The 40,770-nt window shown below is 65.3% G+C and carries 28 protein-coding genes (1 of these 28 only partly in view); 18 read left to right on the top strand and 10 right to left on the bottom strand.

Annotated elements, in window-relative coordinates; translation table 11 throughout:
- Positions 1–412: 412 nt before the first annotated feature.
- Positions 413–1,345 carry a DUF3427 domain-containing protein gene (locus HBF26_RS12080; protein WP_167126485.1) on the bottom strand — a complete coding sequence of 311 codons (933 nt, stop codon included), beginning with the start codon at positions 1,343–1,345 and terminating at the stop codon, positions 413–415.
- Positions 1,346–1,684: 339 nt separating this feature from the next.
- Positions 1,685–2,899 (bottom strand): hypothetical protein, encoded by a 1,215-nt coding sequence (locus tag HBF26_RS12075; RefSeq protein WP_167126482.1) that lies wholly within the window; start codon positions 2,897–2,899, stop codon positions 1,685–1,687.
- A gap of 42 nt (positions 2,900–2,941) precedes the next feature.
- Between HBF26_RS12075 and HBF26_RS12070 the strand changes: the two genes are divergently transcribed.
- Entirely contained in the window at positions 2,942–4,045 is a 1,104-nt protein-coding gene (locus tag HBF26_RS12070; protein ID WP_240151303.1) for an SOS response-associated peptidase family protein, read from the top strand.
- Here the strand turns inward: HBF26_RS12070 and HBF26_RS12065 are convergent.
- Together HBF26_RS12065 and HBF26_RS12060 are read right to left on the bottom strand one after the other, a co-directional pair.
- Positions 4,014–4,523, bottom strand: a complete 510-nt coding sequence (locus HBF26_RS12065) for a hypothetical protein (protein ID WP_167126480.1) — start codon at positions 4,521–4,523, stop codon at positions 4,014–4,016. The two genes, HBF26_RS12070 and HBF26_RS12065, sit on opposite strands and share 32 nt — an antisense overlap.
- A gap of 58 nt (positions 4,524–4,581) precedes the next feature.
- A complete protein-coding gene (locus tag HBF26_RS12060) occupies positions 4,582–5,262 on the bottom strand; it encodes a hypothetical protein (protein ID WP_167126477.1) in 681 nt (226 codons plus the stop codon).
- 231 nt (positions 5,263–5,493) lie between these two features.
- Here HBF26_RS12060 and HBF26_RS12055 point away from each other — a divergent pair, with 231 nt between their 5' ends.
- The 4 genes from HBF26_RS12055 to HBF26_RS19775 all read left to right on the top strand — a co-directional run bounded on the left by HBF26_RS12055 (position 5,494) and on the right by HBF26_RS19775 (position 15,070).
- Positions 5,494–7,326: a type IV secretory system conjugative DNA transfer family protein gene (locus tag HBF26_RS12055; protein ID WP_167126474.1), complete on the top strand. Its 1,833-nt coding sequence runs from the start codon at positions 5,494–5,496 to the stop codon at positions 7,324–7,326.
- The gene (locus HBF26_RS12050) at positions 7,323–8,129 is read left to right on the top strand and encodes a hypothetical protein (RefSeq protein WP_167125572.1); all 807 of its coding nucleotides are present in this window, start codon (positions 7,323–7,325) and stop codon (positions 8,127–8,129) included. The genes HBF26_RS12055 and HBF26_RS12050 overlap by 4 nt, the downstream gene beginning before the upstream one ends.
- 18 nt (positions 8,130–8,147) lie before the next feature.
- Entirely contained in the window at positions 8,148–9,329 is a 1,182-nt protein-coding gene (locus tag HBF26_RS12045) for a glucosaminidase domain-containing protein (protein WP_167126471.1), read from the top strand.
- A gap of 308 nt (positions 9,330–9,637) precedes the next feature.
- Positions 9,638–15,070: an autotransporter domain-containing protein gene (locus tag HBF26_RS19775; RefSeq protein WP_167126468.1), complete on the top strand. Its 5,433-nt coding sequence runs from the start codon at positions 9,638–9,640 to the stop codon at positions 15,068–15,070.
- Between the two features lie 148 nt (positions 15,071–15,218).
- Here HBF26_RS19775 and HBF26_RS12035 read toward each other — a convergent pair whose 3' ends face one another.
- Positions 15,219–16,037 carry a restriction endonuclease gene (locus HBF26_RS12035; protein ID WP_167126465.1) on the bottom strand — a complete coding sequence of 273 codons (819 nt, stop codon included), beginning with the start codon at positions 16,035–16,037 and terminating at the stop codon, positions 15,219–15,221.
- Positions 16,038–16,225: 188 nt separating this feature from the next.
- Between HBF26_RS12035 and HBF26_RS12030 the strand changes: the two genes are divergently transcribed.
- The 3 genes from HBF26_RS12030 (at position 16,226) to HBF26_RS12020 (ending at position 24,526) form a co-directional block, all read left to right on the top strand.
- Positions 16,226–17,563: a lysozyme inhibitor LprI family protein gene (locus tag HBF26_RS12030; RefSeq protein WP_167126462.1), complete on the top strand. Its 1,338-nt coding sequence runs from the start codon at positions 16,226–16,228 to the stop codon at positions 17,561–17,563.
- 6 nt (positions 17,564–17,569) lie between these two features.
- Positions 17,570–18,424: a PhzF family protein gene (locus HBF26_RS12025; RefSeq protein ID WP_167126459.1), complete on the top strand. Its 855-nt coding sequence runs from the start codon at positions 17,570–17,572 to the stop codon at positions 18,422–18,424.
- A 258-nt stretch (positions 18,425–18,682) separates the two neighbouring features.
- Positions 18,683–24,526 carry an autotransporter-associated beta strand repeat-containing protein gene (locus tag HBF26_RS12020; RefSeq protein WP_167126456.1) on the top strand — a complete coding sequence of 1,948 codons (5,844 nt, stop codon included), beginning with the start codon at positions 18,683–18,685 and terminating at the stop codon, positions 24,524–24,526.
- A 196-nt stretch (positions 24,527–24,722) separates the two neighbouring features.
- On the opposite strand, the gene cycA is transcribed toward HBF26_RS12020, so the two are convergent.
- Together cycA and HBF26_RS12010 are read right to left on the bottom strand one after the other, a co-directional pair.
- Positions 24,723–26,123, bottom strand: a complete 1,401-nt coding sequence (gene cycA / locus HBF26_RS12015; protein ID WP_167126453.1) for a D-serine/D-alanine/glycine transporter — start codon at positions 26,121–26,123, stop codon at positions 24,723–24,725.
- 86 nt (positions 26,124–26,209) lie between these two features.
- On the bottom strand, positions 26,210–27,592 hold the full coding sequence (locus tag HBF26_RS12010) for a M61 metallopeptidase family protein (protein WP_167126451.1): 1,383 nt from the start codon (positions 27,590–27,592) through the stop codon (positions 26,210–26,212).
- Between the two features lie 181 nt (positions 27,593–27,773).
- Between HBF26_RS12010 and HBF26_RS12005 the strand changes: the two genes are divergently transcribed.
- On the top strand, positions 27,774–28,157 hold the full coding sequence (locus tag HBF26_RS12005) for a nuclear transport factor 2 family protein (protein WP_167126448.1): 384 nt from the start codon (positions 27,774–27,776) through the stop codon (positions 28,155–28,157).
- Between the two features lie 9 nt (positions 28,158–28,166).
- Here the strand turns inward: HBF26_RS12005 and HBF26_RS12000 are convergent, their stop codons facing one another.
- Positions 28,167–28,520: a response regulator gene (locus HBF26_RS12000; RefSeq protein WP_167126445.1), complete on the bottom strand. Its 354-nt coding sequence runs from the start codon at positions 28,518–28,520 to the stop codon at positions 28,167–28,169.
- A gap of 136 nt (positions 28,521–28,656) precedes the next feature.
- On the opposite strand from HBF26_RS12000, the gene HBF26_RS11995 reads away from it, so the two are divergent.
- Genes HBF26_RS11995 through HBF26_RS11970 form a run of 6 tightly spaced genes read left to right on the top strand, consistent with a single transcriptional unit; the run spans position 28,657 to position 34,052 of the window.
- The gene (locus HBF26_RS11995; protein WP_167126442.1) at positions 28,657–29,511 is read left to right on the top strand and encodes an STAS domain-containing protein; all 855 of its coding nucleotides are present in this window, start codon (positions 28,657–28,659) and stop codon (positions 29,509–29,511) included.
- Positions 29,512–29,515: 4 nt separating this feature from the next.
- A complete protein-coding gene (locus HBF26_RS11990) occupies positions 29,516–29,878 on the top strand; it encodes an STAS domain-containing protein (RefSeq protein WP_167126439.1) in 363 nt (120 codons plus the stop codon).
- Positions 29,879–29,886: 8 nt separating this feature from the next.
- On the top strand, positions 29,887–30,279 hold the full coding sequence (locus tag HBF26_RS11985; protein WP_425482993.1) for an anti-sigma regulatory factor: 393 nt from the start codon (positions 29,887–29,889) through the stop codon (positions 30,277–30,279).
- The gene (locus tag HBF26_RS11980) at positions 30,270–31,283 is read left to right on the top strand and encodes an ATP-binding protein (RefSeq protein ID WP_205287627.1); all 1,014 of its coding nucleotides are present in this window, start codon (positions 30,270–30,272) and stop codon (positions 31,281–31,283) included. Before HBF26_RS11985 ends, HBF26_RS11980 begins: the two co-directional genes overlap by 10 nt.
- Entirely contained in the window at positions 31,280–32,131 is an 852-nt protein-coding gene (locus HBF26_RS11975; RefSeq protein ID WP_167126433.1) for a sensor histidine kinase, read from the top strand. The genes HBF26_RS11980 and HBF26_RS11975 overlap by 4 nt, the downstream gene beginning before the upstream one ends.
- Positions 32,118–34,052, top strand: a complete 1,935-nt coding sequence (locus HBF26_RS11970) for a PAS domain-containing hybrid sensor histidine kinase/response regulator (protein ID WP_167126430.1) — start codon at positions 32,118–32,120, stop codon at positions 34,050–34,052. Before HBF26_RS11975 ends, HBF26_RS11970 begins: the two co-directional genes overlap by 14 nt.
- Before the next feature lie 4 nt (positions 34,053–34,056).
- Here the strand turns inward: HBF26_RS11970 and HBF26_RS11965 are convergent, their stop codons facing one another.
- Positions 34,057–35,067 (bottom strand): zinc-binding alcohol dehydrogenase family protein, encoded by a 1,011-nt coding sequence (locus HBF26_RS11965; protein ID WP_167126427.1) that lies wholly within the window; start codon positions 35,065–35,067, stop codon positions 34,057–34,059.
- Positions 35,068–35,279: 212 nt separating this feature from the next.
- Here HBF26_RS11965 and HBF26_RS11960 point away from each other — a divergent pair, with 212 nt between their 5' ends.
- The 3 genes from HBF26_RS11960 to HBF26_RS11950 all read left to right on the top strand — a co-directional run bounded on the left by HBF26_RS11960 (position 35,280) and on the right by HBF26_RS11950 (position 40,105).
- On the top strand, positions 35,280–36,518 hold the full coding sequence (locus HBF26_RS11960; protein ID WP_167126424.1) for a tetratricopeptide repeat protein: 1,239 nt from the start codon (positions 35,280–35,282) through the stop codon (positions 36,516–36,518).
- Between the two features lie 231 nt (positions 36,519–36,749).
- Positions 36,750–39,383 carry a M1 family metallopeptidase gene (locus HBF26_RS11955; protein ID WP_167126421.1) on the top strand — a complete coding sequence of 878 codons (2,634 nt, stop codon included), beginning with the start codon at positions 36,750–36,752 and terminating at the stop codon, positions 39,381–39,383.
- Entirely contained in the window at positions 39,383–40,105 is a 723-nt protein-coding gene (locus HBF26_RS11950; RefSeq protein ID WP_240151302.1) for a glutaminyl-peptide cyclotransferase, read from the top strand. Before HBF26_RS11955 ends, HBF26_RS11950 begins: the two co-directional genes overlap by 1 nt.
- A 193-nt stretch (positions 40,106–40,298) precedes the next feature.
- Here the strand turns inward: HBF26_RS11950 and HBF26_RS11945 are convergent, their stop codons facing one another.
- Positions 40,299–40,770: the 3' portion of a PfkB family carbohydrate kinase gene (locus HBF26_RS11945; RefSeq protein ID WP_167126418.1), read on the bottom strand. The gene runs 383 nt beyond the window's last position; only the last 472 of its 855 coding nucleotides appear in the window; its start codon lies beyond the right edge, outside the window — the gene reads right to left on this strand; its stop codon occupies positions 40,299–40,301.

The raw sequence follows: 40,770 nt of genomic DNA, 5'->3' as shown, positions 1-40,770 counted from the left end.
TCAGCCTGCTTGATAAACCCGATGATCTGCTCGGTGGTGAAACGACTCTTCTTCATATCCGTCCTCGTGATTGACGGACTTTACAGCTTCATGTGGTACGGCTCAGTGGGGGCAGGTCACCGAGTATCTCCGCTTTTTCGCGGGGTCACCGTGTGAGCAAGCCTTTGCCATCAAAAATGTGCCCGATGCAGCGCCGCAGGACGCCGCCTTCGCTCAGGTGGAACGGGCCGTAAAGACGGGGCGTCGGTCGGGGACGTAGGGCATAAGTTGTCTTAAAGTTGGTTCTTCTTCTGGCGCTGTCGCAATCTAGAAGTTATCGCTCACTGAGGGCAAAGAACTATCGCTCGCGAGCTGTCGGGGTTCGTCGAGTATTCGTGACGAAAACGTTCCTGCTTAACAGTCATGTATTTATCTACACCTGGCATCTGTAGACCGTAGGTGTTAAGTGGTGGTTCTCGGGGCGCCAGTTCTCAATTTTCCTTACGTTTCCGCCGCTTGCTTTAAGCTCATCCCGAATTGCGTCTAGGGCGACGGAATGGACAATAAAGAGATCTGTGGTGTACCCGCTACCATCTCCGTCCCGGGCGGATTGGACCTCGGCAGTCGTGACCTCTACGGTAGATCCGGCCGACTGCGTGCCTTTAACCTCGACCCTCTTATGTAGACCATCCTTTACGCAATGGAGGTCGAACGGCCTGGTGCTGGAGGTGTCGGTAACGACGTAACCTAGTTCTGCATAATGAGCCTTAGCGAGGTCCATAGCGTAGTTCTCGATCGTTCTCCTTCGCCGATAGTCTCGCATCCTTCCCTGCCCTCGGGCTCGAGTCATTTTGAGGTCGCTTGTGAGTAGCTCGCGACGACGTTCCAACTCGTCTGAATCCGTAAGGGAGGCAGGCCGCCAGTTGTAAATTTGCGCAAGCGACCCCGTTGGGTTGTCTAGAAAGTCCAATGCTTCGAACTCACATGTAACAGGGTGCTCACCGGTCATAAGCGGGGCTGACAACCGCCCGCAATAAATGAAAGGTAAAGTCGAAGGAGCCTTTTCACGCAGTCTGGTAAACAGGTATGCCTGCCGCTCGCCCGACGCCAGGCTACGTAGTAACGGACTCGTTTGTGACTGGCGTGTCTGGCTTTGCCACCAGAAGACGTCGCCGTCGAATTGATCGTGGTAACTGTATGCCGTCTTCTCTAAGGTAACAAACAATAGCACTGCGTTTGCGAACTCTGAGATGCCGGTGGGGCGGACGAAATTCCTCGGTGATATGGCGCCCACCCTTGCGACCTCAGCACGACTGTACGGTTCGCCGATCTTGAACGCTGTTAGATCGATGAGTTCAGACTTCATGGCGCCCCGTCCCACGTGACCTCGCTAACGGGAGTGGCACCACATGCCATATGTTTTCATTCGCGAACCGAACTTCACTCTGCTTCACGGCGCCCCCATTTCGCGCGACGAAAGCCCTCAACTAGTCAGCAGCCTTCTTGCAATTAAGAATAATCGCAAGCGGCTTACTGGAAAAGAGGTGGCGCGACCGTGTCGAATCCGTGGGACGGCAGCTGCGCACTCTTGAAGTGCGCAATCAGGACCATGTGGCCTTCACGCAGAAACTCGATCGCTGCTATGGATCGATACTGAAGATCTGACTGTCGCTGCGCTGGCTAAGAGGCTGCATCCACTGGCGCCTTAGCGGGGGTGGGCTTGGTCGTCCCGAGGCGAACTTGCCTTCCTAGCGCTGAGCCTCGATGTACTGTGTGGCTTCACAAGACGAAGCGAGGTGTTTTCTCCTCCACTGCCATGTACTTCGGTCGCACTCTTCTTAATCAGATCAAGCTGACGCATTTCAGCAGGTGGCGCATGGTCCTGTTCCGCGTTTGGGGACACGAAAGCGTGCCAATCCTTGGCGAACGAAGTTACGGAAGTGGGTGTGATCTGCACGAGACCAATCGCGGCGACAACTACACTGAGAATGGAAAGACGGTTTTGCAGCTTTGCCTGTTGTGAGTCAGCATCCTTCCTCTGCGATTCAATCTGTGCCTCGAGAGATGCCTGCCGTTGGCGAGCAAGCCGGAGTTGCTCTTTGCGGTCTCGCTCTTGCTGACGCCTTAATTCGCGAGCGCGCTCTCGAGCCGCGAGTGCCGCATCTCGCCGTTCTTCCCTTACTACCTGACTGAGGAGATTTAGCTGCGCAGTCGTTTCGCGTGACTGTTCCACCAAACGCAGTTGATCGCGTGCAACAGCATAAAACTCGAGTAATTCGCGGGTCCGAGTGGAAATGGGGTGATCGAAATAGTGGGCAACCATGAAGGTCGTAAGGGTACGCATGGTGCGCTCGGCTAGCACTGCGTCTCCAGTAGCTACCCTGGAGGCGTCCTGGCTTACGGAGATAAGTGCCTCGCTATACGCCACCGCCAGAGCATAAGTGCGCACAACCCGCCTAAAGTGTTCGAGCGACGTTTCCTTGGCTGACAGGACTGCGAATCCGTCAGCATCTGCGAGGCAATGCTTGCCATTGCAGGTGCGATAGCGAGCTATGTCTAGCGTTGTGTTTGAACGCAAGAAGCGCGAAACCCCCTCTACGGAGGAATTGCCCTCCATCTTGGCCCACGCAACATAGCGGGCGTCATCGTTATCCAGGGATTTTGGCTCAATATATGGCTTGAGGTGATCCTGCGCGCACTGGAACGCCTCACTGTGCGTGGCGGTGTCGCTGACGCGGATAACCGCAAATGCTTGCTCGTTATGGGTCCCGGCAAAGAAGCGTAGAAGCTCGACATCGTCGTGTGGCCACGCGCATCGCAGACCATCCTTGACTCCCGCAAGGAAGAATTGGTCCTTTGCTTCTTCTGCCACTCCGGCTGGCTCGCGAAGAGCGATCTTGAGCAGTACTGCCTTGTGCATTCGTTCGTTCCCTGACTTAGCTGCCAACCAGATCCTCGCCCTTTGGGGGATATCGGCTGCAGGCATGCTAACTTTAGCGTCTGGTCGTCAGGCGTTCCGATGCGGCACGTCGCGCGGCAACGCGAGACATCCTCAATTGATATGTCGACCATGTGCTACTCCGCCAAAATCCTAGCCGACTTCCGCGCCTACCAACGCTTCGGCGGCACGCTCGACATGCGCGCCTTCGCCGAGCTCGCCGGCTGGGCGACCGAGGCCGGCACGTGGATGAGCGCCGTGCCCAAGGCCATGCGCAATGCCTTCCTGGCTTCGGCCCTGCCAGAAGACGAGGAGGCCAGGAATGCCGCCCTCGAGGCCTACCGTGTCGCCGCCTTGGCTCAGGAGCAGCTGATCGCCGAACAGACGGATCGCCTGACCCGTGCCGAGGCGGTCCTGGCTGGCCCCAAGCCCACCAAGAAAGCCGCCAACGACAAGCGCATCGCCACGAACAAGATCGCCGAGGCCTGCCGCAAGCTCGGTGAGGTGAACGACTTCGCCATCCAGGACGGCTTCGAGCGCATCTGGCCCGGCCATTACGCGCCTGTCCTGATCCGCGACCCGGATACGGGCGAGAAGCGGGTGGTGCCGATGCGCTACCGCTGTCGGCTTCCGGGTTGGACGGCCGCGGACGAGCGCGAGAAGCCGGGCACGTACATGGCCCGGCGCGACAGCCTGTCCACGGTGTGGCGGAAGCTGTGGGGCTACAACCATGCGGTGATCGTGGCGAGCCGCTTTTTCGAATCGGTGAAGCTGCACGATCTTCAGCATCGTTCGCTCGCACCCGGCGAACGCGAGTCGTCGGTGGAACTGGAGTTCCGTCCGGAGCCGGCGCAGGAGATGTTCCTGGCCTGTCTGTGGCGTTATAGCGAACCGACGGAAACCGAGGCCGGCTTCTATTCCTTCGCCGCCATCAGCCGGCCGCCGCCGCCGGAAGTCCGGGCGGCCGGGCACGACCGCTGCATCATCGCCATCAAGCCGCAATACCTCGACACCTGGCTGAATCCTGATCCGCGTCGTCTCGCCGAGCAGGACGCCATCCTCGACGATCCTATCGACGTCTATTACGAGCACCAGCTCAGCGCGCCTGATAACGGGGACGAGGATTAGTGCCGGCTCGCGCCGTCTTCTCGAAGCTTCCGTTCAGCCGATAGATCTCGCCGTTCAGCGATGCGCCATGGGTTTCGATATACGGCGTGGCGGCCAGCGTCACACCGAGCCTGGTCGCCACGCGCAGCGCGAACGCCGACCACGTGGGGGCGCCGCAACTCACATGCTGAACGATCAGGCAGAAGTACCGACGGTCCGGTGGCTCGGGAGAGATGGCGGCGTCGATGAGGAGGCTCTGACTCAGGACCACCGCGCGTATGACGCCGGTCAGACTCGTGTTCGGGGCCACGGCCTGGAGCCAGGGCTCGCCTGTAGGGATGTCCCTGGCGCACAGCGGGTGCATTGGATGCCGTCCCGGCTGCGCGCGGACGTGTTCCAGGCGCGCCCACAGCCGCGCGAGCGATCGCGCGGTGCGCACCATGAGCCAGCGAACGTCGTCGTCGGAAAGTGCAGGAGAGGGCGGTTCGAGCTCGGACATGGCGGCATCCTGCCGCGGTCGGGTATCAGCGATTGAGAAGTGCGGAAGCCGCCGAGGATCACGCCGCCTCGGCTGTACCGACGGAGACCTCCGTCCGCTTAGCATCCAGCGCTAATTGCAGGTACATGTCCATGGTTTCGAGGCGCGACTTCATGAGTGCCGAAATCCACGAGATGAAATACAACAGGACGATGATGAACCCGGCCGCGAAGTCCAAAGCCCCAGGGTGACGGCCGGCGGCGAACTCGCGAATCTGGAAGTAGAGAGCTACCGCGACAGGGATGAGCCCGAGAGTAGGAATGCTTCCGGCGATGAGCGGCAGCTTTTGCGTGAAGCGCTCCCTGCGAAAGCGAGCCATGGAGGCGTGGCGCTCGAGCGACGGGAGCGGCTGGCTTTGCAGCCACGCGACGAGTCCGAGGTGGTGCGGCAGATCGTGATCCAACTGCTTCGCGAAGTTGACCAGTGGCTTGTCCACACCGCGGAACTCTGTGCGCGAATACCAGACAGTCATACATAGACCGACAACCTCGACGGCGACCGCAGCGTACAGGGCGACGACCTGAGCCCGGGCGGGCAACGAGAGGTGCGGGATGAGAAAGCTGCTGAAGTAGGCGAGCAGGCAGATGGCAAACCCGAAAAGGGCTCTTTTGGTCGAACCCGGTGCCGCGGCATCGAACTCCGGCATCGCGTCCAGCCGGCGATTCAATTCGAAGAAGCTCAGCGAGCCTTCGTGCTCCATGTGGGTGATCCCTGTCGGGCTGGTCGCCCCCTGACAACCAAGGCCGGACGGGAATATATCTCAGCCGCCTGCGTTTTCAGAATCCCCGCAACCGACGGCAGCGCAACGTCGGGTGCGCCAATCGCGACGTCCCTTGCGCCGCAAGGCCTACGGCGCAGCAAGGCAACCACGTATTGCCAACACACGCTACCAGGACGAGCATTGCGCCTCGTTCTGCACGGAGTGCTGTTCATGCATCCATGGAAGGCGGCAATCGCCGTCGTTGCAACGCTCGCCGCTGTCGCGGCGGCTGCATATGGTTCGGGTTACATCATCTACCTTCTCCTCGGCATCGAAGGCCACCCGCTGCACTGGAACACGGCGTGGCACTACTTCGCCGCGCTAGGTCAGCCCGCGTATGAGCCCTATGCCTGGCGAATCAAGCTGGGAATCGGTCTGGGCTGCGGACTGCCCGGCCTGGTGTCGTGTGCCGTGCTGGTCGGGCTGTTCCGGAGCCAATCGTCGGAGTCCGCGCACGGCGACGCGCGTCTCGCCAGCGCGACGGATCTGAGAAAGGCCGGCCTCTTCCGCCAAACGCCCGAGAGCATCCTCATCGGGCGCTACAAGGGGCGCTACCTCTGGTTGGGTGGCGCGCAACACGTGATCACCATCAGCCCGACACGCTCGGGTAAAACCACCAGCGTCGCCATTCCCGTCGTGCTGACCTACCAGGGCTCGGTCGTGGTGCTGGACGTGAAAGGCGAACTGCACAAGACCACCAGCGGCTGGCGAGAGTCACTGGGGCAGGTCGTTCGGGTATGGGCGCCGTACGACGAAAACGGCAACACCCATCGATTCAACCCGATGACCCTGCTGGCGGGCATGAGCCCGGCCAGGCGCATCGGGGAACTGCAGACTATGGCGGCCATCCTCTATCCGGACCAACCAGGCGGCGACCCGTTCTGGACCGCGCAGAGCCGTGCTGCCTTCACAGCCTTTGCCTCGTTCCTGTTTGAAAGCTGGGATGAGAAATACCCCGCCGCCTCCATCGAGTTGATCAATAGTTCGGTCGATTTCCCCAGCTTCGAACGCATCCTCAACTTCTCCAGCGGCAAGGACGGGCAGAGCACCCGAGCGATGCTCGGCGGCATCCTCAAGAACCCACGCCGGCGTCACATCAGCCCGCAGACCCGTACGGTGTTCAACAACCTCGTCGGTCTGGCGGACGACACCTTCTCCTCGGTGATCGCCACCATGCAGGCACCTTTGCAGCAGTTCCTGAGCCCGGTACTGGCAGCCGCGACCAACGCCACGGATATCGATGTCCGCAGCCTGCGGAGGACCCCGACATCCCTCTACGTGATCATCCCGACCAACAAGCTCGACGAGAGCAGCAAGCTGCTGAACATCTTCTTCAGCACAGTCATCGGCAACAACCTCGACAAGCAGTTGAGGGAAGAGCCGGAACTGAGGCACCAGATGCTGATGCTGATGGACGAGTTCACGGCCATGGGGCGCGTCGACGTCTGGGCCAAGCGCATTTCCATTTCCGCAAGCTACGGCGTGCGCGATCTGTGCATCGTGCAGAGCCGGTCACAACTTCGCGCCACATACGGCGACCACGACGCACAGAACTTCATAACGAACCACGGTGCCCAGGTGGCTTTCGCGCCGCGCGAGCAGGCGGACGCGAACGAGTACAGCGAGATGCTCGGGTACAAGACCGTACGCAAGCGCCAACGGAGCACCAGCACCGGCGGCGGCAGTCGGCAAGTGTCGACGAGCTTTGCCGAGGAAAAGCGGGCGTTGATGCTGCCGCAGGAGGTCAAGGACCTGCCCGCCGACGAGCAATTGATCTTCTACGAGGGCTGCAAACCGATCCGGGCTCGAAAGAACTGGTTCTTCAAGGACAAGGGCTTGCTTAAGAGGGCCAGCCTGCCGCCTGCCGGAATCGAGCGCGCCGGCTCGCTGACCGGGATCGATGAATACCAGTGCGCGAAGCCGGCAACCGCCCAGGGCAAGGCCTGGCTTCAGGAGACAGCAAGCGCGGAAGTGACCCGCGAGAACAGAAGGGGGGCGCGATGAACGCGGAAGACGACGATTTCAACGGCGAAGGCGCGAGGCCTTCTTCGCTCATCCCGGTGCACAAGCTGGCCACGCGCGATCCGATGCACGACCTGCAGTTGCTTCGGGACGTGGCGATCATCAATGAGCGGGTCAGGCGGGAGCTTGGGCCGATGCCGAAAAGCAGAGGAAACAATGCGAGAACGGATAGTGAAACGAGGGAAAACAACTCGATGAATCTCAAGATTATGCCTTCAGTTGTCGCCTTGGGCGCACTTGTTGCCGGAGGGGCGGTCGCTGGCCAACTCGGGGCATTACCTTCGCCGATTGAAGACCGTGGATACCCAAAATTCCAACGGTACGCTTCCGTGCAACTTGGCGCTGGGACTGAATGTATTGTCGGCGCGTCGTCGGATGAGGATGGTTTGAACCAAAGACCGCGCGTTCGTCTTTCGCGCGGGAATGCGGAGCTTTGGCGCAGAGATATAGATATTCCCTCCGAATACTATGCCGGGCGAGCCACGCATTGCCTGCAACGCGGAGGTTCGGTCTATGTTCTTGTTCAAATTGACACGCAATCTCAGTCGAGCCTCTCCCAAACCTTGTTGCGGATTGTCCGGATGAAGCATGGGGATGGTGCCATCGAAGGTTGGGCGGATCTGGAAGTTCCCGGGACCACCGGTGCTTACTCCGCGTGGGTCACCGGGGGCATCGGAAACTTTCGGATTATGGGCGATTCGATAGCTATCACTGGGAAATATCGCTACTTGAACGCCGATGATGTCCAAGCGTTTTCGATGAACGTTGCTTCTGGACTCAAATAGCGAAGGGGTTACGCAGTCATGGACGAGAAGGAAAAATTCATCGCAAGGCTTTACCCGGCCGCTGTGAAGATATCGGAAGAAACGGGCATGTCCTGGCAACTGATCTTGGCTCAGGCGGCGCAGGAGACGGGGTGGGGTAAGAAAGTCCTGCCTGGCACCAACAACATCTTCAACATCAAGGCCGGCGTGGGCTGGGAAGGTGAGACGAAGACGTTCAATGTATGGGAGCGTGTACAGGGAAGAACGGTATGGATCGATCAACCGTTTAGAGTTTACGAGACTCTAGAGGATGCGATGGCGGATCGCGTCCGTTTCCTTCGCGAGAATCCTCGATATACCAAGGCCGGCCTTTTCGATGAAGGCACAATCGGCGATCTCGCGAGAGAGGCCGATGCCCTGCAAAGAGCTGGTTATGCCACCGATGAAAACTACGCACGCTCTCTTGTCGAGGTATTTGAAGGAAGGACGATGCGTCGTGCCATAGCGCTAGCGGGGCACGAGGTCGACCAAGTCGGCACATCCGTCTCGCAAAGGGACGCATCTACCAAGGAACTTCAAACGAGTCTCAACCGCCTTGGCTACGTTGACGCTGCCGGCTGCGAGCTGAAAGTTGATGGTGACTACGGTCGCCGCACTCGCCTCGCCGTCGAAGATTTCCAGCGGCGACACGGGCTGGTGGCTGACGGCATAGCCGGGCCGCTCACCCTGGCGGCCGTGGATCGCACTGTGAAAACCGAACTTCGCTCCATCGGGCAACCTGATGCGCCCTATCTGCGGTCGGGACATCCAAGCGACAACGCAATGGGAGCGCCGGCATCCTTTTCCTCATCAGAAACGCGGGCCCTCGATTGGCAGGACCCGCGTCATCCGAGAAGCGACCTCCACGATCTTTACAGCGAACTTGGGAGGCGCGTGCCGGATGCCTCGGAGGACCGCCTGCTCCAATTCACGGCGGTATGTCATGAGAGCTGTATTACGGCGGAGAACTTGGTCGAAGCGCGCCTCGACGAGCAACAGGGGACGTTGACGTTCGTCGGTACGGGTGCTCTTACGCAACCCGCGCACATCGATCTGAAGAGCCCGCCCCCTTACCCCGAGGAGGCAATACAGCAGATCCAGCAGCACGACCTACAACAGCAGCAGGTGATGGAGCAGGTTCGCGCTCAGCAGGCCGAGATGGGCATGAGTCACTCACGCTGAGGTCGGCCGCGTGTGATCGTTACGAGGCATGCGTGCGCGAGAGAGGTCGGGGGGATCCGCAGGGCGGAATTGCCGGGGAATCTATTCAAAACCCCCGGCGTGCCGACCCGCAAGTGCTTGATCCCTCTATGCGTTCGGGGAAAAGATCTATTCAAGAATCTATTCAGCCCTGGCCGTTGTCTGGCAAGCACCTCGTACTTCCGACTCGCTTCGTGCATCCGTGACTGACTCTCCATCCCCGACAACGCTAAGATGCGCACTATTGCGCCGGCCCTGGCAGGGGGGCGCCTACGCCCAGGGGAAATCTGATGAATCGCGTTTACCATCTCGTGTGGAACGGAGCGCTGCGCGTCGTGCAGGTGGCTTCGGAGCTGGCGTCGTCGCAGGCAGGGGGCCAGGCACGGGTCGAGGCATCGCCACCCCGGCATCGCGCATTGTGGGCCGCGATGGCCGCCATTGGCCTTTGTGTCGCTGCGTCGCCGGCATTCGCTCAAACCTGCACCCTGGCGAACGTCACCCTTTGCAGTGCGCAAGGCGGTCTCGGGTTTGGCGACCGCCCGGGAACGGGTGGCGCAGGCAATGGCCAGGGCGGCGGTAGCAATCTCCTGAACGGAACGGTCCTGACGCCGGCCCCGGGCGCGCAGCCGTCGAACGGCACGGGCGGGCAGGGCGCCACCGGCTACCGCGATGGCACGCCCGGCGGTTCCGGCGGCAGCGGTGGCGCTGTCGGCACGCTGGTGGGTAACGACATCGTCGGCGGTCAGGGCGGCGACGGTGGCGAGGACTCCGCGACGGCCGGTGGCGGTGGTGGCGGTGGCACCGGCATCGTCATCACCCAAACCAATCTCGCCTTAGGGTCGAATATCACCATTACCGGCGGCAAGGGTGGCGCCGGTGGCGCCGCCTCGGTGAATAGCGGCGCGGGCGGCGGCGGTGGTGGCGGTGGCGGTGCCGGCATCGCGATCACGGCGGCGGGTGCGGAGTTGACGCTTCAGGCTGCGACGCCCCCGACCGATCCAGGTAACAAGGTCACCGGTGGCGCGGGCGGCGCGGGCGGCTCCGGCGATCTGAGCTTTCAGGCGTTCGGCGGCGGTGGTGGCGCTGGTGGCGATGGCGTGGTCGTCACTGCCAACAATGTCCAGGTGACCAATCTGGGCACCACGATCACGGGCGGCGTCGGCGGTGCGGGTGGCGCCGCGCTCGTGCCGGGTGGTGCCGGTGAGTCGGGTGCGGGCATACGCGGCATCGGTCTTGGCCTCTCCGTGCTCAATGCCGGAACGATCGTTGGCGGCGCGGCAACGGGCACGGGTGCCGCCGGCAGCGGTATCGTTACGCAGGGTTTCTCCACCATCCAGAACGCAGGCACCATCCAGGGTGGTGTGGGCGCCGGCGGAGCGCGCGCTTCGGCCATCCTTTTCAATGGCGTGAACAACACGCTGTCGATGCTTCCGGCTTCGATCATCAACGGGGCCGTGGAGCTCGCGGACGCTGCGACGGCGCAGGTGATTTCCTCGAGCAGCGGATCGCTCGAGCGGGTGCAACTGGACGGCGCGTCGGCGGCCGTCGAATTCTGGCCGGCTGCGTCCACCGCGGGCACCCTATCCGTCGACGCCATCGACGGCACCGGTACCGTCACGAGCCGCTTTGGCAACGGGAACCTTACCCTGAAGGGCGTGCAGCTCGACGGATCGCTCGACCTCGACCACCTGGGCAGCACCACGTTGTCTGGCACCCTTCACACGACCGGCTTGCAGCACTACGGCACGCCCGTGTCGCTCGCCAATGACACCACCATCGTCAGCGACACCGGCGCGGTGACGTTCGCCGGCGCGGTCACCGGCCTGAACAGTCTTACGGTGCAAGCCGGGGGCGATATCGACCTTGGCAATGCCGGCAACGTCTTTGGCGGCATGCTCACGTTGACGGGTAACACCATCGACGTGAGTTCCGCCGGAAGTCTGCCCATCGGGGCGCTGCACGCAGGCAGCGACGCCACGGTGAGCAGCGACGGCTCGGTCGTGCTTGCCGGTGACGTCAGCACGCCGTCGACGCTGACGCTGAGTGCGCAGTCGTCGGTCCAGCAGGTGGCCGGCAGCGTCACGGCAGGGACGCTATCGGGCGCGGTGGGCGGAGACCTGGTGCTGAACAGCGCGGGCAATGCGATCGCCACGCTTGGCTCGATCACCGCGACCACGATCTCGATCGCCGACATCCTGCCGCTGACCGTGACCGGTACCGTGTATGCCTCGCAGAAGGTTACTTTCAGCGGTGCACAGGGAGTGACCGTCACCGGCACGCTTCGTTCCGACGGCGCGCTGGCCGGCAACAACGGCGTGCAGATCGATACGGGCAGCACGCTCACCGTAGGCAACGGCGGCGCCACCGGCGCGCTGGACGCCGATACCACCGTCAGCGGCACCCTCGCATTCAATCGCAGCAACGATCCCACCTTCGACGGCGCCATCAAGGGAACGGGGGCACTCGCGAAGTACGGTGCCGGCAAGCTGGTCTACGACGGCGACGGTTCCCTGTTCCAGGGTTCCACCTCGGTACTGGGTGGCAGCCTCGTGGTCGGCGGAACGGCGGGTTCCACCGCTCGCCTCGGCGGTGGCGTCGCTGTCGCCAGCGGTGCATCGCTCGGCGGTCACGGCAGCATCGGCGGCAGCGTGACCATGGCCAGCGGCAGCGCGCTGTCGCCCGGCAATTCGGTGGGCACGCTCACGGTAGACGGCGATCTCAGCATGGCGCAGGGCACGGTGTTCGACGCCGAGTTCGGTGCCAGCGGCGCGGGCGACAAGGTGGTCGTGGGTGGCAACCTCGCCTTGAACGGTGTCACGTTGAATGTCGCCGATGCGGGCGGCATGGGCCCCGGCGTGTACAACCTCTTTTCCTACGGCGGCACGCTCACCGAGACGAACGGCGGCATCCTCCTCGGAAGCAAGCCTGCCGGACACCTCGTCACCTTGCAGACGCTGACCGGCCAGAAGCAGATCAACCTGATCGACTACTCCAACGCCACGCTGAGTTACTGGAACGCGAACCATCTCGCCAGCCCCACACAGATGGGTGGCGGCGACGGCACCTGGTCGAACACCTCGCCCACGTGGACGGATGCGCAGGGCAGCCTCACGGAGCCCATGGCCCCGCAGCCCGGCTTCGCCATTTTCGGCGGCGCGAAGGGCACGGTCACCGTCGACGGCACCGCGGGTGCGGTGGCGGTTACCGGCATGCAGTTCCTGAGCGACGGTTATCGGGTGACGGGTGATTCCCTCAACCTCGTGGCGTCGGGCGGCCCCGTCATCGTGCGCGTGGGTGACGGTACCGCCGCGAGCCAGGCTTACGTCGCCACCATCGATTCGGTGCTCGCGGGTACGCAGGGCTTCACAAAAGCGGATGCGGGCACGCTGGTGCTCAATGGTGCCAACACATTCTCCGGTGGCCTTGCCATCAACGGTGGTTTGGTTTCCGCCAGCGACGACGCCAATCTCGGCGATGCCGCAAACGCAGTGACGATGGGCGGTGGCGGGCTGCGCATCACCGGCACGTCGTATACGTCGACCGACCGAGCCTTGTCGCTGGCCGGTATTGGCGGTCTCGATGTAGCCGACGCAGCCAACGTGTTCACTTGGAACGGCGCCATCACCGGTTCCGGTTCCTTGCAGAAGTCGGGCGCGGGCACGCTTGTGCTGAATTACGCGAACAACTACAGCGGTACCACCTGGCTCAGCGACGGCACCCTGCGGCTTGGCGATAACGGTGCCATCGGAACCGGCGATCTCGTGCTGAGTGGCGGCACACTGGCTTTCGGAGCGAACGACATGTCGCTCGCGAACACCGTGAGGCTCGCGGGCGAAGCCGGCATCGACGTGGCGGCGGGCCAGACGGCAACCTTGTCGGGCGACATCGCCGACAGCGCTCCCATGGGTTTCGGCGTCGCGTCGGTTGCAGACTCACTTACGAAGACCGGCGCCGGCACGCTCGTACTGACCGGTACCGCCGCGAACACCGGCGTCATCACCATCGCCGACGGCACGCTGCATGTGGGCGACGGCGGTACGCGCGGCACCTTGCCGCTCAACATCGCCAACCAGGGCGCGCTGGTGCTCGACCGCTCGGACGATGTCACCTACGCAGGCACGATGTCCGGCACCGGCACGTTCCGCAAGCTCGGCAGCAATGCGCTGCGCCTCACCGGCAACAGCAGCGCCTTCACCGGCACGACCACGATCGACGGCGGCGCGCTGTGGCTCGACGGTTCGCTCGGCGGCAACCTCGTCATGGCCAGCGGCACCATCCTCGCCGGCAGCGGCACGGCCGGCAGCGTCGCGTTGCCCTCGGGCAGCGAACTCTCGCCAGGCGGCTCGGGCGCCATCGGCACGCTCACGTTCAACGGCAATCTCGATGTGGCTGCCGGCGCCCGTTATGCCGTGGATGTATCGGACGCGGGGCAGGGTGACTCCGTGGCGGTCGGTGGGAGGGCCATCCTCCATGGTGGCCCCGTCGTCAGCCTGGGCACCGGTGGTCACTGGAGCGTCGCCACTACGTACACCATCCTTTCCGCGACGGGCGGTGTCGACGGCACCTTCGGCGATGTGTCGTCGAATTTCGCGTTCCTCACGCCAACGCTGTCGTACGCGGCGAACGCAGTGAAGCTCACGCTCCGTCGTAACGATGTCTCGTTCCTGGACGTAGCGGGCACGCGCAACCAGCGTGCCACCGCGGGCGTGCTGCAAGTGCTCGATCAGGACTCGGTGCTTTATGGAGCGGTGTTGCGGCTTGACGCCGCGGCGGCGCGCTCGGCGTTCGACACGCTCTCGGGCGAGATCCATGCGAACCTGCGTGGGGCGATCGCGGACGACGATCGTTACCAGCGCGATGCGATCAACCAGCACTTGCTCACGCAGTACGCCGATGGCACCGGCGACGCCACAGCCGCCTGGGCATCCGCGTGGGGCCACTGGGGCAACCACGACGGTGATGGCAATGCAGCACGACTGCGCACAAATGGCGGCGGCGTGCTGGTCGGCGCGGATACCGGCGTGGCGGCCGATACGCGCATCGGCTTCGCGCTTGGTACGGGCCATGTGTCGGCTTCGGCTCGCGCCGATTCCGCCAGTGGCGACACACGTACCGCTGGCATCTATGGCAGCGGCCATTACGGCAACGTGATGCTGCAGGCTGGGGCGCTCTATAGTCATCGCGACATCGACACGCATCGCACGGCCGAAGCCGACGATCTGAACGAACGGCTGAATGGCGACACGCGCGCGCGCTCGGCGCAGGTGTTCGTGGAGGGGGCCTATGCGTTCCGCTTCGACCACGCGTCGCTGGCGCCGTACCTCAACGTGGCCCGGCAGGAGCTGCGCACGGACGCCTTGCACGAGCATGGCGGCGATGCCGCGCTCGACGTGCGAGGGGGCAAGAGCGCGCAGACCTTCGCCACGCTGGGCCTGCGCGGCAGTCATGAACTCTCGGCCGATGGCGGCATCGGCGTGTTCGCGAGCGTGGGTTGGCAGCACGCCTGGGGTGACACGGATACGTTGAGCCGGCAGCGCTTCGCCACCGGCGGGGATGCATTCCAGGTGGCGGGCACGCCCATAGCCGACAACGCCGGCGTGGCCACGCTGGGCCTGCGTTTCAAGCCGGCACCGGCGGTCACCATCGATGCGTCGTACGTCGGCCAGTTCGCAGGCGACGCGAAAGACCAGTCGGCGCGGTTGAGTCTGAACTGGGTTTTCTGAGAAAGAAAAGCACCGGGGCTCCACCCGGAGCAGCGGGGTTTCTGTGGGAGCCGCTTCAGCGGCGATGGGTGCTTGCGGCATGCCGGCCCGCTGCCGCGGGATCGCCGGCACAGCCGGCTCCCACAGAAAGACTCGCTCGAGGCGTCGCTCAAGGCAACGACGGCGTCGTCTTCTCCAGGATGCGCATCGATTCGGCGTTCTTCTTCTCCCACTCCGCGATATCGGTCTTGGTCATCGGAGCATCGTGCACGATGGCCGGGTGTCCGTTGAGGGTGCTCATCGGGTTGTTCGATGCCCTTGGCGGGAAAAGTGGCGCTGACCGGGCCGAATGCGCCGTTTGATCGATACGGGACAGGGCGGTTCGCACCGCCTTGAGTTGCGCATGATGGATTTCGCGGTCGTAGTAGCCGTAAAGCATGGCCACTGCGGCAGCCAACGTCACGAGTGCGCCGGTTGCGGCAAAGATCGGCCCGCGGCTCGCCCTTGTTCGTCGCGGGCTGCGCGCATGCCGGGTCCATGACGGCATCGCGTCCATGGTCGCGTGCGGCATGGCGGGTTCCTCCACCGGGCCGAGCATGGCCCGGACCATCTTGCCGTCGATCAGTCGTATGTGCGGGAACTTCTCCGCGGCCTCGAGAGCGGCCCGGGTGAATTCGCCCGACGTGATCACGATGGCTCGCGTCGCGCCCGCCGTGTGCATCACGCCGATGAGTTGGTGCACGTCGTTATGCGGCACCTTCCAGCAATTCCAGTGCTTGCATTGCACCACCACCGTTTCCTGGTCGCGCAGCAGCTTCAGGTCGATGCCGCCGTCGGTGCGATTCGCGCCGACGCCTGTGCCGGTATGCACCACTTCGTAGCCGAGGCCGCGGTAATGCTCCGCCACGAGGCGTTCGAAGGCGTCCCAGGACACGCGGCTCAGCGCGTCGTCGTAGCGATGATCCACGGGCTTGAATCCGGTACTCATCGCATCGGCTCCCGCATGCACTTCTGCTCGCGCCGCTGGGCGGCGCCGTCGATCGCTTCCATGGTGAGCCCCCCGCTCGCCGTTTGGCGGGCCGAATATAGCGCAGCCTCGCCGCGCAGGTGTGCTTCAGCCTCGCCCCTTAAAATGTCCCCCACCGCCGGAGGCCCGGCTTTGATGGAGGAAAGCGCGTGAGGAAGACGATACAGGGACTGCTGGGCATCCCTTTGCTGCTGGCCGCGGGCGCGTGCGCCGCCGCCGGTTTCGATTGCGGCAAGGCTTCGACTCTTGCCGAAAAAGCGATTTGTGCCTCGCCGAAGGTGTCCGCACTGGACGGAAAGCTCGGCGAGGTGTTCCGCGCGGCGCTGAAGACCCATCCGGAAAAGGGCGATGCGCTGAAACTCGACCAGCTTCATTGGCTTGCCGGCCGCGACGCCGCCATGGTGGATTTCCTCGGTGACAACCCTGGCAAGCCGCTGCCTGCGGATATCGGGCAATACCAGGCGCGTATCGACTTCCTGCAGGGGCTCGATGCCAAGGCGCCGAGCCCGGTCGACAGGTTGCAGGGTGCGTTGTCGCGCCTGCCCGCGGGTTCGTACGACGTGCTGGCCGACCTCGCCAAGGTCGGGGCGCCCGTCACCGTCGCCACCGACGTTCCCATCCAGGACGCCAAAGGCTTTCCGTACGAACCGGATGCGCGCATGCGCGAGGCACTGGGTCAGCTGGATGCCTCGTCGGGATACCGGAAGCTGGCGGGGAGCCCGGTGAGTTCCCTGTATTCCGTGGGCGGCACGGCCCATTGCTGGACGGAGGCGCCGTTTCGCATTGAAGGCAAGAAAGCCATCGCGGTCGGTGTGCCCGCGGCGTGGGACGGCGATTGCATGACGCAGCATGGCATGGCGAAGGTAGGCGACGACGTGCTTGCTACCGTGCTCGCCAATCCCTCGCCGGACGAGATGAATCTCGACGTCAGCCCTTGGGACGGAAAGCGCTTCGGCCCCGGCAACCGCCTGGTCCTCCGGTTCGACCACTCGCTGTCGCCGCTTGGCAGCGCATGCGCGCCGAAGCAATCGCCCTGCGACGATTTCGCCACGGCCGCGATGACCGCCGCCGCGCGCTACGACCGCAGCCCCCTACCCGGCACACTCGATCGCCGGCTGACGGGCGATGCGAAGCGTGCCTACGACGCCATGGTCGCGGCGGCCAGGGCGCCGAAAGGCATCGCGCCAAAGGGCGACACCAGCGCTTACCCCGAATTGCCCGCGTTTGGCGCGAACATCGCCGACGCCCAGATGAAAGGCTACGGGCCGGAAGCCAGCTTCTTCCCCATCGACTTCCGCGGCGAGACGCTGCTCGGATTCATCGGGCACGGACACGTGGGCTGGCGCATCAACGACGACTGGCTGGTATCGGCCTGGCGGCTGAAGGACGGGAAGCTCGAGCCCGTGGCGTCCGCCTATGTGAAAGTGAATCGTGGGGCGTTGCTACTCTCCTCGGTCATGGCAAGCCCGCCGTCCGTATCGCATTGATCGCCCATGACCCGGCACGCCTTCCGCCAGCTCGACGTCTTTTCCGACCGCCCGCTGGGTGGCAATCCCCTCGCGGTCGTTTTCGACGCGGACAGCCTCGACGACGCGACCATGGCGGCCCTGGCGCGCTGGACCCAGCTGAGCGAGACAGTGTTCCTGCAGTCGCCGTCCGATCCCCGGGCGGACTACCGGGTGCGTATCTTTTCGCCGCGCGGCGAGATGCCGTTCGCGGGACATCCGACCCTCGGTGCCTGTCATGCCTGGCTTGCGGCCGGCGGCCAACCGAAGGCGACGGAGATCGTCCAGGAGTGCGGCATAGGGTTGGTGCCGATACGGCGCGACGGCGGGGTCTTGTCGTTCCGCGCCCCGCCGCTGCGTTCGGACGCACCGCTCGAAGCGCCGCTGCGCGAGCGCATCGCCTCGGGACTGGGGCTGGCCGTCAACGATCTTGTGGACGCCCGCTGGGTCGATAACGGCGCAGGCTGGTGCGCGGTGCTCTTGCGGGAGCCGGGGCGCCTGCACCGCCTGAGCCCCGATCCAGTCGCATTGGACGGGTTGAAGATCGGCGTGGTGGCGAACGGCGGGCCGGCGCCCGACACCGCTTTCGAAGTGCGGGCACTGGTGTTCGCTGGCGGGATGCTGGAAGACCCTGCCACGGGGAGCCTCAATGCCGGCATCGCGGTGTGGTTTGCACAAGCCGGCCTGGCTCCCGACCGTTACGTGATCGCACAGGGCCGCGCTCTGGGGCGCGATGCCCGCATCCACGTCGCGCGCGAGGGTGATGCGCTCTGGATCGGCGGCCGCGTCGCCGAGTGCATCGAGGGGCGCATCAGCCTGCCTGGCGGGGTGCCCGTCCGCTGACATTCCTCCCGTCCTCCTGTCAAGGAAGTCGCCCCTTTTGGTCTTCACTTAGGTGAAATTTGTGACTGCGGTCACAAATTGCCGCTGTGCGTCAGGCCGGTCCACCGCGCAGCGGGCCTGCAAAGCGCTGTAACAAGCGCTTCACATTCCTTGGCACGACCTTTGCTGATGGGTCACTGCTCTCGATCGCACCTGTCATCCACGGCAGGGGGGATGAAGGGGAGAGCACTCAACTCAGCGACAGGACCGACACCTCTAATGAATAGAATTTTCCGCATCGTCTGGAACCGGGCGATCAGCCAGCTCGTCGTGACGTCCGAACTCGGCCGTCGCTCTTCCGGCGGCAACGCGTCGAAGCGCACGGCGCGCGATGCGCGAACCACCGTCCTGCCGCTGGCGGCACTGGCTGTGGCGCTCTCCTTTGCAATGCCGGCGTCCGCTGCTTCCTATCTGGCCATGCCGAGTGGCTCCCTGCTGGACATCAATAACGGTACGGGTGGCAATAGCGCGACGAACGTCGCGAACCAGTTCCAGAACTACTCCGTCACGTTCACAGCCACCGACACCGGCAACAATTACATCCTGTTCGCTTTCCGCCAGGATCCGGCGTACTGGACGTTCGGAAACGTTGGCCTGTACGCGGCAGGCGATACCACGACGAACCTATTCACCAACCCGCTCTTCACCCAGGGCGGACAGATCGGCAACAGCGGCGTCCAGGCGCCTGCGAACTGGGGCGTGGTCTACCAGACGGGCACCGTTCCGACTGCGGCCGGTACGTGGCATGCACCGGGCGACGGCGACAAGACCACCACGAACGTCAATACCTCCACCGCCGGTTCCTGGTATGACGGTGCCGTCGGCAGCTTCGACGGTATCTATCAGGGTGTGGATCTCGTTGCGGGAACCGTCTACACGATCAGTTTCACCGCGCTGTCGAACAATGCGGCGAACGTGGCCGGCTCGGGCAATGGCGGCGTCGAGATGGGCGTGTACGCCGGAAAGTGCGTGAGCCTCACCGGCCCGGTCGCCAACTGCACGCCGGACAACCCGGACTTCCAGGTGCTCGCCACGCCCGACGAGGCCGCCAACGCCGGCGGCCCGTCCGTCGTGACGATCGATCCGGCGAACCCGGAAACCACCAGTGGCCTCGGTACCACCGACGCCGCGTTTGACGGCGGCACGCTCACGGTCGATCAGACCAATCCGACCCTTGGGCAGGACATCACGATCTCCCACAACGGCGGCACGATCGATCAGGACGGACACGATGCCACGTTCACGGGCACGATTTCCGACGAGACCAACGGGGTGCCGGGCGACCTCAACATCGTCAACAGTGGCAACGGCGGCACGGTCACGCTGACCGGTACCAATACCTATACCGGCGAAACCACCATTGACGACGGTGCGACCCTCGCCCTCTCGGGCAACGGCAGCATCGCGCAGTCCAGCGGCGTGACCAACAACGGTACGCTCGACATCGGCCAGGCGAACGGCAACGAGGACATCGCCTCGCTCGCCGGCAACGGCACAGTGGCGCTCGGTGGCAACGATCTCACCATCACGAACGGGCACGACACCTACACCGGCACCATCGGCGGCACGGGTGGCGTGAACGTCACCGGCGGGACGCAGGGCTTTACCGGTACCAACACGTACACCGGCGGCACGGCCGTATCCGGCGGCGCCACCGTGTCGATCGACAACGGCGCTGCGCTCGGCACCGGTACGATCACCCTGAACAACGGCGCGCTCGACACCACGCAGACGACGACGTTGGGCAACATCATCAACGTGATCGGCACCGGCACGGTCGACACCGCCACGGGCACTACGCTTACGCACTCCGGCGCGGTGACGGGCAGCGGCGACTTCGTCAAGGAGGGTGAGGGCACCCTGGCGCAGACCGGCGCCCTCACGCAGAGCGGCGCCACCGTCGTCAACGACGGCACGCTGGTGCTGTCGAGCACCAACACGTACGGCGGCGGCACCGTGGTCAACACTGGCGGCACGCTGCAGGTCTCCAGCGACGCGAACCTCGGTGGCGCCTCGAGCAACATCGCCCTCAACGGCGGCACGCTGCACAGCACGGGCGATGTGGACTCGGCGCGCAACCTGTCGCTCAACGGCAGCGGCACGATCGACACCGACGCCAACACGTCGATGACCACGTCCGGCACCGTGTCCGGCAATGGCGCCCTGGTGAAGAACGGCGAAGGCACGCTCGAAATCGACGGCGTGGCCTCGCACACCGGCGGCACCGTCGTGAACGACGGCACGCTCGTGCTCACGGGCAACAACACCTACACCGGCGGCACCACGGTCAATGGCGGCGGCACGCTGGAAGTGTCGAGCGACGCGAACCTCGGCAATGCCTCGAACGGCCTCGCCCTCAACGGCGGCACGCTGCACAGCACCGGCGATGTGGACTCGGCGCGCAATCTGTCGCTCGCCGGCAGCGGCGCGATCGACACCGACGCCAACACGTCGATGACCACCTCCGGCACGGTGTCCGGTAACGGCTCGCTGGTGAAGAACGGCGAAGGCGTTCTCGCAATCGACGGCGTGGCTTCCCACACCGGCGGCACCATCGTGAACGACGGTACGCTCGTGCTCACGGGCAACAACACCTACACCGGCGGCACCACCGTCAACGGCGGCGGTACGCTGGAAGTGTCGAGTGACGCGAACCTCGGCGGCGCGTCGAGCAACATCGCCCTCAACGGCGGCACGCTGCACAGCACGGGCGATGTGGACTCGGCGCGCAATCTGTCGCTCGACGGCAGCGGCACGATCGACACCGATGCCAGCACGTCGATGGCCACGTCCGGCACGGTGTCCGGTAACGGCTCGCTGGTGAAGAACGGCGAAGGCGTTCTCGAAATCGACGGCGTGGCCTCGCACACCGGCGGCACCATCGTGAACGACGGTACGCTCGTGCTCACGGGCAACAACACGTACACCGGCGGCACCACCGTCAACGGCGGCGGCACGCTGGAAGTGTCGAGCGACGCGAACCTAGGCAATGCCTCGAACGGCCTCGCCCTCAACGGCGGCACGCTGCACACCACCGATACGATCAACTCCGACCGTAACGTGGTCCTGAGCGGGAACGGCCACTTCGACGTCGACGCCGACACGACCATGGCGACGGGCGGCACCGCATCGGGTACGGGCGCGCTCGTGAAGGACGGCGAAGGTCGTCTGGTCATCGGCGGCGTGGCTTCCCACAGCGGCGGCACGGTGGTGAACGACGGTATCCTGGTGCTGACCAACCACAATACCTACACGGGTGGCAACACGATCAACGGCGGCACGCTGCAAGTGCAGAACGATTCGAACCTCGGCGCTGCTTCCAATGGCATCGCGTTCAATGGCGGATCGCTGCACACCACGGGTAGCTTCACGACGGCGCGTAACCTGTCGCTCAATACGAGCGGCACGATCGATACCGACGTGCACTCGACGCTCGTGGCGACAGGCAATGTGTCGGGGGCCGCTGGCTTGGTGAAGAACGGCCTGGGTACGCTCGATATCGAGGGCGTGGCCTCGCACACCGGCGGCACGACCGTGAACGCCGGCACGCTGATCCTGGGCGGCAACAACACGTACACCGGTGGCAACACCGTCAATGGCGGTACGCTGCAGGTCTCCTCGGACGCCAACCTTGGTGCTGCATCCAACGGCATCGCGTTCAATGGCGGCTCGCTTCACACCACGGACAGCTTCACCACGGCGCGTGACCTGTCGCTCAATACGAGCGGCACGATCGCCACCGACGCGGGCACCACGCTCACCGCCACCGGCAACGTCTCGGGCGCGAATGGTCTGGTGAAGAACGGCGAAGGCACGCTCGACATCTCCGGCGTGGCCTCGCACACCGGCGGCACGACCGTGAACGCGGGCACGCTGATCCTGGGTGGCAACAACACCTACAAGGGCGGCACCACGATCAACGGCGGCACGCTGCAGGTGTCTTCCGACGCCAACCTCGGCGACGCATCGGGCAATATCGCGATCAATGGCGGCAACCTCACCGTGACCAGCACGATGAGCACGGATCGCGACATCCTGATCGGCAGCCACGGCGCGCAGATCACCACGCTTGACGGCGTGACGCTGAACCAGCGCGGCGACATCAGTGGCAGCGGCGGGCTCGTGAAGCTCGGCGGCGGCACGATGATCGTGTACGGCAACAACACGTTCACCGGTGGCACCCTGATCCAGGGCGGCGTGATCCGCATCAACACCGGTTCCTCGCTGGGCACGGGCCAGATCCTGCTCCAGGGCGGCACGCTGCAGTCCGATGCCTCGCTCGGCACCGGCCAGGAAGTGGTCATCAGCGGCGACTCGGGCGTGAACGTCGCGGCTGGCACCACCACCGTGCTCTCGGGCAACCTGATGGCGGGCGAGGGCAACGGTTGCTTCGTGAAGTCGGGCAAGGGTTACCTGAGCCTTACGGGCCAGTCGAACCTCGCCAGCGGTACGTGCGTGGAAGACGGCGTGCTGAGCGCGAACGGCCTGCTTGCCAGCAGCTTCGTGCAGGTGGACAAGGGCGCCATGCTGCGCGGTACGGGCGTGGTGAGCGGACCGGTGAACGTGGAAGGCCGTCTGGCGGCCGGCAACTCGCCGGGCACGCTGACGGTGGCTGGCACGGTAACGATGCAGGCCGGCAGCTCGCTGCAGGTCGACATCGACGGTCTCGGCACGGGTAACGGTGCGGGCAACTACTCGCGCGTGCTGGTCGTGGGTGAGGGCAATCGCTTCATCGCCGACGGTACCCTGGTGCCCACCCTGCGCGGCATCACGGGCAATGCGTCGAACACGTATATCCCGGCGCTGGGCAGCACCTATCGCATCGTGACCGCCGACGGCGGCGTGGAAGGTCGTTTCGACGGCATCCAGCAGCCGACCGAAGGCCTGCCGGCGAACGCTCGCTTCCTGGCGTTCTACGGCGCGAACGGCGGTCACAGCATCGACCTGCGCGTTGCGCCGGTGTCGTACGCCACCCTGCTCGGTGCGGATGCAAAGCGTAACAGCCTGGCAGTCGCGGGCTCGCTCGACGGCGCGGTGCAGGCGATGGACGCCGGCACGGCCACGGCGGCACAGAACGAGCTGCTTTACGCCGTGTCGGCGGCCAGTGCCGATCGCGCTGCGTCGCTAGTGGGCAGCCTCTCCGGCGAAGTGCATGCCGACCAGGCCGCCGCTGCGCGCAGCGCGGGCCTTGGTATGCAGCGCGACGTGAGCGATCACCTCGCCACGGACCGTTCGCCCGATATGGCGCACAACGTCTGGGCGAACGTGACCCGTGACGGCAATCGCTCCGTCGCCGATAACCAGGGCCGCGGTTTCGAGACCGGCACCGACCGCACCACGGGCGGTATCGACCTCTACGCCGAGGGCGGCACGGTGCTCGGTGTGGCAGCCACGCACCACGACACGAACGTGATCTCGCATGGCGGCTCGGGTTCCATCCGCGGCACGTCGGGCATGGTGTACGCGCAGCAGGCGCTGGGCAGCAGCTTCGTGCTCGACGGCGTGGCGGCGTATGGCACCACGGACTGGACGACCCGTCGCGCCGATCCGCTGGGCGGTTCGCAGCTGGAAACCCATACCTCGGGCAAGGACAGCATGGCCAGCGCCACGTTGCGCATGCCGATGCAGACGGCGAACGGTTCGCGCATCGAACCGTATGTCAGCGTCGTGTGGCAGAAGGTGGAACGCGATGCCGTGAACGAGCGCGGTTCCGCCGTCGCCCTGTCGCTGGACGAACTGTCGGAGACGGGCACCCGCGTGCTCGCCGGTGTGAGCATGGGTTCGAAGGCCGCCGATCCGCTGGCGTCCACGCTTACCTGGCACGCAGGCGTCGCGGTGGGTGCCGATACCGGCGACCTGCTCGATCCGACGGTGCACAACACGCTGGCCGGCCAACGCTTCGACACCGCCGCTCCGGGTGTCGGTCGCGGCTTCGTCCAGGTGAACGCGAACGGCACGATGCGCCTCGGCAAGAGCACCTACCTCTACGGCGGCCTCACCGCCGAGGAAGGCAAGCGCCGCTCGGCGTACGGCGTCACCGCCGGTGTGCGCGTGGCCTTCTAAGGTCGCTCGCTCGCGCGAAAGAAAAGGGCCCGCTCGGAAGAGCGGGCCCTTTTTGTTCTACGAGGCCGATGCGTGTCCGGGTTAGTCGCGCCCGTAGGAGCGCGCCCTGCGCGCGACATCTTTTCGCTCCAGTCCGCGGCTCTGCGCGCCAGCTCCGGGTCACGGCCTCAAAACATGTCGCGCGCGGGGCGCGCTCCTACGAGTTGCTTTGCGCTTTCGTGCCGGCCGTATTCTTGCGACGCAACGCGTAACCGATGCCGAGGATGGCGAACCAGACGGGGCTGGCGATCAGGGCCTGCCGCGTGTCGCTTTCCAGCGCCAGGAGCACCAGCACGAAGGCGAAGAAGACGAGGCACGCCCAGCACATCGCGACGCCGCCGGGCATCTTGTAGCTCGACACGGCGTGCAACTCCGGACGGTTCTTGCGGTATGCCATGTACGCCACCAGGATCAGCGACCACACGAACATGAAGAGGATGGCGGCGAGTGTCGTCACCAGCGTGAACGCCGTGACGAGGTTGGGGATCACGTAGACCAGCATGGCGCCGCCCAGAAGGCACAGGCACGAGAAGAAGAGCCCGCGCGAAGGCACCGCGGCTTTCGAAAGCTGGTGGAACGCCTTAGGTGCATGGTTCTCCTCGGCCAGGCCGAACAGCATGCGGCTGGTGGAAAAGATGCCGCTGTTGGCGGACGAGGTGGCCGAGGTCAGCACCACGAAGTTGATCAGGCTGGCGGCGGCGGGAATGCCGGCGAGCACGAACAGTTCCACGAACGGACTCTTGCCCGGCAGCACCTGGCGCCACGGTGTCACCGACATGATCACCACGAGCGACAGCACGTAGAAAAGGATGATGCGCACGGGGATCGAGTTGATCGCCTTGGGCAGGTTGCGCTCGGGGTCGGCGGTTTCGGCCGCCGTGGTGCCCACCAGCTCGATGCCCACGAACGCGAACACCGCGATCTGGAAGCCGGCGAAGAAGCCGCCCACGCCCATGGGGAACATGCCCCCGTCGTTCCAGAGGTTGGCCAGCGATGCCACGTGGCCGTCCGGCGAGCGGAAGGCCCAGGCCACCATGCCGAAGCCCGTGACGATGAGGGCGCAGATGGCCACGATTTTGATGAGGGCGAACCAGAACTCCAGTTCGCCGAAGAGGCGCACGGTGGTGAGGTTCAACGTCAGCAGCAGGAGCACGCACAGCAGCGCCGGTATCCATGGCGCCAGCCCGGGGAACCAGAACTGTGCGTACGAGGCGATGGCGATGACATCGGCGATCGCGGTGATGATCCAGCAGAACCAGTACGTCCAGCCGCAGAAGAATCCGGCCCACGGACCCAGCAGGTCGGTGGAGAAGTCGATGAAGGACTTGTAGTTGAGGTTGGAGAGCAGCAGCTCGCCCATGGCCCGCATCACGAAGAACAGCATCACGCCGATGATCAGGTACACCAGCAGGATGGATGGCCCCGCGAGGCTGATCGTCTTGCCCGAGCCCATGAAGAGGCCGGTTCCGATGGCGCCACCGATGGCGATCAGCTGCAGGTGGCGGTTCGACAGGCTGCGCCTGAGATGCTCGGGGGACTGCGCCTGCGGCTGCGGCATCGGAATACTCGGGTCGTGACGGAAGCCGGAACCATACGGTGCGCGCGGGGTGGCGGCAAGGCGCGGCCCCGCCGCATGCCACCACCCTAGGGTGAGGCTGCCGCGGTGCTCCGGAACTCGCAGGACGGCTTCGCGAAGACATGCTGCACCTGCCAGCCGGACCAGTCGGCCACTGTGCCGACGGTGAAGCAGGGCCCAAGCGCATCGCGTGGAAGTTGCAGAAGCTGCCCCTCCACGATGTAGCGGCGGTAGAGCGGCGCGATGTCGCCAGCACCGATGGCCGCCACCGCATCGACCAGTGCGGCGCCCGGGTTCGCCGGGCTGCCGATGCGCGCCAACGCGTCGAGGAGGGTCTTCGTGCCCCCTGTGGCGGTTCGGATACGCGCGTCCAGGAGCACGGCGAAGAGCAGGCCGCGGTTCGCGGGCAACTCGCGCATGTCGCGCGAAGCGGCGAAGGATGCCTCGACCTGGCCCTGAGGCGCACGGCGAAACGGCGAGTTGCCGTAGCCCGTCGCGGCCTGGTCGATCATCTGGGCGAACGCGACGGGTGGCAGGTAGCCTTTGGCGAAGAGCTCGCTCACGGTTCGGTACGTGGCGAATCCCTCGGTGTACCAAGCCGTGGCCGGATCGCCTGGCGCCTGTCCGGGCAGCGTGGCCGCCGCCAGGAGCCAGGGAAGCCACGCATCGTCGGGTACGCCCGGGGTCAGATAGACGGTGCCGCCAAGGGGAGACGTGGTCATCGACCGCCCGGGCGACTTGCCGTCGAAGTCGACGACATTGACCGTGTAATCGTGGCGGGCCGGGGGCGGCACGACATCGGCCACGGCGTGTGCGAGGGTATCCGCGATGCGTTCGACGTCGCGCGTGCCGTCCAGCGCGGTGACCGTCACGGTGGCGGCGCCGACATGTCGCGTCGAGGTTCGCCCTTCGCGCGCGGCGAGGAACGTGCCGCCGCGCAGGCGGGCGGCCGTTTGCATGCCCTGGGCAAGCGAGGTCGAAACCCTCCATCCCTCCGGAGCCGACCAGTGCACGTCTACCGGGCGGCTTTCCGGGCCTTCGGGGGCGGCGAGGAGCACGTTCGTCGAGGCCGCGACGGCGTCCGGCCGCACGAGCAACGTCTGCCATGCGTCCCACGGCATGGTCCGCATCGGAGCCGCAGGCTGGCTGCGCCAGGCGAACGAGACCTCGCTACCACGCTGGCCTCGCAACCGCCAGCGCCCGGGCGTGGACGTGTCGAGCGAACCCACCAATGCGCGGACGTCGGTCGCTTGCCAGAAGGGCACGGTGAAGTCGATAACACCGTTCCGGTCCACGTGGGCGGTCGCGCGCACCTCGACGGCCGCCAGGTCCGCACCCTGCATACGGAATGCGACATCGTAGCGAACCAACTCGGTGTCGCCGGCCCTCGCAAGCGTGGTGAGGACGAGCATCGCCGCGAGTACGACCAAACGAATCGGAAGGTGTGCCATGGCCGCTCCTTGTGAATGCGGAGGCGGTAGCAAGTCGCGGGCCATGCGGTACGTCCGTGCCACGCCTGGCGCCAAGGCCTCGCGACAACCGTCCACGGACAATGGGGCGGACACGGCGGACACCCCTGCGCCTGTGTACTATCGGCCTGGACCTTCGTCTTCGTTCTCCAGGGAGCCGCACATGATCGATCCGGCGCGCCAGGCGCTTGTCGAGGCTTATATCAATGCCTATAACCGCTTCGACATCGAGGGCATGCTCGCCACGCTATCGGACGACGTGCGCTTCGAGCACCATGCCGGCGGCCAGCTGGCCGTGGCGACGGATGGCAAGGCGGACTTCGAGAAGCTGGCTCGGGTAGGTGCCGCGATGTTCGCCTCGCGCACACAGAGGATCACGGCAATGGAAGTGAGCGGCGAAACGCTGGTCGTCGGAATCGATTTCCACGGCGAGGTAGCCGAGGACATACCCGAAGGGCCACGTGCCGGCACGGTCATCGACATGACCGGCACCTCGGAATTCGGGTTCGCCGAAGGCAAGATCTGCCGGGTGATCGACAAGGCCTGACGGGGTCTCTCAGGCCGCCACCTGCTCCAGGGCGGCCAGCAGGGCCCGGCGGTCGTAGGGCTTGGGCAGATAGCCCATGCCCTCCTTCAGCCAACCGTGCTGCTCGCGGGCTTCGCCGGAGGTCACGAGCACGGGCATGTCAGCATGGCGCTGGGCCAGCACTTCGCCAGTGACGCGGCCCGGCATGCGCACGTCGGTGAAGAGCACGTCGGCCTTGCCGGTTTCCAGCCATTTTTCGGCGGCATCGCCGTTGGGCACGGCGTGGACTTCATGGCCCGCGCCTTCGAGGATCATCGAGGTGATCTCTCGAATGGCGTCATCGTCCTCGACAAGGAGGACAACGAGGGGACGTTCGATGGCCATGGACCAGACTCTGCAATAAATGATGGGCGACGCAGATAGCGATTTCTGCGTGAAGGGTTCGTCAACACGATGGTTGCACGGCGCTATTCCATTGTGAAGACGGCGCACGCATCATAATGATTTCCAGGGGATGCCCATGACCGCACTGACCCAGCGCACGATCGACGTCATTCGCAAGAACGAGGGCAGCCTGCTCGCCAACTGGACCGCCAATCTCGACGCGACCGGCGTCTCGCGTGACGCCCGGGTATCGCTCACCGAGATCGAGGCCCAGACACGCGAATTCATGCGCCTTCTGGCGAGCAATGCGCGGGCGGGCGACACCTCCATCTCCGGCAACGACTGGAGCGAAACGCGCACCTTCCTCGAGCGCCTGTCGCGCAGCCGTGCCCTCCAAGGTCTCGACTCGCAGAGCACAGCCAGCTTCATCTTTTCGCTGAAGCGACCGCTGTTCGATCTCCTCCAGGCGGAATATGCCAGCGAACCGGCGGATCTGGCGCCCCAGGTCTGGGCCGTGTCGGAGCTGCTCGACGCGCTCGGCATGCACACCATTCGCACGTTCCAGAAGTCCCGCGAGGAAGTCATCGCCCGCCAGCAGGAAGAGTTGCTGGAACTCTCTACCCCCGTGGTGAAGCTGTGGGACGGCGTGCTGGCACTGCCGATGATCGGCACCCTCGATTCGCAGCGCACGCAGGTGGTCATGGAATCCCTGCTGCAGCGTATCGTCGAGACGGGCGCGGAAATCGCCATTATCGACATCACCGGCGTGCCCACCGTGGACACGCTGGTGGCCCAGCACCTCCTGAAGACGGTCACGGCCATCCGCCTCATGGGTGCCGATGCCATCATCAGCGGCGTGCGCCCGCAGATCGCCCAGACCATCGTCCACCTTGGCATCGATCTGCAAGGCATCGTCACGAAGGCCAATCTGGCCGGCGCGCTGGAGCTCGCGCTCAAGCGCACGGGTTTCGCGGTCAGCAAGGCCAATTGACGCCATGGACCGCATCCCCATCCTGCGCATGGGCGAGTTCCTGCTCGTCACCATCCAGGTCGACATGCACGACCAGCTCGCGCTGACCTTGCAGGACGATCTGTCCGAACATATCAGCCGGTACGGATCGAAGGGCGTCCTCATCGACATATCGGCGCTCGACATCGTCGACTCCTTCATCGGCCGCATGATCGGTACCATCTCGGGGCTGTCCAAGATCATGGACGCCGAAACCGTGCTCGTGGGCATGCAGCCCGCGGTGGCCATCACGCTGGTGGAGCTGGGCCTGACCCTCCCGGGAGTAAGCACCGCGCTGAACGTCGAGCGCGGCATGCGCCTGTTGCGCGAACGCGTGCTCGCGCAATGAGCGCCGTCATGGACGGCTCACAACCGATAAGCATCGAGCAAGACGTGGTACTCGCCCGCCAGACGGTTCGCAGGCTCGCCATCGAATGCGGCCTGCGGCTTGTCGACCAGACCAAGCTGATCACGGCGGCCAGCGAACTTGCCCGCAATACCGTCATCTATGGCGGCGGTGGCCACATGGACTGGGAGTTCGTCGAGGAAGGTACGCGCCGTGGGCTGCGCCTCGTCTTCCGCGACGAGGGCCCCGGCATCGCGGACATGAAGCTGGCGATGACCGATGGCTGGACGTCGGGGGGCGGTCTGGGCCTTGGCCTCACCGGCGCGAAGCGCCTGGTCGACGAGTTCTCTCTCGAAAGCACTCCCGGTGTCGGAACGCGCGTCACCATCTGCAAATGGAACTGACCTTCGTCGGGTCCACAACCCGCATCGTCGCCGTCGAGGAACCGACCCAGGTCGGGCAGGCGCGCCGGGTGGCGCAACAGGCCGCCGTCGAGGCCGGTTTCGACGACACCGATAGCGGGCGCGTCGCGTTGATCGCCACCGAACTCGCCACGAATGTGCTGAAGCACGCGACGTCCGGCGCGGTGCACGTGGCGGTGGTGCCAGGCGACGGTGCCCGTGGTGTCGATGTGGTCGCCATCGATCGTGGCCCCGGTTTCAACCTGGCCGAGTGCCTCGCGGACGGGTTTTCGACAGGCGGCACGCGAGGCGAGGGGTTGGGTGCCGTGTCGCGCCAGGCCGACGTCATGGACATGTATGCCGATGCTCGCGGCTCGGTGGTCATGGCGCGCATCTACCCGAAAGGTTTCGGCCGGGCCGACCTGGCTTTCGGGGCGACTCAGCAGACGATGGAAAGCGAACCGGTCTGTGGCGACGCATGGGCGATGGCGGTGCGCGGCGCGAAGCGCTCGTTCCTGGTGGTCGACGGCCTCGGTCACGGTCTGCCCGCCCATGAGGCCGCGCAGGCCGGCATCTCGGCATTTACCGGCCAGGCCTTCGACGAACCGGTGCAGCTCATGAGCACATTGCACGGGGCGATGGCAGGCACGCGCGGCGGTGCGGTAGCTATCGCTCAGTACGACGCGGAGGCGGGGAGCCTGCGCTATGCGGGCATCGGCAACATCGCGGGAAGCCTGGCCACGCTGGATGGTTCCCGTGGCCTCGCGTCCCATCCCGGTATCGTCGGTGTGCAGACCCGTCGCGCGCAGCCTTTCGATTTTCCCGGCGTCGGGGGCAAATTGATGCTGATGTGGAGCGACGGCTTGATGTCGCGCTGGAATCTCCGGGATTATCCCGGACTGGCGTCGCGTCATCCCGCCGTGGTCACCGCACTGCTGCACCGGGACTTCAACCGGGGCCGCGACGACGTCACCATCCTGGCCGCGCGCCTTGGGACGATTCCATGAGCGAAAACAACGAATTGGAGCGGTTGCGCGCCGAGAGCGCAGGGCTTCGCGCGGAGTTGGAGGAAACCAACCAGGGTGTGCTCGCGCTCTACGCGGAGCTGGACAAGCAGGCTGAACAGCTTCGCCAGGCCTCGGAACTGAAGAGCCGCTTCCTTTCCTACATGAGCCACGAGTTTCGCACGCCGCTGGGCTCGATCCTCAGCATCGCGCGCCTGCTCGCGGACGAACTCGATGGCGCGCTCGGGGTGGAACAACACAAGCAGGTCGCCTTCGTGGCGAGCGCCGCTCGCGAACTCAGCGACATGGTGGACGACCTCCTCGACCTGGCGAAGGTCGAGGCAGGGCGCATCACGATCTCGCCCGCATGGTTCGAACTGATGGATCTGTTCTCGGCGTTGCGTGGCATGTTCCGTCCCATCATGGATGCCACCGAGGCCGACCTCATCTTCGAGGAACCGGAGAACATGCCCCGGCTGTACACCGACGACAAGAAGCTCGCCCAGATCCTGCGCAACTTCATTTCCAACGCATTGAAATTCACGCCCCGGGGCGAGGTTCGCGTATCGGCCCACCTGGAAGACGACGGTCGCATGCGCTTTGCCGTGAGCGACACGGGCATCGGCATCCCGCCCGAGTTGCAGGATTCCCTGTTCGAGGATTTCACCCAGGTGGACTCGCCATTGCAGAAGCGCCTGCGCGGCACCGGGCTCGGGCTTTCGCTGTGCCGGCAGTTCGCGCACCTGCTGGGTGGCGAGGTGGGCGTGGCAAGCACTCCGGGCGCGGGGTCCGTCTTCCATGTGGTGCTGCCCTTGAAACTACCGATGGATGAAACCCATGCCGCGGAATAGCCGTCTTCTGATCGTCGACGACAATGCGGCGACGCGTTACGCGATGCGTCGCACCGTGGAACGGCATGGCTACGAAGCAGTGGAGGCTGGCACGGGCGCCGACGGCCTGCACGAGCTCGCCACGCGCGAATTCGCCGCGCTGATCCTCGACGTGAACCTGCCGGACATGAGCGGGTTCGACGTCGTGCGGCGCCTGCGCGAGTCGCCGGAGACCATGTTGCTGCCGGTGGTGCACGTATCCGCGGCGTCCATCGACACGGGCGATCTCATCACCGGGCTCGACAACGGCGCCGACGCTTACCTGATCCACCCGGTGGACCCGGACGTATTGCTGGCCACGCTGCGCACTTTGATTCGCGTGCGCAACGCGGAAGACGCGCTGCGCGCGGCGGAAGCCCGTTTCCGGGAAATCTTCACGAACATCGCCGCACCCATCGCGGTGGTGGACGGACAACTGCGCATCCTCGACAGCAACGCGGCCTTCGACCGCCTGCTCGAGGACGCCGGTCACGAAGGCGACCTCGCCCCGTGCTTCGAGCCGGGGCAGGACGGCGACCTCGAGCAGATGCGTTGCAACCTGGCCACCAAGCAGCGTTGGCGCGGCATCCTGTGCATGCGGTCGCGCAACGGAACGCGCGAGACGGAATGGCGCGTCACCCCCTATCGCGACGAGGCCGGTCTCGTGTTCGTGGAGGACGTGACCGAGCAACGGCGCCGCGAACGCGACCAGCTGCAGAGGATCGACAGCGCGCACAACCGGCTCGCCATCGAGATCGCCGAGCGTGAGCGCACGGAGTCGCAGTTGCTGCAGGCGCAGAAAATGGACGCGCTGGGCAAGCTCACCGGTGGTATCGCCCACGACTTCAACAATCTGCTCACCAGCATCATTACCGGCATCGACCTGATCAATCGTCAGCTCGAAAGCGGACAGCCGGAGAAACTCCAGCGCTTCGCCGACGCGGCGCTCGGCTCCGCTCGCCGCGCGGCCTCGTTGACGCATCGCCTGCTGGCCTTCGCTCGCCAGCAGCCGCTGGACGCGAAGGCGACGGACGTGAATCAGAGCATCCGTTCCCTTGACGATATGCTGCGGCGCACGCTCGGCGAACGCATCGTGCTGGAATTCGACCTGGAGCCGATGCCGGTCGTGGCCGACGTCGACGCGAACCAGCTCGAAAACGCGGTGATCAACCTCGTGATCAACGCGCGCGACGCCATGTCGGACGGCGGAGTCATTCGCGTGCGGACGCGGCGCCAGCACATCGAGCGCGACCCCTCCCTGGCCGACGGCGACTACGTGAAGCTCACCGTGTCCGACAACGGTTCGGGTATCGACGCGAGTTTCCTGGAGAAGGTGTTCGAACCGTTCTTCACCACGAAACCGCTGGGGCAGGGCACGGGGCTCGGACTTTCTATGATCTACGGCTTCGCGCGCCAGTCCGGTGGCGATGCCCGCATCAGGAGCACCGTGGGGCGCGGCACCGATGTTTCCATACTCTTGCCTGCCAGCGAACGGGAGGTGGAGACCGATCTGCCTCCGCAGGAGTCGATATCGGGTGGGCGTGGGGAGCGCATCCTTCTGGTCGAAGACACCGACTCCCTGCGCCAGCTCGTGGCCGAGGTGCTGACCGAGGCCGGTTACGTCTGCACGGCCACCGGCGATACGCATCAGGCGCTACGCATGCTGCGCGGCGACGACCCGGTGGACCTCTTGCTGACCGACATCGGCATGCCCGGCATGGACGGCCGCGAACTGGCGGAAGCCGCCCGTGCGTGGCGCCCCACGTTGCCGGTGTTGTTCATGACCGGCTACGCGGAGAACGCGATGGAGCGATCGCGCTTCCTTGCCCGGGGCACCGACATGATTTCCAAGCCCTTTGAAATCGACATGCTGCTGGGCCGGATCCGCGCGATGCTCGACTAGGGGGTTACGCGAAACCTTCGAGCACGATCTTGCCCTTCGCCTTGTGGCTTTCGATGAGCTCGTGCGCCTTCCGCAGGTTTTCCGCGGTGATGCTGCCGAAGTGCTCGCCCAGCGTGGTGCGCAACGTGCCGTCGTCGATGAGCGCCGCCACCCGGTCGAGGATCCGGTGCTGCTCCGCCATGTCCGGCGTCTGGTAGGTGGAGCGCGTGAACATCGACTCCCAATGCAGGGAGATCGACTTGCGCTTCAGCTTGGTGACGTCGAGCGATTTCGGGTCGTCGATGAGGCCGAACTGGCCCTGCGGTTTCATGAGCTCCACGATCTGGTCGAAGTAGTCGTCGCTGTGCGTGAGGCCGATCGCGTGGTCCACCTGTGCGATGCCGAGCGCTTCGAGTTGCGGACCCAGCGGCTTGCCGTGATCGATGACCTGGTGCGCGCCCAGCTCGCGAACCCAGTCGGCCGTTTCCTTGCGCGATGCCGTGCCGACGACGGTCAGCTTCGTCAGCCGGCGCGCCAGCTGCACGAGTATGGAACCGACGCCGCCGCCGGCACCGATCACAAGGAGCGTTTCGCCCGCGTTGCCGCCCTCGGCGATCTTCAGCCGGTCGAACAGCATTTCCCACGCCGTCAGTGACGTGAGCGGAAGCGCGGCGGCGTGCGCGTCGTCGAGCGTGCGCGGCTTGTGGCCGACGATGCGTTCGTCAACGAGCTGGAACTGCGCATTGCTGCCCGGGCGGATGAGCGAGCCGGCGTAGTAGACCTCGTCGCCCTCCTTGAAGAGCGTGACCTCGGGGCCGGCCGCGGCCACGGTGCCGACCGCGTCGAAGCCGAGCACACGCGGCTCCGCCGTGGCCATGCCATTGCGCACCTTCGTGTCCACCGGGTTGACCGACACGGCCTTCACGGCAACGAGCAGGTCACGGCCGGTCGCCACGGGCTTGGGCAGGTCCATCTCGACGAGGGAACGGGGGTCCTGGATGGGCAGGCCGTGTTGGGTGTAGACGATGGCTTTCATGGATAGGTCTCCGATGGCGATGGGCGCATCGTGCGCGCCCGGGCCGAGCCGGGAAAGCGGCCGCTGGCGGGATCAGTTTCCGTGTTTCGTTGAAGATCGCGGCAGTTCAACCCGTGACGGCCGGGGCACCTGTCCAAAAAGCCGATATCTTCCGCGCCCGCTTACCCCTATGATCCGGCCCCACGAACGGCAGGCCTTCGCAGGGGAATGGGATGTCGCAGGGGAGATCGGGCGCGCTCGGTGACCATCGTTATGTCGCCGAGATGGACGCATTGCAGAAGTTCGGCCGCCTGGAAAAGGCGGCCCAGCTTGGGGACGCGCGGGCACAGTTCCAGGTGGCGCATATGTACGCCGAGGGCGGACACGTGCCCCAGGATCGTGCGCGCGCCGCCCAATGGTTCCGCCGCGCGGCGGAACAGGGGCACCTGGAAAGCCAGTGCCGCCTCGCCGCGATCCATGCGGAAGGGCTTGGCGTGCCGCGCGATCCCTTCGAAGCGGCCGGGTGGTATCGCCGCGCCGCCGAGGCCGGTTCAGCCGAGGCGCAATGCGCCCTGGGTACGCTCCACGCCAGGGGCCAGGGCGTTCCTGCCGACCGCGCCGAAGCACTGCGCTGGTGGACCCTCGCCGCCGACCAGGGGCATGTGCAAGCCTGCGTCAACCTCGGCGTGTCGCACTATTTCGGACGCGGCGTGCCGCGCGATGCCGAGCTTGCCTTCACTTACTACAGCCGCGCCGTGGAGCGCGGCCAGCCCGACGCTCCCGGTTATGCCGACGCGCTGTGCAGCGTCGCGCACATGTACTGCGACGGCATCGGCGTGCCCCGCGACACGGTGGCAGGGGAACACCATTACCGGCGTGCGGCGGAACTCGGCAACAGTTCCGCGCAGTTCGCCCTGGGCAAATTGCACCTCGAAGCCAGCGCCTTGCCGGAAGACCGCGAGCAGGCGCGCTTTTGGTTCGGCCTGGCGGCCGAGCAGGGCGACAGCGAGGCACGCCGCCACCTGGCGGATCTGGCGGCCCCTGCCGACGGGACCGACGCGGCACAGGACAAGCCGGGCAGGCTGGGACCGCAGGACGCGGCTGGACAGTTCCTGCTCGGCCAGCGCCTGGCATCCGGCGACGGCGTGGCCCGCAACGACCGCGAGGCGGTGCGCTGGCTCGCCCTGGCCGCGGAGCGCGCGCACGCGCCCGCGCAATACGCCCTGGCGAAGATGCTGGACGAAGGTCGCGGTTCGCCCCGCGACGTGACCGAGGTGGTGCGGCTCCTGCGCCACGCCGCGAGCGCCGGCCACGCCGACGCACAGTTCGAGCTGGGCCTGTTCCACGAACGCGGGGAAGGCGTGTCGCGTAACGCGTCGATCGCCCGGGCCTGGTTCCGCAAGGCGGCCGGCCGCGGGCATCTGAAAGCGCTGCGCAAGCTCGAAAAGCGCCGCTGGTGGAAGTTCTGGTAGAACGGCCTTTGGGGGAGCCGGCTTTGCCGGCGATCCCGCGGCAGCGGGCTAGCTTGCCGCGAGCACCCATCGCCGCTGAAGCGGCTCCCACGAAAGCCGGCTCCCACACAGCGATACCGCGAAAACTTGCGGCCGTGACTTCCGGCGCTTCCCTCGCGCAGCCGCGACCGCGACCATCGGCGGATGCACCGCCGCCGGATGTCCGGCGGGGGGCGAACCAAGGGCCATTCCATGCGTACACCTCTCGTCAGCGCGATCGCCTTCGCGCTCGCCGGTCTCTCCGCCGCCGCCGTTGCCGCGCCCGCCGCCGACACCAGCCAGCTCGCCACCACCCAGTTGCCGCGCTCGGTGCGTCCGACGCACTACGACGTGGCCGTGGTGCCCCACGCCGATAAGCTCACGTTCGACGGCAAGGTGTCCATCGCCGTGGATGTGCTGGAACCCACCGCGTCCATCACGCTCAATGCCATCGACATGAGCTTCGCCGACGTGGCCCTGGTGCCGGCGAAGGGCAAGGCGAAGTTCGCCGCGCCGAAGGTCGCCATCGACGAGAAAGCGCAGACCGCCACGTTCACGTTCGACCATGCGGTGCCCGTGGGCTCGTATACCTTGTCGATGAAGTACACCGGCAAGATCGGCACGCAGGCCAACGGCCTGTTCGCCATCGACTACGACACGAAGGCGGATGGCAAGAAGCGCGCGCTGTACACGCAGTTCGAGAACTCCGACGCGCGCCGCTTCATTCCGTCGTGGGACGAACCGGCGTACAAGGCCACGTTCACCCTGAAGGCAACCGTGCCCAGCAACGAGATGGCCGTGAGCAACATGCCGGCCGCCTCGAAGAAGGACCTGGGTAACGGCCTCACCGAGGTGACCTTCCAGCCGTCGCCCAAGATGTCCACCTACCTCCTCTTCTTCGGCCTGGGCGAATTCGATCGTGCCACGACGAAGAGCGACGGCGTGGAAATCGGCGTGATCACGCAGAAGGGCCTCACCTCGCAGGCGCAGTTCACGCTCGACTCCGGCAAGGCGGTGCTGCAGGAATACAACGCATACTTCGGCGTGCCGTATCCGCTGCCGAAGCTGGACAACATCGCGTCGCCGGGCCAGAGCCAGTTCTTCGCGGCCATGGAAAACTGGGGCGCGATCTATACGTTCGAGTACGCGTTGCTGCTCGATCCGTCCATCTCCACGCAGTCCGACAAGCAGGAAGTGTTCAACACCGCCGCGCACGAGATGGCGCACCAATGGTTCGGCGATCTGGTGACCATGCGCTGGTGGGACGACCTGTGGCTCAACGAGGGCTTCGCGTCCTGGCTGGCTTCGCGCACCACGCAGCGGCTGCATCCGGAATGGCACACCAATCTGGAGGCTGTGTCGATCCGCGAGAGCGCCATGTCGCGCGACGCCGTCGCCACCACGCATCCGGTGGTGCAGCACGTGGAAACGGTGGAGCAGGCCAGTCAGGCGTTCGACTCCATTACCTACTCCAAGGGCGAGTCGGTCATCCGCATGCTCGAAGCCTATGTCGGTGCCGACACCTGGCAGAAGGGCGTCCAGGCTTATATCAAGGCGCACGAATACGGCAACACGGTATCCGACGACCTCTGGAAGGAGATCGACAAGGCCGCTGGCAAGCCGGTGAGCACCGTGGCCCACGACTTCACGTTGCAGCCGGGCATTCCGCTCGTGCGCGTGGAATCGGTGTCCTGCGCCAACGGTTCCACCACCCTGACGCTGTCCCAGGGCGAATTCACCCGCGACCGCCCCGAGAAGAAGCCGCTGGCCTGGCACGTGCCGGTGCTGGCGAAGACGGTGGGCGGCAAGCCTTCGTCCACGCTGCTGACCGACGGCTCGGGCACGCTTACCGTTGACGGTTGCGCCCCGGTGGTCGTGAACGCCGGGCAGACGGGTTACTACCGCACGCTGTACAAGCCGGCGCAGATGAAGGCGTTGGAGGGTGCGTTCGCGAAGCTGGAGCCGATCGACCAGCTCGGGCTTGCCTCGGACGTGTGGGCGCTCGGCATGGCCGGGTTGCAGCCGGCCTCCGATGTGCTCGACCTGATCAAGGCGGTGCCGCTGGACGCTTCGCCTGTGCTGTGGGAAGAGGTGGCGGGCGACCTCGCGTCGCTGGACCGCTATTACGATGGCGACGCGAAGCGCCAGGCCGCGCTGCGCAAATACGCCATTGCGCGGCTCGAACCGAAGTTCGCCCAGGTGGGCTGGGAGGCGAAGGCAGGCGAGGAGGCACCCGTTGCGATCCTGCGTTCCGACCTCATCGCCACGCTGTCGCACCTTGGCGACGCCAAGGTGATCGCGGAGGCCCGTCGCCGTTACGCCGCCAACACCATGCCGGCCGAGCTGCGCAAGACGATCCTGTCGGTGGTTGCCGCGAACGCCGACGCCGCCACCTGGGACAAGCTGCACGCGGAAGCCAAGGCGGAGAAGACCCCGTTGGTGAAGGACCGCCTGTACGCGCTGCTGGCGACGCCGGAAGATGAAGCCCTCGCGAAGCGCGCGCTCGAACTCGCGCTCACCGACGAGCCGGGCGCGACGAACAGCGCGGCCATGATCTCGGCCGCCTCGCGCGAGCATCCGGCGCTGGCCTTCGACTTCGCCGTAGCGAACAAGGACAAGGTGGATCACTTCGTGGACTCGACCTCGACCTCGCGCTACTACCCGAGGCTGGCCAGCGGTTCGATGGACATCGCCATGGTGGACAAGATCAAGGCGTTCGCCGACAAGTACATCGAACCCACGTCGCGTCGCGATGCGGAAACCAGCATGGCCAACATCAAGTACCGCGTGATGGTGCGCAACGAGCGTCTGCCGGCAGTGGACGCCTGGTTGAAGAAGAACGGCTGATGACCATGGCAGCGGCGCCGGTGGACGTTCCCACGTCCACCGCGCGCATCGTGCACACGTATCCGCATGACCGCCAGGCCTTCACCGAAGGCCTGTACTACGAGGACGGCTATCTCTTCGAGAGTACGGGCGGTTATGCGGATGCCGGCCTTCGCAAGGTACGCCTGGAAACGGGCGAGGTGGTGCAGCGGCGCGACGTGCCGCGACAGGTGTTCGGCGAGGGCATCATCGCCAGCGGTTCGAGGATCCTGCAGCTTTCATGGCGCGAGGGCGTGGGGTTCATCTACGACCGCAAGACCTTCGCGCTGTTGGGCGAGATCCACTATCCCGGCGAAGGCTGGGCCATGACGCGGAACGCCGCGCACATCTTCATGAGCGACGGCACGCCGCGCATTCGTATCCTCGATCCGCAGACGTTCGCGCAGACGGGTCTGATCGACGTAACCGTCGACGGCAAGCCGCTGGAACAGATCAACGAGCTGGAGTGGGTGAAGGGCGAGATCTACGCCAACGTGTGGCAGACCTCGCGCATCGCCCGGATCGATCCCGCCACGGGGCACGTGGTGGGGTGGATCGACCTGAAGAATCTGACGGCGATGCAGCACGTCGAGGACCCCGCCGACGACGTGCTCAACGGCATCGCGTACGACGCCGCGCACGATCGTTTGTTCGTCACGGGCAAGCGCTGGGATGCGGTTTACGAGATCAAGCTCAATCCTTGAAGTGCCGGCATGGGAGCCCTGTTCGGGCTTGCCTTGCGAGGTGTGGGGGCTTTGTGTGGGAGCCGGTTTGCCTTGCGAGGTGTGGGGCTTTGTGTGGGAGCCGGCTATGCCGGCGATCCCGCGGCAGCGGGCCAGCTTGTCGCAAGCACCTATCGCCGCTGAAGCGGCTCCCACACAGGGCACCGCATGCAGGTCAGCCCGACGCCGAACACGCCGCCAGCAGCGCATCGCGGAAGCATGGCGCGTCGAGCAGCCTTGCCGCGAGCGTGCCCTTGAACACGTCGCCCGCGCCGCAGGTGGGTACGCGGTAGAGGTCCGTATGGTCGCCGTGCCGGTCGCTGCCGTGCGATACGAGGCAGCTGCGGTCGAGAGAGACCACCACCGTGCCGGCACACAGACGCCGCGCGAGTGCATTGATCGTGGTGTCGTCCATGCCGGTCACCGCGTTCGCGGTGATGTCGATGGAGAGGAACCGCCCGCAGACGCGGGCGAACTCGTGCACGTCGAGCAGCAGCACGTCGGTGCTGGCGAACTCGCGCACGGAAAGCCCCGGCGGCAGCGGGCCGGGATCGAGCACGCGCAGCAGGCGCTTCGTGCCGGCCAGTTCCAGCGTGGCGGCCACGGCGTCGATGTTCGCCTCGGTGGAGACGAGGAGCACCTTCGCG

Source organism: Luteibacter jiangsuensis (genome assembly GCF_011742555.1).
GTDB lineage: Bacteria > Pseudomonadota > Gammaproteobacteria > Xanthomonadales > Rhodanobacteraceae > Luteibacter > Luteibacter jiangsuensis.
This window is presented reverse-complemented; position numbering and strand designations above follow the sequence as displayed.

Coding starts and splice junctions, on each gene's coding strand:
- HBF26_RS12080 (WP_167126485.1), bottom strand. CDS start 1,345: ATGAAGTCTGAACTCATCGATCTAACAGCGTTCAAGATCGGCGAACCG.
- HBF26_RS12075 (WP_167126482.1), bottom strand. CDS start 2,899: ATGCACAAGGCAGTACTGCTCAAGATCGCTCTTCGCGAGCCAGCCGGA.
- HBF26_RS12065 (WP_167126480.1), bottom strand. CDS start 4,523: ATGTCCGAGCTCGAACCGCCCTCTCCTGCACTTTCCGACGACGACGTT.
- HBF26_RS12060 (WP_167126477.1), bottom strand. CDS start 5,262: ATGGAGCACGAAGGCTCGCTGAGCTTCTTCGAATTGAATCGCCGGCTG.
- HBF26_RS12055 (WP_167126474.1), top strand. CDS start 5,494: ATGCATCCATGGAAGGCGGCAATCGCCGTCGTTGCAACGCTCGCCGCT.
- HBF26_RS12050 (WP_167125572.1), top strand. CDS start 7,323: ATGAACGCGGAAGACGACGATTTCAACGGCGAAGGCGCGAGGCCTTCT.
- HBF26_RS12045 (WP_167126471.1), top strand. CDS start 8,148: ATGGACGAGAAGGAAAAATTCATCGCAAGGCTTTACCCGGCCGCTGTG.
- HBF26_RS19775 (WP_167126468.1), top strand. CDS start 9,638: ATGAATCGCGTTTACCATCTCGTGTGGAACGGAGCGCTGCGCGTCGTG.
- HBF26_RS12035 (WP_167126465.1), bottom strand. CDS start 16,037: ATGAGTACCGGATTCAAGCCCGTGGATCATCGCTACGACGACGCGCTG.
- HBF26_RS12025 (WP_167126459.1), top strand. CDS start 17,570: ATGACCCGGCACGCCTTCCGCCAGCTCGACGTCTTTTCCGACCGCCCG.
- HBF26_RS12020 (WP_167126456.1), top strand. CDS start 18,683: ATGAATAGAATTTTCCGCATCGTCTGGAACCGGGCGATCAGCCAGCTC.
- cycA (WP_167126453.1), bottom strand. CDS start 26,123: ATGCCGCAGCCGCAGGCGCAGTCCCCCGAGCATCTCAGGCGCAGCCTG.
- HBF26_RS12010 (WP_167126451.1), bottom strand. CDS start 27,592: ATGGCACACCTTCCGATTCGTTTGGTCGTACTCGCGGCGATGCTCGTC.
- HBF26_RS12005 (WP_167126448.1), top strand. CDS start 27,774: ATGATCGATCCGGCGCGCCAGGCGCTTGTCGAGGCTTATATCAATGCC.
- HBF26_RS12000 (WP_167126445.1), bottom strand. CDS start 28,520: ATGGCCATCGAACGTCCCCTCGTTGTCCTCCTTGTCGAGGACGATGAC.
- HBF26_RS11995 (WP_167126442.1), top strand. CDS start 28,657: ATGACCGCACTGACCCAGCGCACGATCGACGTCATTCGCAAGAACGAG.
- HBF26_RS11990 (WP_167126439.1), top strand. CDS start 29,516: ATGGACCGCATCCCCATCCTGCGCATGGGCGAGTTCCTGCTCGTCACC.
- HBF26_RS11985 (WP_425482993.1), top strand. CDS start 29,887: ATGGACGGCTCACAACCGATAAGCATCGAGCAAGACGTGGTACTCGCC.
- HBF26_RS11980 (WP_205287627.1), top strand. CDS start 30,270: ATGGAACTGACCTTCGTCGGGTCCACAACCCGCATCGTCGCCGTCGAG.
- HBF26_RS11975 (WP_167126433.1), top strand. CDS start 31,280: ATGAGCGAAAACAACGAATTGGAGCGGTTGCGCGCCGAGAGCGCAGGG.
- HBF26_RS11970 (WP_167126430.1), top strand. CDS start 32,118: ATGCCGCGGAATAGCCGTCTTCTGATCGTCGACGACAATGCGGCGACG.
- HBF26_RS11965 (WP_167126427.1), bottom strand. CDS start 35,067: ATGAAAGCCATCGTCTACACCCAACACGGCCTGCCCATCCAGGACCCC.
- HBF26_RS11960 (WP_167126424.1), top strand. CDS start 35,280: ATGTCGCAGGGGAGATCGGGCGCGCTCGGTGACCATCGTTATGTCGCC.
- HBF26_RS11955 (WP_167126421.1), top strand. CDS start 36,750: ATGCGTACACCTCTCGTCAGCGCGATCGCCTTCGCGCTCGCCGGTCTC.
- HBF26_RS11950 (WP_240151302.1), top strand. CDS start 39,383: ATGACCATGGCAGCGGCGCCGGTGGACGTTCCCACGTCCACCGCGCGC.